55 protein-coding genes are annotated in these 54,282 nt (G+C 47.3%); 52 read left to right on the plus strand and 3 right to left on the minus strand.

Annotated elements, in window-relative coordinates; translation table 11 throughout:
* The 45 genes from NT140_05980 to NT140_06200 all read left to right on the plus strand — a co-directional run.
* Nucleotides 1–199: integrase core domain-containing protein (locus tag NT140_05980; GenBank protein ID MCX5831420.1), on the plus strand; the 199-nt coding region annotated here is incomplete at its 5' end.
* Nucleotides 200–267: 68 nt separating this feature from the next.
* Nucleotides 268–1,500 carry a hypothetical protein gene (locus NT140_05985; protein ID MCX5831421.1) on the plus strand — a complete coding sequence of 411 codons (1,233 nt, stop codon included), beginning with the start codon at nucleotides 268–270 and terminating at the stop codon, nucleotides 1,498–1,500.
* A gap of 22 nt (nucleotides 1,501–1,522) precedes the next feature.
* Nucleotides 1,523–2,911 (plus strand): radical SAM protein, encoded by a 1,389-nt coding sequence (locus tag NT140_05990; GenBank protein MCX5831422.1) that lies wholly within the window; start codon nucleotides 1,523–1,525, stop codon nucleotides 2,909–2,911.
* A gap of 32 nt (nucleotides 2,912–2,943) precedes the next feature.
* On the plus strand, nucleotides 2,944–3,438 hold the full coding sequence (locus NT140_05995) for an HAD hydrolase family protein (GenBank protein ID MCX5831423.1): 495 nt from the start codon (nucleotides 2,944–2,946) through the stop codon (nucleotides 3,436–3,438).
* Nucleotides 3,435–4,202, plus strand: coding sequence for a hypothetical protein (locus NT140_06000; GenBank protein MCX5831424.1), 768 nt, complete (start codon nucleotides 3,435–3,437; stop codon nucleotides 4,200–4,202). The genes NT140_05995 and NT140_06000 overlap by 4 nt, the downstream gene beginning before the upstream one ends.
* A complete protein-coding gene (locus NT140_06005) occupies nucleotides 4,202–5,425 on the plus strand; it encodes a DegT/DnrJ/EryC1/StrS family aminotransferase (protein MCX5831425.1) in 1,224 nt (407 codons plus the stop codon). The genes NT140_06000 and NT140_06005 overlap by 1 nt, the downstream gene beginning before the upstream one ends.
* 24 nt (nucleotides 5,426–5,449) lie before the next feature.
* Complete coding sequence (locus NT140_06010; GenBank protein MCX5831426.1) at nucleotides 5,450–6,508, plus strand: radical SAM protein; 1,059 nt, start codon at nucleotides 5,450–5,452, stop codon at nucleotides 6,506–6,508.
* Between the two features lie 51 nt (nucleotides 6,509–6,559).
* Nucleotides 6,560–7,438, plus strand: a complete 879-nt coding sequence (locus tag NT140_06015; GenBank protein MCX5831427.1) for an N-acetylneuraminate synthase family protein — start codon at nucleotides 6,560–6,562, stop codon at nucleotides 7,436–7,438.
* 167 nt (nucleotides 7,439–7,605) lie between these two features.
* On the plus strand, nucleotides 7,606–8,604 hold the full coding sequence (locus tag NT140_06020) for an NAD-dependent 4,6-dehydratase LegB (protein MCX5831428.1): 999 nt from the start codon (nucleotides 7,606–7,608) through the stop codon (nucleotides 8,602–8,604).
* A complete protein-coding gene (locus NT140_06025) occupies nucleotides 8,597–9,739 on the plus strand; it encodes a LegC family aminotransferase (GenBank protein ID MCX5831429.1) in 1,143 nt (380 codons plus the stop codon). The genes NT140_06020 and NT140_06025 overlap by 8 nt, the downstream gene beginning before the upstream one ends.
* On the plus strand, nucleotides 9,736–10,329 hold the full coding sequence (locus NT140_06030) for an acetyltransferase (protein ID MCX5831430.1): 594 nt from the start codon (nucleotides 9,736–9,738) through the stop codon (nucleotides 10,327–10,329). The genes NT140_06025 and NT140_06030 overlap by 4 nt, the downstream gene beginning before the upstream one ends.
* Nucleotides 10,322–11,320, plus strand: a complete 999-nt coding sequence (gene neuB, locus NT140_06035; protein ID MCX5831431.1) for an N-acetylneuraminate synthase — start codon at nucleotides 10,322–10,324, stop codon at nucleotides 11,318–11,320. The genes NT140_06030 and neuB overlap by 8 nt, the downstream gene beginning before the upstream one ends.
* 57 nt (nucleotides 11,321–11,377) lie before the next feature.
* Entirely contained in the window at nucleotides 11,378–11,722 is a 345-nt protein-coding gene (locus tag NT140_06040) for a hypothetical protein (protein ID MCX5831432.1), read from the plus strand.
* A gap of 150 nt (nucleotides 11,723–11,872) precedes the next feature.
* Entirely contained in the window at nucleotides 11,873–13,036 is a 1,164-nt protein-coding gene (gene neuC / locus NT140_06045) for a UDP-N-acetylglucosamine 2-epimerase (GenBank protein ID MCX5831433.1), read from the plus strand.
* A gap of 58 nt (nucleotides 13,037–13,094) precedes the next feature.
* Nucleotides 13,095–14,120: a nucleotidyltransferase family protein gene (locus NT140_06050; GenBank protein MCX5831434.1), complete on the plus strand. Its 1,026-nt coding sequence runs from the start codon at nucleotides 13,095–13,097 to the stop codon at nucleotides 14,118–14,120.
* Between the two features lie 77 nt (nucleotides 14,121–14,197).
* Nucleotides 14,198–15,226, plus strand: a complete 1,029-nt coding sequence (locus NT140_06055; GenBank protein MCX5831435.1) for a Gfo/Idh/MocA family oxidoreductase — start codon at nucleotides 14,198–14,200, stop codon at nucleotides 15,224–15,226.
* 33 nt (nucleotides 15,227–15,259) lie between these two features.
* Nucleotides 15,260–15,991, plus strand: a complete 732-nt coding sequence (locus NT140_06060) for an acylneuraminate cytidylyltransferase family protein (GenBank protein ID MCX5831436.1) — start codon at nucleotides 15,260–15,262, stop codon at nucleotides 15,989–15,991.
* Nucleotides 15,992–16,007: 16 nt separating this feature from the next.
* Complete coding sequence (locus NT140_06065; protein ID MCX5831437.1) at nucleotides 16,008–17,321, plus strand: aminotransferase class III-fold pyridoxal phosphate-dependent enzyme; 1,314 nt, start codon at nucleotides 16,008–16,010, stop codon at nucleotides 17,319–17,321.
* Between the two features lie 30 nt (nucleotides 17,322–17,351).
* On the plus strand, nucleotides 17,352–18,368 hold the full coding sequence (locus tag NT140_06070) for a Gfo/Idh/MocA family oxidoreductase (GenBank protein MCX5831438.1): 1,017 nt from the start codon (nucleotides 17,352–17,354) through the stop codon (nucleotides 18,366–18,368).
* A complete protein-coding gene (locus NT140_06075; GenBank protein MCX5831439.1) occupies nucleotides 18,353–19,336 on the plus strand; it encodes a gfo/Idh/MocA family oxidoreductase in 984 nt (327 codons plus the stop codon). The genes NT140_06070 and NT140_06075 overlap by 16 nt, the downstream gene beginning before the upstream one ends.
* Before the next feature lie 30 nt (nucleotides 19,337–19,366).
* Nucleotides 19,367–20,971: a hypothetical protein gene (locus NT140_06080; GenBank protein MCX5831440.1), complete on the plus strand. Its 1,605-nt coding sequence runs from the start codon at nucleotides 19,367–19,369 to the stop codon at nucleotides 20,969–20,971.
* 95 nt (nucleotides 20,972–21,066) lie between these two features.
* The gene (locus NT140_06085; GenBank protein ID MCX5831441.1) at nucleotides 21,067–21,939 is read left to right on the plus strand and encodes a hypothetical protein; all 873 of its coding nucleotides are present in this window, start codon (nucleotides 21,067–21,069) and stop codon (nucleotides 21,937–21,939) included.
* A gap of 80 nt (nucleotides 21,940–22,019) precedes the next feature.
* Nucleotides 22,020–22,178, plus strand: a complete 159-nt coding sequence (locus NT140_06090; GenBank protein ID MCX5831442.1) for a hypothetical protein — start codon at nucleotides 22,020–22,022, stop codon at nucleotides 22,176–22,178.
* Nucleotides 22,179–22,192: 14 nt separating this feature from the next.
* Nucleotides 22,193–23,152 (plus strand): NAD(P)-dependent oxidoreductase, encoded by a 960-nt coding sequence (locus tag NT140_06095; GenBank protein ID MCX5831443.1) that lies wholly within the window; start codon nucleotides 22,193–22,195, stop codon nucleotides 23,150–23,152.
* Complete coding sequence (locus tag NT140_06100; GenBank protein MCX5831444.1) at nucleotides 23,149–24,348, plus strand: nucleotide sugar dehydrogenase; 1,200 nt, start codon at nucleotides 23,149–23,151, stop codon at nucleotides 24,346–24,348. The genes NT140_06095 and NT140_06100 overlap by 4 nt, the downstream gene beginning before the upstream one ends.
* 72 nt (nucleotides 24,349–24,420) lie before the next feature.
* Nucleotides 24,421–25,704 (plus strand): glycosyltransferase, encoded by a 1,284-nt coding sequence (locus tag NT140_06105; protein ID MCX5831445.1) that lies wholly within the window; start codon nucleotides 24,421–24,423, stop codon nucleotides 25,702–25,704.
* Entirely contained in the window at nucleotides 25,679–26,974 is a 1,296-nt protein-coding gene (locus tag NT140_06110; protein MCX5831446.1) for an O-antigen ligase family protein, read from the plus strand. Before NT140_06105 ends, NT140_06110 begins: the two co-directional genes overlap by 26 nt.
* A gap of 29 nt (nucleotides 26,975–27,003) precedes the next feature.
* A complete protein-coding gene (wecB, locus tag NT140_06115; protein ID MCX5831447.1) occupies nucleotides 27,004–28,176 on the plus strand; it encodes a UDP-N-acetylglucosamine 2-epimerase (non-hydrolyzing) in 1,173 nt (390 codons plus the stop codon).
* 100 nt (nucleotides 28,177–28,276) lie between these two features.
* Complete coding sequence (locus tag NT140_06120) at nucleotides 28,277–29,410, plus strand: glycosyltransferase family 1 protein (protein ID MCX5831448.1); 1,134 nt, start codon at nucleotides 28,277–28,279, stop codon at nucleotides 29,408–29,410.
* 45 nt (nucleotides 29,411–29,455) lie between these two features.
* Complete coding sequence (locus NT140_06125; protein MCX5831449.1) at nucleotides 29,456–30,685, plus strand: glycosyltransferase family 4 protein; 1,230 nt, start codon at nucleotides 29,456–29,458, stop codon at nucleotides 30,683–30,685.
* Nucleotides 30,686–30,687: 2 nt separating this feature from the next.
* Entirely contained in the window at nucleotides 30,688–31,554 is an 867-nt protein-coding gene (locus NT140_06130; GenBank protein MCX5831450.1) for an SDR family oxidoreductase, read from the plus strand.
* Complete coding sequence (locus tag NT140_06135) at nucleotides 31,551–32,618, plus strand: polysaccharide biosynthesis protein (protein ID MCX5831451.1); 1,068 nt, start codon at nucleotides 31,551–31,553, stop codon at nucleotides 32,616–32,618. The genes NT140_06130 and NT140_06135 overlap by 4 nt, the downstream gene beginning before the upstream one ends.
* Before the next feature lie 36 nt (nucleotides 32,619–32,654).
* A complete protein-coding gene (gene wecB, locus NT140_06140; protein MCX5831452.1) occupies nucleotides 32,655–33,788 on the plus strand; it encodes a UDP-N-acetylglucosamine 2-epimerase (non-hydrolyzing) in 1,134 nt (377 codons plus the stop codon).
* Between the two features lie 328 nt (nucleotides 33,789–34,116).
* Complete coding sequence (locus tag NT140_06145) at nucleotides 34,117–35,409, plus strand: ATP-binding protein (protein ID MCX5831453.1); 1,293 nt, start codon at nucleotides 34,117–34,119, stop codon at nucleotides 35,407–35,409.
* Nucleotides 35,410–35,445: 36 nt separating this feature from the next.
* Nucleotides 35,446–35,856, plus strand: a complete 411-nt coding sequence (locus tag NT140_06150; GenBank protein ID MCX5831454.1) for an NAD(P)H-binding protein — start codon at nucleotides 35,446–35,448, stop codon at nucleotides 35,854–35,856.
* A gap of 133 nt (nucleotides 35,857–35,989) precedes the next feature.
* Nucleotides 35,990–37,120, plus strand: a complete 1,131-nt coding sequence (locus tag NT140_06155) for an ATP-binding protein (protein ID MCX5831455.1) — start codon at nucleotides 35,990–35,992, stop codon at nucleotides 37,118–37,120.
* Between the two features lie 33 nt (nucleotides 37,121–37,153).
* Nucleotides 37,154–37,375, plus strand: a complete 222-nt coding sequence (locus tag NT140_06160; GenBank protein MCX5831456.1) for a ribbon-helix-helix protein, CopG family — start codon at nucleotides 37,154–37,156, stop codon at nucleotides 37,373–37,375.
* A gap of 84 nt (nucleotides 37,376–37,459) precedes the next feature.
* Nucleotides 37,460–37,735 (plus strand): helix-turn-helix transcriptional regulator, encoded by a 276-nt coding sequence (locus NT140_06165; protein ID MCX5831457.1) that lies wholly within the window; start codon nucleotides 37,460–37,462, stop codon nucleotides 37,733–37,735.
* A 22-nt stretch (nucleotides 37,736–37,757) separates the two neighbouring features.
* A complete protein-coding gene (locus NT140_06170; GenBank protein ID MCX5831458.1) occupies nucleotides 37,758–38,870 on the plus strand; it encodes an NAD-dependent epimerase/dehydratase family protein in 1,113 nt (370 codons plus the stop codon).
* Between the two features lie 126 nt (nucleotides 38,871–38,996).
* Complete coding sequence (locus NT140_06175; protein ID MCX5831459.1) at nucleotides 38,997–39,557, plus strand: sugar transferase; 561 nt, start codon at nucleotides 38,997–38,999, stop codon at nucleotides 39,555–39,557.
* A 103-nt stretch (nucleotides 39,558–39,660) separates the two neighbouring features.
* Entirely contained in the window at nucleotides 39,661–39,891 is a 231-nt protein-coding gene (gene vapB, locus NT140_06180) for a type II toxin-antitoxin system VapB family antitoxin (GenBank protein ID MCX5831460.1), read from the plus strand.
* Entirely contained in the window at nucleotides 39,891–40,289 is a 399-nt protein-coding gene (locus tag NT140_06185) for a type II toxin-antitoxin system VapC family toxin (protein ID MCX5831461.1), read from the plus strand. The genes vapB and NT140_06185 overlap by 1 nt, the downstream gene beginning before the upstream one ends.
* Before the next feature lie 145 nt (nucleotides 40,290–40,434).
* Entirely contained in the window at nucleotides 40,435–41,181 is a 747-nt protein-coding gene (locus NT140_06190) for a YdcF family protein (protein ID MCX5831462.1), read from the plus strand.
* A 193-nt stretch (nucleotides 41,182–41,374) separates the two neighbouring features.
* Nucleotides 41,375–42,541, plus strand: a complete 1,167-nt coding sequence (locus NT140_06195; protein MCX5831463.1) for a phytoene/squalene synthase family protein — start codon at nucleotides 41,375–41,377, stop codon at nucleotides 42,539–42,541.
* Between the two features lie 111 nt (nucleotides 42,542–42,652).
* Entirely contained in the window at nucleotides 42,653–43,516 is an 864-nt protein-coding gene (locus NT140_06200; GenBank protein MCX5831464.1) for a terpene cyclase/mutase family protein, read from the plus strand.
* A 42-nt stretch (nucleotides 43,517–43,558) separates the two neighbouring features.
* On the opposite strand, the gene NT140_06205 is transcribed toward NT140_06200, so the two are convergent.
* From NT140_06205 to NT140_06215, 3 genes are all read right to left on the minus strand, one after another.
* Nucleotides 43,559–44,113, minus strand: coding sequence for a hypothetical protein (locus tag NT140_06205; GenBank protein MCX5831465.1), 555 nt, complete (start codon nucleotides 44,111–44,113; stop codon nucleotides 43,559–43,561).
* A gap of 21 nt (nucleotides 44,114–44,134) precedes the next feature.
* Complete coding sequence (locus NT140_06210; protein ID MCX5831466.1) at nucleotides 44,135–45,139, minus strand: TAXI family TRAP transporter solute-binding subunit; 1,005 nt, start codon at nucleotides 45,137–45,139, stop codon at nucleotides 44,135–44,137.
* A gap of 123 nt (nucleotides 45,140–45,262) precedes the next feature.
* Nucleotides 45,263–47,158 carry a TRAP transporter fused permease subunit gene (locus NT140_06215; protein MCX5831467.1) on the minus strand — a complete coding sequence of 632 codons (1,896 nt, stop codon included), beginning with the start codon at nucleotides 47,156–47,158 and terminating at the stop codon, nucleotides 45,263–45,265.
* 348 nt (nucleotides 47,159–47,506) lie between these two features.
* Between NT140_06215 and NT140_06220 the strand changes: the two genes are divergently transcribed.
* From NT140_06220 to NT140_06250, 7 genes are all read left to right on the plus strand, one after another.
* Nucleotides 47,507–48,238 carry an RNA methyltransferase gene (locus NT140_06220; GenBank protein ID MCX5831468.1) on the plus strand — a complete coding sequence of 244 codons (732 nt, stop codon included), beginning with the start codon at nucleotides 47,507–47,509 and terminating at the stop codon, nucleotides 48,236–48,238.
* A gap of 51 nt (nucleotides 48,239–48,289) precedes the next feature.
* A complete protein-coding gene (locus NT140_06225; protein ID MCX5831469.1) occupies nucleotides 48,290–49,447 on the plus strand; it encodes an iron-containing alcohol dehydrogenase in 1,158 nt (385 codons plus the stop codon).
* A gap of 21 nt (nucleotides 49,448–49,468) precedes the next feature.
* Nucleotides 49,469–50,668 (plus strand): DegT/DnrJ/EryC1/StrS family aminotransferase, encoded by a 1,200-nt coding sequence (locus NT140_06230; protein ID MCX5831470.1) that lies wholly within the window; start codon nucleotides 49,469–49,471, stop codon nucleotides 50,666–50,668.
* A 78-nt stretch (nucleotides 50,669–50,746) separates the two neighbouring features.
* Entirely contained in the window at nucleotides 50,747–51,718 is a 972-nt protein-coding gene (gene rfaD / locus NT140_06235) for an ADP-glyceromanno-heptose 6-epimerase (protein ID MCX5831471.1), read from the plus strand.
* Nucleotides 51,719–51,745: 27 nt separating this feature from the next.
* Entirely contained in the window at nucleotides 51,746–52,501 is a 756-nt protein-coding gene (gene kdsB, locus NT140_06240) for a 3-deoxy-manno-octulosonate cytidylyltransferase (protein MCX5831472.1), read from the plus strand.
* Nucleotides 52,498–53,691, plus strand: a complete 1,194-nt coding sequence (locus tag NT140_06245; GenBank protein MCX5831473.1) for a homocysteine biosynthesis protein — start codon at nucleotides 52,498–52,500, stop codon at nucleotides 53,689–53,691. The genes kdsB and NT140_06245 overlap by 4 nt, the downstream gene beginning before the upstream one ends.
* Entirely contained in the window at nucleotides 53,688–54,110 is a 423-nt protein-coding gene (locus tag NT140_06250; protein ID MCX5831474.1) for a 4Fe-4S binding protein, read from the plus strand. The genes NT140_06245 and NT140_06250 overlap by 4 nt, the downstream gene beginning before the upstream one ends.
* Nucleotides 54,111–54,282 lie beyond the last annotated feature (172 nt).

Raw genomic sequence — 54,282 nt, forward strand, 5'->3', positions numbered from 1 at the left:
ACCGAGACTTAACGGCAAGGTGGAGCGTTCTCATAGAACAGATCAAGATGAATTTTATCAGCTTTTGACATATACAGACGATGTAGATCTGAACGAAAAACTGGCCACGTGGGAAAACTATTATAATCTACATCGCCCTCATGGTGGCATCAAAGGACAGTCACCCTATGAAAAACTTCAAGTCTGCATAGGGGCCTGAATATTTGTCGCCTGAGGTCTTGACCATCACACATTAAAGATAGATCTATTTTAAAGGATATTTGAAACTTGTTAAACAAGCTTGATAAGCTATACCATAAAGTCCGTAAGCATGGTATTGGAAGATTATTTAACATATTAGGTTATATGTGCTGGCAGCGCTTTAGAATGATTAGATTTCCTTTGGCAGTAAACCCAAGATTTTATTATTATTTGGCAAAATTAATTCTGGTTCCTAATTTTGCAAAGAAACGTATTTTAGGGATCTGGGATTACAAGTCACTTCCTTGGGATGTTGGGGATCCTTTGGTTTTTATAGAAACGCTAAGCATTCTTAAGATTAAATATGACGCTGAAGAGATTGACATTTGTGTTGTTTATGATCGAGATAAACCGCTTGGCAAACGTACAAAATTTCTTGGCGATCCAATTACACCTGAAAACCATCAAGAGTATTCACTGGAATATCTGCCTTTGTATAGCACATGTCCATATCTTGGAACAGTTTACCAATTTAACTCACGCAGGGAGTTTTATCGATTCCTGAAAATGAATTATGATTGCTATGATATATTTCCTCCATTGAGCCAACATTTAGGAGAAACGTATGACTATTATGATTCTGCTGCCTCTGAAATGAAAATGATAGAGGAGTTTTTTGATAGTTATGGGCATATCCCTTTTCTTCGAATAGGAGAACGGGATCAATCCTGGGCGCGCTGGTTTTACTTAAATTACTTGCCTGAAGGAAGTATATCAATAGCACTATCCTTAAAAATGACATCGCATGATCCTATTCGCAATGCTGATCCTGCAGTGTGGTTATCTTTTATGGATAGGTGTAAGATAGCTTTTCCGGAATTAGTGTTCATTATTATCGGGCTTAGAGAAGAGGTGTTCGACGGCCTAAGAGAGAGGGAAAATGTAGTAATTGCAAAAGATCATGGGACTTCTTTAGTTGAAGACTTTGCGCTGATACGCACATCACTTCTCTATATGGGAATTGCATCTGGAATCAATACAATTGCTTTGTTTAGTGACATTCCCTATTTAATATTCCAGTTACCAAATATACATCGATATGGGTTAGAGGAAGGAAGAAATTGGTCTTTTGCAAATGATAGGCAAAGAATATTTAGCACAAAAATCCCGGTTACCCCTGAATTATTGTTTAAGGAATTTAAAGAGCTATACTCACAGCTCGATCAAAGCACATGGCGCGACAGAGTTCTGAAAAAGGCATATAATAAAAGCAGTCACCCTTCAGCCGTGGTTTTACAATCAGTAAATAGCAAAACATAGCTTTAACGAGGAGTAATTGATAATGAGAATTCTGTTAGTTGTTTATGATAATGATTCTTATACGCATTATTTCCCCCTTGGCCTTGCGTATATTGCAGCTGTTTTGAAAAAAGAGGGACATGAAATTTCTATATACAGCCAGGACAAGGAACATTATCCCGAAGAACATTTAACATGGTATTTGGATAATAACCATTTTGATATGATTGGCATTGGCGTCATCGGTGGATATTATCAATACCGTAAATTGTTGAAACTGTCTGAAGCAATCAATATGTCGAAAGATCGCCCATTCTTCGTCATTGGTGGACATGGACCTTCACCGGAGCCTGAATATTTTCTCAATAAAACAGGTGCTGATGCGATTGTTATTGGTGAAGGTGAGATGACGATGCGTGAGTTAGTTAAAACTATTGAAGAGGGTAGACCCTTAAACAGAATATTGGGTATTGCATTTAGGGAAAACGAAAAGATAATAGTGAATGAACGCCGGCCGCTCATCAAAGACATTGATACAATCCCTTGGCCTGCATATGAATTATTCCCTATTGATTATTATAGGCTCTTGCGTGCGCCTCATACGAGCCCGACGGATTTTTTGATGCCCCTTCTTTCCGGGCGTGGTTGTATATTTAAATGCAATTTCTGCTATCGCATGGATGAGGGTTTTAGGCCGCGTTCGGCTGAAGCTATTGTTGATGAAATTAAATTTCTTCAGCAAAGTTACGGGATAACATATATTGAATTTGCAGATGAGCTTTTGATGTCTTCGGCAAAGCGAACTACAGAGCTTTGTGAAGCATTTCTAACGGCCAAGCTGAAATTTAAATGGTTCTGTAGTGGGCGCCTGAATTTTGCTAAACTTGCAGTTTTGAAGCTCATGAAACGTGCGGGTTGTGTTTTTATTAATTATGGAATTGAGGCAATGGACGATCAGATCCTGAAGAATATGAATAAGTATTTGACTACGGAAATGGTCATCAAGGGAATAGAAGCTACATTGGATGCAGGAGTAAGTCCAGGTTTCAATATAATTTTTGGGAACATTGGCGAGAACAGGGATACTCTCAATAAGGGTGTAAATTTTCTCCTTCAATACGATGACGGTGCACAGCGGCGTACCATTAGACCGGTTACACCTTATCCAGGTTCAGCTCTCTACTATTACGCGATCGAAAGGGGGCTACTAAGGGATTGTGAGGATTTTTATGAAAATAAACATTTAAACTCTGATCTGTTAAGTGTGAATTTCACAGAGCTAACGGATGATGAATTCCATATGGCATTACTCGAAGCAAACACGACTCTTTTGAGAAATTATTATCAAAAACAATTGGATTCAGTAGTACAGCAGGTTCAAGATTTGTATGTTAAAAAGGATTATAACTTTAGAGGCTTTCGGCAGATCTAATATCTTAATGTAGAAACATTTATGGAGATAAGATGAAGCGATTCGTGGATCTGACGCCCGCAGCGATTGACCTGATCGTCTATGACTTTGACGGCGTCATGACCGACAACCGGGTGCTGGTTCTTCAAAACGGCACTGAGGCGGTTTTCGCCAACCGCTCCGACGGCTTAGCCATAAGCAGAATGAAGGAAATGGGCATCAAACAGGTGATAATTTCAATGGAGACCAATCCTGTTGTCAAAGCCAGGGCTGAAAAAATAGGGATCCCGTGCCTTCAAGGTATAGGTGATAAATTGGACGTCTTGAAGAAATATCTGGCTGAAAATAATATCGATAAGGATAACGTAGCCTTTATAGGCAATGAGATCAATGATATTGCCGCGATGAGCTATGTCGGGTTTCCCGTAGTGCCGGCGGACGCTTATCCGGAGGTGAAAAATGTCGCCAAGATGGTGCTAAAAACAAAAGGCGGGTATGGCGTTGTCAGAGAGTTCTTTGACCTTATTAAAAAAGTTAGAAAAATATGAATAAGGCGATCTTCATAACCGTCAGGACAGGCTCTACACGTCTTCCTGAAAAAGCGCTGCTAAAGATCAACGAAAGATCAACGATCGAGCTTGTGATTGATAGGGCGAAAAGATCTAAAAAGGCGCAGATTGTAGTGCTGTGCACTACAGAATCTAAGAAAGATGATATTCTGTGTGAGATAGCGAAAAGAAATGGGATATTGTTCTTCCGGGGAAGTGCCGAAGACAAGCTGATGAGATGGAAGGGTGCTGCGGAAAAATACGATGTTGAGTGCTTTGTGACCGCTGATGGCGATGATCTGTTGTGTGATCCAGAACTTGTAGATCTAGCTTTTGAACAGTTTGAAAGAAGGGGTGCCGACTTCATAGAAGGCAAGAATGTGCCATGTGGGGGGTTTACTTACGGGATCAAGGTCGCTGCCTTGAATAAGGTTTGCGATATAAAGGACTCAGCAGAAACTGAGATGATGTGGGTTTATTTTCTGGATACTGGTCTATTCAAGACTGAAGTGCTTGAGAATATCCCTAAAGTGCTTCAGCGGCCGGAAATCAGGATGACCCTGGATTATAATGATGATTTAAAGTTCTTTAAGGTCATATTTGATCATTTTGCTGATAATCCGGCATTTACATTAAGGGATGTTGTAAAGTTCCTTGATGAAAATCCTGATGTTATTAAGATAAATCAGTATCTGCAGGAAAGATTCTTGGATAATCAGAGATCTAAGACCAAATTAGTCTTAAAGGAAGGGGTGAAACAATAGTGGACGAAGGAATGAAGAATCCTACCAAATATCTTGGCAATGAATTGAAATATCTTGAAAAAGTTCTAAACTCAGAGAGTTGGTCAGCGACCGGCGGCAACTGGAACAATACTCTCGAACAAGAGTTTGCCATGAAGTTTGGAGTGAAATATGCTGTTGCTATGAATTCAGGAACTTCGGCAATACATGCTGCATTGGAAGCTGCCGGAGTTGGTCCGGGTGATGAGGTGATATCACCTGCCATAACTGTGATAATGAATTCAACCGCGACTATACACGCTAATGCGATACCTGTTTACGCTGATGTTGACCCAAAAACTTTCAATATTGATCCAGAGGATGTGGCGAGGAAGATAACGAAAAAAACAAAGGCCATAATACCTGTAGCGCTATACGGCTTGCCGCCGGACCTTGATCCCATAATGGAGCTTGCAAAAAAACATAACATTGTTGTTATAGAAGATAATGCGGAATGTGTGATGAGCAAGTACAAGGGGCGGCTTGCGGGTACGATTGGCCAAATGGCGAGCTATAGTTTCGAAAATACGAAACATATATCATGCGGTGAAGGCGGCGTGATAATAACAAACAGCGAGAAATATGCGGAATTGGCACGCAAGGTTGGCGGCCACGGATTTAAGAACCTTAAAGCAGATGAAGGAAGAGTGCGGCTTAATCAGGATGTGTTCCAAAACCCTAATTACAAGAGGCATGATGTTCTTGGCTGGAATTACAGGCTTCCGGAATTCAATGCCGCAATAGCGCTTGCCCAACTCGAAAGGATAGAAGATCTGATAGACTTGAGGATTAAATCAGCGAATTTTTTCGTTGACGTTATGAAATCTTGCGATTACCTTATACCGCAGTTCGTTCCCGAATGTTATACGAATACCTATTATACTTTAGGTGTCGTGTATGAGGGTGATAAAAGCATAGGCGTTTCATGGGAAGAGTTCAGAAAATCATATATAAATAATGGCGGGGACGGGATATACGGCGCTTGGAGCGTACCGTATCTCGAGCCGATGATCGTAGAAAGGCAGTTTGCGAAAAGATGCCCTTGGGTTTATGAGAACGTCAAATATGAAAAAGGATTGTGTCCGGTCGCGGAAGCAGTACAGCCCAAGATCATGCAGTTTAAGACTAATTACAGGGACACGAAGCTTGCCGAAATAAAAGCAGCGGTTCTTTTGAAGACGATAAACGGATTCAGGAAAAAGTAAATCCAGAATTGCGGAGCAGAAAGTATGTTTGATATTGATTTTTATATGAAATCTTATGATTTCATGAAAGACGCTCAAGCTGGAAGAATAAAGGACAAACCCGCCGCTCTCCACTTTCTTGAGAGCTTGAGAAGCAAAGAACCCGTAGTTTACAACATCGAAACAACCAATGCCTGCAACATGAGATGCGAGATGTGCCCCAGGACTACGATGATGACGAGATCCATAAAAACGATGCACATCGATCTATTCAGCAAGATTGTTGATCAATTGAAACCACACAAGAAGGAAAAATGGGAAGAATGGGAGAGATTCGTTCAGGAAAAATACGGCATAAAAACGACTGATATGAGCGAAAATCATTTTTTCCTGTATGTCATACCAAAGGTCATCCAGCTTCATGGATATGGGGATCCACTGCTCGACATGAACATGGGAGCATACGTGAAAATGCTTGCGGATAAGGACTTCTATTCTTATTTCAGTTGCAACCCGGCGAACATTGACATAGAAAAAACGATGGAAATGTTCGAGAATGGATTGGACTATATAAAATACTCGATTGAAAGCGTGGATGATGATCGCCATAAAGCAATTAGGGGGAATGCATCCAATTTTACCGAAAGTTATGTAAAAATATTAAAGATCCTGGACATTAAGAAAGAGAAAGGGTTCAAAACAGTAATTGTAATAACGATGCTCGATCTTAACAAGGAATGGCAAAAGGAGGATTTCTCGAAACTGAAGAAACTATTTGAAGGCAAGGATGTTTACATATACATGAAAAGCGAGGATCAGCAGTGGTACCGTGAAGATTATCACGGCACTAATTCGGTTCACTGGTCGGAATTTTGCAAACACCCGTGGATGTCGATGACTATCAAATCGAATGGTGAAGCGGCAATGTGTATGGAAGATTTTAACAACGAGATAGTGCTTGGCGATGCTGCAATAGAATCGTTGTATAATATTTGGAATGGCGCACTTTACGAGAAATTCCGAAAGGATCATGTAGCGGTGAGCAAGGGCATTAAGTGTGTTGAGCATTGCGACATGAAACTGATAGGCGAGCACCTTGAGTGAATCTGATACCTTCTGTTGTTCGTTATCAGATTATGAAATGGAAGCGGAAAAATGACTAAGAAAAAACTCGATTTTTGCGGACACAGTGTTGGCGATGATGAGCCGGTCTTCATGATCGCAGAGATTGGCTTGAATCACAACGGGGAATTAGGCATAGCAAAGAAGCTGATCGATGCGGCTTTCGCGTGCAACTGGCATTGTGTCAAGTTTCAAAAGAGAACCCCGGAAATCTGCGTTCCTGACCACCAGAAAACTGTGATCAGGGATACTCCATGGGGGAAAATGACTTATCTTGAATACAGACACAGAGTCGAGTTTGGCGAGAAGGAATACTCATATATCAACCAGTATTGCCGAGAGAAGCCGATTTTTTGGACAACTTCGGTATGGGACCTGCCGAGTCTGCAATTCATTCTCCGTTACAACGTGCCTTTCATCAAGATACCGTCCGCGAAGCTTGTTGAAACAGATCTTTTACGTGCTGCCGCAAAAACTGGCAAGCCTGTGGTTTTGTCAACAGGAATGAGCACGGTCGAGGAAATTGATGAGGCTGTTGCGGTGTTGAACGAATTTGCACGCGGTAATTTCGTATTGATGCATACAAATTCTACATATCCAACCCCACCTGAAGAATTGAACTTGTTGACGATAAAATTTCTTAAAGAAAGATATGATTGTGTGGTTGGTTATAGCGGACATGAATATGACTTGGAGCCCTCTGTGATAGCGGTTACGCTTGGCGCCAGGATAATCGAGAGGCATATCACGCTGGATCACAACATGTGGGGGTCGGATCAGTTTGCAAGCTTGGAAGTTCATGCCATGGACCTCCTCCACAGGAGATTGAAACAGGTTAGCGTCTGCTTGGGAGATGGTGTGAAGCGGTTGACAGAAAACGAAATTCAGATTCGAAAGAAACTGAGAGGGTAAGAGGTGGCAGTGTGATAGATCTTGCAAAAGCGCTGTCTGTCGTGATCGTCCATTCCACCCTTGAAAACCTCCGTAAAAATTCTTGCCTTTATCAAGGACTGTCACGATGTAAAATTAGCCGTAAATAGTTTGCCCCCGAGAAGTATCAAAACCTTACAAAGACAACCATGGATTTAACAAACCAAAAAATATTAGTCACCGGCGCCGATGGATTTATTGGCAGCCATCTGGTGGAGGGTTTACTGGACAAAGGGTGTCAGGTACGGGCTTTTGTGTTCTATAACTCTTTTAATAATTGGGGTTGGCTGGATACGTTTCCCAAAGATAAACTGGATAAGATCGATGTGTTTGCAGGGGATATCCGCGATCCCAATGGGGTGAGAAAGGCCATGCAAGGGATGGACATGGTCTTTCATCTGGCCGCACTTATTGCCATTCCGTTCAGTTACCACTCCCCGGACAGCTACGTGGATACCAACATCAAAGGCACATTGAATGTGCTGCAGGCGGCGCGCGATACCGGTTGCAAGCGGGTGCTGATCACATCAACGTCAGAAGTTTATGGAACGGCGCAATATGTTCCCATTGATGAGCGGCATCCCTTGCAGGGGCAATCACCCTATTCCGCCACCAAAATCGCGGCAGACCGGATAGCGGAAAGCTTTTATCGCAGTTTCAATACCCCGGTGACCATTGTCAGGCCTTTTAATACGTATGGGCCACGTCAATCGGCCCGTGCCGTCATCCCCACCGTCATTACCCAGTTGCTGGCTGGCGCAACAGAAATCAAACTGGGCAGCATTCATCCAACCCGCGACTTTAATTATGTCAAGGATACCGTGGCCGGTTTTATTGCGATTGCAGAGACACAAGCCACGATTGGAGAAGAGATAAACATTGCCTCGCAACAGGAGATTTCCATCGGGCAGCTTGCCCGCGAGATCATCGCCCAGATCAACCCAACGGCCACGATTGTCTCTGATGATATTCGTATGCGTCCTGAAGAAAGTGAAGTGGAACGGCTCCTGGGCAGTAACGAAAAGATTTGCAGGTTAACAAGGTGGCAGCCGGCATATACGCTGAAGCAGGGAATCCGGGAAACCATCGCATGGTTCAGGGACGCAGAAAATCTGCGGCGCTATAAATGGGATGTCTATAATGTTTGAAAAGATCGTAAGCTTCATTAAATCCCTTTATCCGACGGAGAATCCAGTCCCCCTCCATGCACCGCGATTTTTAGGGAATGAAAAAAAATATCTCATTGATTGTATTGATACAACCTATGTGTCCTATGTGGGACAATATGTCATTCGTTTTGAAGATGAAGTTCGGCAGCTCACCGGAGCAAAGTATGTAATCGCTGTCTCCACTGGAACCGCAGCGCTGCATGTAGCCCTCCTTTTGGCCGAAGTAGCGCCCGGAGATGAGGTGATAACCCAGCCTTTGACTTTTATCGCCACAGCCAATGCCATTTCCTACTGTAGCGCGCAGCCGGTATTTGTGGATGTGGAAAGAGTAACCCTGGGACTTGATCCGGAAAAACTGAATGATTTTCTAACAAATAACGGCATTCTGAATTCAGATGGACGGTGTTACAATAAAACAACCGGCAGAAAGATCGCCGCATGCTTGCCGATGCACACCTTTGGTCATCCAGTGCGGATCAACGAGATTATTGAAATCTGTCAGAAATACCATATTCCGGTCATTGAGGATGCCGCCGAGGCGCTGGGAAGTTTTTACAAGGGGCAGCATACCGGCACATTTGGGGATATCGGTATTTTAAGCTTTAACGGCAACAAACCCGTGACCACAGGCGGCGGCGGCATGATCATCACAGACGATGAAACCCTTGCGACAAAGGCCAAGCACCTGACCACAACGGCCAAAAAGCCACACCCGTGGGAATTTATTCATGATGCTGTTGGCTATAATTATCGTATGCCGAATATCAATGCCGCCGTGGGCTGTGCCCAGATGGAATGCTTTGCCGGGGCTTTAGAAAACAAGCGTGCTACAGCGCAGATGTATAACCAGTTTTTTCAGGAGATCGGCATATCATTTATCGTAGAACCTGCTCACGCCCGGTCTAACTATTGGCTTAATACCATTGTGCTAAAAGATAGACAGGAACGGGATGAGTTTCTTGCCTATGCCACGGGGAAAGGCACCCAAGCACGGCCCGTTTGGACACTTATGTCCAACCTTCCCATGTATCGCCATTGTCAGTGCACATCACTTGATAACGCCCAATGGCTGGAAGACCGGCTGGTCAATATCCCCAGCAGTGTGCGGATATGAAAGAAGAAATCATCCTGATCGGTGGCGGCGGCCATTGCAAGTCATGTATTGACGTGATCGAACAGGAAGGCCGCTTTACCATTGCCGGGATTGTGGATGTGCCTGAAAAAAAACAGCACAACGTTCTGGATTATCCCGTGATCGGCTCAGATGCCGATTTAGCGGAATTGATCAAGTCTTACCCCAATGTACTGATCACGCTGGGGCAGATCAAATCCCCAACCCGCCGCATAGAACTTCTTAATGACTTGATACAGATGGGCGCACGTTTTCCCGTGATTCAATCCCCATTGGCTTATGTCTCCCCCCATGCCCAAGTTGGCGAAGGAACCATCGTGATGCACCATGCCCTAATCAATGCAGAGGCGAAGGTTGGCAGAAATTGCATTATCAATACCAAGGCCCTTGTAGAACATGATGCCGTCATTGAAGATCACTGCCATATTTCAACGGGTGCGGTCGTTAATGGAGGGGTAACCATCGGTAGTGGCTCTTTTTTCGGCAGTGGCGCAGTATCAAAGGAATACACATCAATACCTGCTAACAGTTTTATCAAGGCCAACAGTTTAATACCCAAGAACGATGAATAAAACCTTCATCATTGCCGAAGCCGGCGTGAACCATAACGGCAGCCTGGAAATGGCGTTTCAACTCATTGATGTGGCCGTTGCCGCTGGGGCGGATGCTGTCAAATTTCAGACGTTCAAGGCCGAGAAAGTCATTGCCGTGAATGCACCCAAAGCCAGCTACCAGAAGGAAACCACCGACTCAGATGAATCCCAATTAGAGATGGTCAAAAAGCTGGAGCTGGATGAAACGGCGCACACCAAGCTACAACATTATTGCAAACACAAGGGCATCCAATTTCTCTCAACGCCCTTTGATCTGGAAAGCATTGATCTGCTGAACCGTCTGGGGTTGGAAATCTTCAAGATTCCTTCAGGGGAGATCACCAACCTGCCCTATCTTAGAAAACTTGGGGCTTTGAAAAAACGGCTGATCCTGTCCACCGGTATGGCCGATCTGGGTGAAATCGAAGATGCCTTGGATGTACTTACCGAATCCGGAACGCCAATGGAAAACATTACCGTTCTTCACTGCAACACCGAATACCCAACCCCGTTTGAGGATGTCAATCTCTTGGCTATGCTCACAATCAAAAACGCCTTCGGAGTCGAGGTTGGCTATTCTGATCACACACCCGGCATCGAAGTTCCGATTGCCGCCGTTGCTCTTGGTGCAACCATAATAGAAAAACATTTTACCCTGGATCGAAACCTTCCGGGGCCCGACCATAAAGCCAGCCTAGAGCCCGATGAGCTGAAGGCGATGGTGCAGGCAATTCGAAACATTGAAAAAGCTCTCGGCGATGGTATCAAATACCCCAGCCCGAGTGAAGTAAAAAACAAGCCCATTGCGCGAAAGTCGCTGGTGGCGACCCAACCAATCAAGACGGGCGAACTGTTCAGTGCTGATAACAACACAGCCAAACGCCCCGGCGCCGGCATCTCTCCCATGCGTTGGAATGAAGTTTTGGGGCAGGTAGCACAAAAAGATTATGAAAAGGATGATCTGATATGACAAGGGCCTTAACTAAAAAAGGTTTGATAAATTAAGGTAATAAGGAGGAAGATTGCTATGACTATCACTTGCTTGATTAAGAAAGAAGGTAGTCAATATGCTTCATTGTGCGTGGAATTGGATGTGGCTTCCTGCGGCAAAAGTAAGATGGAAGCCCTTGACGGTTTGAAGCGTGCGATTGAGACATATATTGAATACATGGTTTCCGAAGGCCGTCAGAAAGAGATCAGTAGGCCTGTTCCCATGGATGAATTGAAAGGATTCCTTTTCCCGGAGGATGAATCATCGGAAAAGACGTTTCGCGCCATTCCTCTGAATTATCAGTATGCTTATAAATCTCACGAGTCAGGATGTGGCGTGGATACTGAATCAAGTTGGTATCGTGCTCAAAAGGCGAAGTAAGGAGGATGTTTTTGAAGGTGCTTATGCAGGGCGGATAAGGGTCGTGATTGTTCCCCGGAATAAGCGAAGCATCCCGCAGGGAACTTTAAGCTCAATTTGGAGACAGTCAGGGATCAACAAAGAAATTGCTGAAAATCTGTGGGCAAAAAAATGAGAAAAATATGCATCTACACCTCCAGCCGGGCGGAGTATGGCTTGCTACGCGGGGTGATTCAAGAAATTCAGGCTACTGAAGTCCTTGAGTTGCAGATTCTTGCCAGTGGCATGCACCTGTCCCCTGAGTTTGGAATGACGATCCAGGAAATCCGGGCGGACGGTTTTGAACCTGATGAAACCGTAGAAATACTCCTGTCCAGTGACACCCCAACCGCCATCTGCAAATCCATGGGACTCGCCATGATCGGCTACGGCGAGGCGCTCCAAAGACTGAAGCCCAATATGATAGTGGTACTTGGCGACCGATTTGAAACATTTTGCATGGCTGCCGCGGCCCTGGTTTGCCGGGTCCCTCTTGCCCATATTCATGGAGGCGAGACCACGGAAGGCGCTATTGACGAGGCTTTTCGTCATTCCATCACGAAAATGTCGCACCTGCATTTTGCCAGTTGCGAAGCATACCGTCAGCGTATCATCCAGATGGGGGAGGCTCCGGACCGTGTGTTCAACGTCGGTGCCCTTGGTGTTGAAAACATCCGGTGTATGTCACTCATGGAACGTAGCGAACTGTCCGAATCTATCGGATTCATCCTTGAAAAGCCCTATTTCCTCGTGACCTTTCACCCGGTGACCTTGGAAAAGAACACCTCTGAAGGACAATTTCAGTCACTACTGGATACCCTGGATTCATTCCCCGAATACAATGTGATCTTTACAAAGGCCAATGCAGACACGGACGGACGTATAATCAACCGCCTGATTGACAAATATGCAGAAAGGCAGCCCGAACGCTGTCTTGCGGCGGCCTCACTGGGTGCACACCGGTATCTGTCAGCCATGAAGTATGCAACCGCTGTTATTGGCAACAGTTCCAGCGGTATCGTGGAGGCGCCATCTTATAAAATTCCTACAGTCAATATCGGCGACAGACAGAAAGGACGCATACAAGCAGCCAGCACATTGAATTGCTCACCAGACGCCAATGCAATCCGGCAAACAATAGACCGTGCGTTATCTCCTGCCTTTCAGGAGAGCCTTTCCGGCATATCAAATCCCTACGACCGAACGGGCACCTGTGTAACAATTGTCGGATTGCTTGAAAAGATAGATATCTTGGGTATTACTAAAAAAACCTTCCATGATGTTAGGTTGTCCTGACCACGAAAATAGCTTCAAATGGGGAAATGATGTTTAAGAGCGTAATCGAGATAAGACCATGAAAAATTATTATATCAGTCCAGACGCCAGCCTTATCGAATGTATGCGAAACATGGACATCACCGGTGCCGGTATTGCGCTTGCGGTTGACACTGAATTCAGGCTGATAGGGACAATATCTGACGGCGATGTCCGGAAGGCTTTGGTGAAAGGTTGCTCCCTGGATAGTTCTGTATCCCCGCACATAAATCGAAGCTGCTTTTATGTGCTGCCAAGTGTACCCAGAGCCGAAGTATTGGATGTCATGCAGGCCAGAAGATTTGGGCAGGTTCCAATCGTTGATGAACAGGGCAAAGTGATTGGGCTTCATCTTCTGCACGATATCCTGGGGCGTGTCGCACTGCCAAATTGGGCGATTGTGATGGCAGGCGGACAAGGGGTAAGACTGCGGCCATTGACTGAAAATATACCCAAACCAATGATTAGGGTTGCAGGCAGGCCTATACTGGAACGGATCGTCCTGCACCTTGTCAGTTATGGAATCCGTCGAATCTTTCTTTCAGTCAACCATTTGGCACATGTGATTGAGGACTATTTTAAAGATGGTTCAAAATATGGTGCAAAGATTGAATACCTTCACGAGGATGAACCTCTTGGCTCCGGCGGCGCCATTTCCCTTTTACCGAAGATCCCTGAGCAAGCTTTGCTGGTCATGAACGGAGACTTGATTGTTGATACCAATTTTACCGAAATGATCCAATTTCACAGTCAAAACGATTTTTACGCTACAATGGGGATACATCCCTATTTGCACCAAGTGCCCTATGGATGTATCGAAATACAAAATAATAGATTGGCAGGCTTGGAGGAAAAACCTATTCTTGAAAAAATGGTGAATGCGGGAATCTACGTGCTGTCACCACAGGCTATATCCGCCATTCCAAAGAATACCTATTTTCCCATTACGACGCTGTTCGAAGATGCCATCAAGAATAATCTGGTCTGTGGAACCTTTCCCGTAGAAAAGGAGTGGCTTGATATTGGGTCCCCCCAGCAACTACGGCAGGCGCGGGGTGAATTGTGATGAAGTGTCTCCAAATGAATTTCTGTCAAGGCGATTGTTCCGAGAATTCTCAACAATAAACTCTAAAAGGAACATTAATGATGAATTTCTTAATTATCGGTTTAGGATCTATGGGAAAACGCAGGGTACGCTGTTTCAAGGCCCTTGGTATTACGACAGTTGCAGGCTTTGACCAGCGTGAGGACAGGCGTTTAGAAAGCAAAGAAAAATATGGGATTCAAACATTTGCCGATATTGAACAGGCAATCCGAGAATTCAAGCCTACCGCTTTTATCATTTCCGTCCCGCCGGATGCTCATCATGTTTACATGAAAATGGCCGCAGAAAAAGGATTACACTTTTTTGTTGAAGCCAGTGTCGTGGATACTGACATGAATTTGATAAAAGAGCTGGTGAAGGCAAAGAATATCGTTGCAGCGCCTTCAGCTACCTTGACTTTCCACCCGGCAATCAAACAGATCATGGCCATCATGAGGTCCGGCGATTTGGGAACGATATCCAACATCATTTTCCACTCCGGTCAGTATCTTCCCGATTGGCACACCTACGAGAAGGTCAGCGATTATTACGTCTCCAATCCGGCAACTGGCGGAGCGCGGGAAATTGTGCCCTTTGAGTTGTCTTGGCTGACGCACGTCCTGGGCTTTCCCCAGCGCGTGTGCGGCAACGTGCGGAAAACAATCAACATCGAAGGTGCGGAAAAAATAGATGACACCTATAATTTCCTCCTCGATTATGAAAAATGTCTGGCAACGATCACGATTGACGTCGTATCCCGCAACGCCACGCGGAGGCTCTTGGTCAACGGCGATCAAAAACAATTACTCTGGGATTGGAACCAAAATAATATTCAGATTTACGATCCGAAAAGCGGACAATGGCAGACCATCGAGTATCAGATGATGAGTGCTGAGGCGGGATATAATCCGAACATCGGCGAAAATATGTACATTGATGAGTTGAAGGCGTTCATCAATGCCGCGGAAGGCAAGGCTCCATTCATTAATACGATGGAAAACGATCACAATGTGTTGAAGTTGCTGTATAAGGTTGAGGAATCGGATAAAATTGGACGTTATCTTGAATTTGAAAAATGGCAATCATAACAATTGCATGGGTGTAAATCGTGAAGGAATCTAATGATTAATAATAAAAGAGTCCTCGTCATAGTGCCTGCAAGGGGCGGTTCCAAAGGTCTTCCCGGAAAGAACATACTAACCCTATGTGGCAAGCCTTTAGTGGCGTGGCCGATAGCAACGGCAAAAGCATCAAAATATATAGATAAGATCGTGGTCTCAACAGATGATCTCGAAATAGCAAAAATAGCTGAAAAGTATGGAGCTTCAGTTCCATTTATCAGGCCTGCAGCGTTAGCTACCGATACTGCCACAACATTTTCGGTAATCGAACATACATTAGTTTTTTTAAAAAATGCTGGAGAGTCATTCGATTATATTGTTCTCAGAGAACCTACGTCGCCTCTCACAGAATCAGACGACATCGATGCTGCATTAGAAATCTTGGAGTCGAAAAGAGCAATAGCCGATTCAATTGTGGGTGTCAGCAAAGTTGAAGCAGCACACCCCGCTTTTGATGTTGTAATCAAAGAAACTGGCACTATTAAACCGTTCATGTACCCTGATTTTTCTCAGGCAGTTAGACGCCAGGACATCGCGGATATTTATTTTTTTGAAGGCTCTCTTTACATATCGGATACTGAAACATTACTTGAAAAAAGCAGCTTTTATCATGACAGAACGCTTCCTTACATTGTGCCCCGTTATAAGTCTTTGGAAATCGATGAACAGATTGATTTCCTATTTGCAGAAACAATTTTGAATAATATTGAGAAAATTAATAATAATGCATGATTCTGGTGGAGAGAACATGACGACAACTGGTCAGATACTTTGGGAAAAAGCCAAAACCATTATCCCCGGCGGCAACCAGCTTTTGTCGAAACGAAGCGAGAAATTCCTGCCCGGTCTTTGGCCGTCTTACTATTCAAAGGCCAAGGGGTGCGAAGTATGGGATCTCGACGGGAATCATTACTATGATTTTGCCCAAATGGGAGTCGGTTCCTGTGTTCTGGGCTACGCAGATGACGATGTGAACAGAGCCGTAATAGGTGCCATACAAGACGGTTCCATGTGTACACTGAATTGCCCGGAGGAAGTAGAACTTGCGGAAAAACTGATCAGCTTGCATCCATGGGCGGAAATGGCCAGGTTTGCGAGAACCGGCGGCGAGGCGTGTGCCGTCGCAGTGAGGATAGCCCGTGCCGCCACCGGTAAAAGCAAAGTTGCCTTCTGTGGCTATCACGGATGGCATGATTGGTATCTTTCCGCCAATCTTGGCGATTCATCCAATCTTGATGGCCAACTCCTCCCCGGCCTTGATCCGCTGGGCGTTCCGAGAGAACTTCACGAGACGGCTATTCCATTTAATTACAATAAATTGAGTGCATTGGAAGCCATTGTTGATAAATATCCCAATCAAGTCGGTGTAATCATCATGGAACCGGAAAGAGGCACATCCCCTATGCCGGGTTTCCTGGAAGGCGTCAGGAATGTCGCCGATAAGATTGGCGCGGTGTTGATTTTTGATGAAGTAACGTCAGGCTTCAGGATGAATCTCGGTGGGATACATCTTGTTCGCAACGTATACCCCGACATCGCCGTGTTTGGTAAAGCCCTTGGAAACGGCTACCCCATATCCGCAATCATCGGCCGCAGATCTGTTATGGAGTCTGCGCAGGATACCTTCATAAGCTCTACTTTCTGGACAGAAAAGATTGGTTTTATAGCAGCCTTAACCACGATAAACAAAATGGAGAAAAACGATGTGACGACTGCATTGGTAAGGTATGGAGAGCACATCAATAAGGGCTGGAACAGGCTGGCTCAAAAACATGATCTAAAAATTCATATTTCCGGAATACCACCGCTGACCCACATTGCATTTGAATATGAGAATTCTCTTGCAATTCAAACATGTTACGCACAGGAAATGCTGGAACAAGGATTCCTTCTCGGGACGTCTGTCTATACAACGGATGCCTACACAGACAAAATAGTTGAGCACTTTCTTGACAATACCGATACGGTGTTTGGAATAATCAAAAAGGCTTCTGATGAAAAGAAGGTCGAAACATCCCTAAAGGGGGCGATAATGCATGCGGGGTTCAAGCGGCTAACGTAGGTGTGTATATCGGAGAGACGGGTATGATTGATGATGGATGTAACTTGTAAAGGGAGCAGCATAATGCATAATACTAGGAAGGTAGCCCTTATCGGTTCCGGAGAACTCGGTAGTCGCCATCTTCAGGCGCTTGCCAAAATTGATTTACCAGTAGAAATCCAGGTAGTTGATCCAAGCCACGAAGCTTTGAAGATAGCAAAAGAGAGATTCGACCAGATTTCGCCAAATCTTAATGTAAGAAGAATATCCTTTTTCAATTCGCTTGACGATCTTCATTCAGAGATAGATTACTGTATTGTAGCAACGAACTCAGATGTTAGGGCCAGAGTAACAAAAGAATTACTATTGAAAAAGGCCGTACAATGCCTCATTCTGGAAAAAATACTATTTCAGACTGAAGACGATTATGAAGCTATTGGGAAGCTAATTGAAAAGTATAAAGTAAAAACATGGGTTAATTGCCCCCGGAGGATATGGCCTGTTTACAAGGGAATACACGATTATTTAAAAGGCGTTCATTTGTTTGAAATAAATATTTCTGGCTCCGACTGGGGATTGGCGAGCAACAGTATCCATATGATTGATTTAATAGGTTATCTTGCTGGCGCTACTGATTATAATATTAATGGTGATTTGCTAGATTCGGGATTCATTGAGAGTAAGAGGAAAGGCTTTATTGAATTCACTGGAACACTTGCAGGATCCTTCAATGCCACGCCATATTTTAGCATCAGTTCATACAAAGATGGGAAGGTGCCGTTAATGATTCAGTTAATTAGCGAAAAGTATGTCTATATGATTAGCGAATCCCTTGGCCGGGGATGGATTTTCAGAGAAGACAAGGGATGGTCATGTGAGGAGTTTTCATTTGAAACCCCTTATCAGAGCCAGCTAACACATCGTCTCATCAGACAGATTATCGATACTGGTGCAAGCGATCTCCCTTCATTTGAGGAATCTGCAAAGCTCCATATCCCCATTTTGAATTGTTTTATTTCTTTCCTAATTAGAGAAGGCAAAGGGGGTGATAGGTGTCCGATAACATAATAAATCATATGTGGGTCATTGGATCAGGTCCAATGACAATCGATTATATCAAAGTTCTTGACGCCTTAAAAGTTAGCTATCAGGTTATAGGTCGAGGCATCGATTCCGCTAAAGATTGCGAATCGAAAACAGGTGTTAAAGTTGTTACAGGGGGCTTGGAAAGTCACATCAGTGATTGTAAAGATTTTCCCTCATCGGCTATTGTTGCTGTAGGGGTAGAACAGTTAGCGAACGTCGCAAAAGTGCTTCTCCAAAATGGCGTTAAAAAGATATTGATAGAAAAACCGGGTGGTCTAAATGAGGATGAAATTAGGTCTGTGCATGAGAAGACCAAGAAGAGAAATGCGGAAGTATATGTAGCCTACAACAGGCGCTTCTATACTTCGACATTGAAGGCGCAGGAGATTATACGTGAAGATGGTGGCGTTCGATCTTTCAACTTCGAATTCACCGAATGGTCCCACGAAATTGTTAACATAAAAAAAGCGCCCGGTGTGAAGGAAAATTGGCTATTGGCAAATTCTTCTCATGTTATAGATCTCGCATTCTTTCTGGGCGGAAAGCCTAAGGAAATTAGCTGCTATGTTGGAGGCGCATTAGACTGGCATCCATCAGGTTCAATATTTACAGGCGCCGGTATCAGCGAAAAAGACGCGCTATTTTCATATCAGGCAGATTGGGGAGCACCTGGTCGATGGAGTGTTGAGGTCTTGACAAAAAAGCATAGATTGATCTTTAAACCATTAGAAAAACTACAGATTCAAAATATTGGAGAGGTTGCGATTAACGAAGTTGCAATTGATGATGATTTAGATAGAACATTTAAACCCGGTTTATTTCGCCAGGTCAAAGCATTTATGGATGGAGACTTGTTAAATCTTCTTAAAATTGAAGAACATTTGGTAATGTTAAAATACTACTTGATACTTAAAAAAATCAGTTCCGCCTCCCTAAGAAAAAACATTTGACAAGAATCGACTTTTTAATTTAGAGGCTCAGTGTTAAAATCACCCATACTAAACACCGATAAAAAATCGGCGGGCAGTAACCTTAAAGCAGATAGAGTTAAAGTGCTGATCGTGGTGAACTCCCATGCGTCATTTCGGGAGATGAAACAGGTCGCGCAGTTATTAATTAACTCTCGTCGATATCATCCGGTTATTTTAATGGATGATCCAAAGTATAATTATGAAAAAGAAATCTCCATATGTCGAGCGGAGAGCATAGATTATCTTTGCCCACGAGTCATGTTGACGCTACAACAGGCTGGTCTATCGACCAACCCTGCAAATCGGGTGTCTTTTTTGAGAAGGGTGAAAGAGGCGGTTAAGCATTCTACAAAGACAGGTTCCTTTGTGCGATACACTCTGGCTTTTGTTTGGGAAAATCTCGTTTCATTTCGTTACTCTCTTCCGGGCGCCTTGATTGAGTTCATGTTGCTTTATTGTGAAATACTCCACCAACGAAGCCTAACAAAGAAAATAAAGCCGGGGATTTTGGTTTTACCTTCCGCAGATTGCGGGCATTTGGCTATTGTAACAAAAGTTGCCGCTGAGCAAGGGATACCTTCTGTTGTTATTCCGTATGCGATCATTAATTCTACGGTTTCTTTGAAGCAGGCTATGGCGGTGCCGCGCATGAGTCTAAATCGGTGGGACTGCCGTCTTGTGTCATGGATCTATCCTCAATGGTCAGGAGAATATCAGGGCCGCAAGATGCTGGCCAGCGATGTCTCAAAGATCTTGTCGGTTGAATGGCTTGGGCTGTCTTTACCCAAGCCATGGGGTGATTTTTTGGGTCGGGCCGATGTCTTGGCTGTAGAAAGTCGTTGTATGTGGCAACTTTATGAGCGAGCAGGCCTTGACAGAGAAAAGTATGTCTTGACGGGTGCTTTGAGTGATGATGTCATTTTTTCGAATCGCCGAGATTCATTCGGTCCAAGGGAAGTTCTTTATAAAGAACTTGATCTGCCATTGGGCAGACCTCTTATTCTCGTTAGTATCACCCCTGATCAGTCGTTAGCGGATCATCCGGGTACTGAGTTTAACACTTATGAGCAGATAGTAGGTTTTATAATGCATGTGGTTTCGGGTGCCAAAGGGTACAATGTCATCGTTTCCCCACATCCTCGTGCAGATAGTAATGTTATAAAGAGATTTTTGTCAAATAATGCCCGCGTTGTTGATGTAAGTATAGAGTCGTTAATGCCTTTAGCAGACATTTTTATTGCTGAACCCTCATCAACTTTTCGCCTGGCTATTGCGTGCAGCACGCCTGCGATTTGTTACGATATGTGGGGGTATGAGTTTCCTGAATTTGAAAGTGAGGAGGGTATTATTACTGTAGAAACCATGGCTGAGTTTGAATCGATATTGTCGCGTTTAGTATCAGACAGTTCGTATTATAAAAATGTAAAAGACCACCAGGCGGCACGTTCTGAGGAATGGGCAATTTTGGATGGGCGTTCGGGCGAGCGAATACTTAGTCTCTTCGACAGGATGGTCGGGATCGCAGTGCAGGTGAATTTATTGGTCCCCCCAACCCCCAATGGCCTAGTATTGCCAGACAAATCAATGGTGCGCACACAATCTGGGGAGCCCTAGAACCATTGCGTAATGAATAAGGAAAAACCTTTCTAAGTAACTCAACTTTCGTACACGTTTAGGAGAGTCTATCTATTCTTTAAAGGATTAACTGGATGAAAGATATCATAATAGAAACGGGAACAACATTAATATCTTTATTGAGAGTATTAATAAATCATAGAATCAACTATTCATTCCCCGTTTTTCAAAAGGATAATTTTGAGATAAATATTCTTTGTACAGGCCCGTCTTTGAATGAAAGTTTGAGTAGTTCGGGCAACATTTTTCAGTCAAAAGACTCTATGTGTGTAAATAAATTTGCTGAATCAGATTTTTTTGAAATTATCAAGCCTAGTTACTATTTATTGCTCGATCCGGTTTTTTGGGAAGAGAATAGCCGGCCAGTGTTTATAGCGGAAAGGGATAGACTCTATAAACTAATAAATACCAAAACGAACTGGCATCTTAATTTATTATTGCCACTAAGCGCAAAACATGCCTTTAATTGGAACTATATATTTCAAAATAACAGCAATATTAGGATATCATTTTTTAATAATGTTCCCTTGACTGGGTTCAAATCAATCATTCATAGTTTATATAAGCATAATCAGGGGATGCCGCCTGCACAAAATGTATTAGTTGCTGCGATATTTGTTGCGATCAATATGGGGTATAAAAAACTGTATTTACTTGGGGCGGATCATTCTTGGCATGAGCGATTAGTGCTAAATGATGAAAATGTTGTATGCTATAGAGAAAGTAATTTTTTCGACAAAACGGAACAGCAGTTAATCCCATGGTTTAAAGCTCAAGAGAATGCTGGTACAAATAAAATGCATGAAATATTTATGGAAATTGCACGGATGTTTTTAGGATATCAATATTTAGAAGAATATTCAAAGTACAGAAATGTAAAAATATATAACGCGAGTCCGAAGACGTATATAGACGCTTTTGAAAGGTATAATTTCAAAAGGAACTAAGACAAGAGTTTGTCTTAAAAACATGAGCATATTTCATGATTATTGTTTTATAGGAAACAACTGTAAGCTCTCGTGTTTATATGAAACGGACACTGGCAGATATAAAAGAAAGCATTATAGATGGACTGCTTGACTTGTTGGAAGATCTTGACAAAGGAGAATCAACAGCAAAAGCAAACAATCCATATGGAGATGGTCATTGTGTGGCAGAACGTATTATGAATATTATTGAAAAATAAATGGGAGATATTGAATGGCTAAGGTTCTTGTTACAGGTGGATTAGGTGCGGTTGGTAGTGTTCTCGTGAAAGAACTCCGTGCACACGGACACGATACATGGATTGTTGATCTACCACACCACAATGACCGGCAATACCTCCGCTGTGATGTCGGAGAATTTAGGCAAGTAGAACAGTTGTTTATGTCCGATGGATGGGCTCGTGGATACTTTAGTAAGCGTCACGAATTCGATTTTGTTTATCATCTTGCTGCAGAGTTTGGGCGTTGGAATGGAGAAGATTTTTATGACACTCTATGGCGATCTAATGCAGTAGGTACAAAGAATATTCTTTCTATGCAAGAGCGATACGAGTTCAGAGGAATATATTTTTCTTCATCAGAGGTTTATGGCGACTATGATGGTCTGATGAGCGAAGATGTTCTTGACAATATTCCCATAAAGCAGATGAATGACTATGCGATCAGTAAATGGGTAAACGAAATGCAGGTTTTAAACTCTGCAGCCATGCATGGAACGGAGTCTGTCAGAGTAAGGCTTTTTAACACATATGGCCCCGGTGAGCCATATTCGCCTTACCGATCAGTTATATGCTTATTTTGTTACTCTGCTTTAAATGGTATGCCCTTCAAGGTATATCGAGGACACCACCGGACATCAACGTACATTACAGATACAGTCCGCACATTGGCGAATATATGTGAAAGTTTCATGCCGGGAGAGGTATACAATATTGGCGGGCTTGACTATCACGATATCGAAACGGTAGCCCAACTGGTTATTAAATACAGTGGCTGTAATCCAAGCTTGGCTGAATATTGCGACCCGGAACCATTTACAACTATTAGTAAAAAAGTGGACTGTGTCAAGGCAGTACAGCATTTGGGGCATAAAAGCACGGTTGGTTTAGAAGAAGGCATAAAAAAAACAATAGACTGGATGCGCCACTACTATCGTGTCGGAGAGAAAATATGAAAAAAAAGATAATTGTTGTTGGTACTGGATATGTTGGCTTGCCGGCAGCATTGCTATTAGCTCGTGCGGGATACGACGTAGTTGGTGTTGATATAAATGAAAATATTGTTCAAGCCATAAACGACGGTATTTTGCACATAAAAGAAACTGATCTGCAGAAGATTATGGATGCGCCGCAAGTTCGCCAAAATCTGCATGCTCAATCAGTCCCATGCGCGGCGGATGTCTTTTTAATTGCGGTACCTACACCTATTCATCCCCATAAGAAAGTGGCCGAATTAAAATATGTTCATGAAGCGGTTGAATCTATTATTCCTTATTTGCAGCCTGGTAATTTGGTTATTCTGGAATCAACGGTGCCCCCGCTTACCTGTCGAACTGTGATAACACCTATTTTGGAGAAAAGTGGTCTGACTGTTGGAAAGGACTTGTTCCTGGCGCATTGCCCTGAACGTATTCTGCCCGGGGATGTGTTTTATGAAATTGTCCATAATAACAGGATTATCGGCGCCGCGGATCAGACATCAAGAGAAATGGCACAGGACATTTACGCATCTTTTGTTAAGGGGGAACTATCTCAAACTGATGATATAACTGCAGAAATATGTAAGCTTATGGAGAATACCTACCGGGATGTTAACATTGCACTGGCAAACGAGTTAGCCGAAGTTATGGAAGGTTTGGGGATTAACCCGGTAAAAGCAATTGAATTGGCAAATAAGCATCCTCGCGTGAACATCCTAAAACCAGGTATCGGTGTGGGAGGCCATTGCATTCCAATAGATCCGTGGTTCATTAAGGAAGTTGACCCTGCAAATTCACGCCTAATCTTTACGTCAAGGCTTATTAATGAAGAAATGCCCCATCGTATTGCCGCTAAAATACGGCGCTCCATGCGGGACGTAAGCAATCCACAAATTGTGGCAGTTGGCGCATCATATAAAGCAAATACAGTTGACATACGAGAAAGTCCAGCGTTAAAAATAGTAGAGTTATTGGCCCAAGACGGGTATCATGTAGATCACTTTGATCCTCTCATATCGGGCATGGAGTACTCGTCCTTATCTAAGGTTTGTCAAGGAATGGATTGTTTGGCAATATTAGTTGAACATAATGTTGTGCGCGATGAGCTTAAAAGTTGCATAGAAGAGCTACGTTTATGTATGCGCACTCCCATAATATTGCGTTTCTGCTAAGGTAATGAATAATTCCCCCCAAAGGATAACGACTGTGGGTTGTCCTAATATAGCCAGGAATAGACAGATCCAATGAATATCGGAAGACAAACTGCGACTTCGTCAACTCGCTCACCAAAAGCAAGGAGTCGTCTCGTTGAAGGTTGCCATGATGAATCAATGGCAATTGCCTTTTTGGGGCCTGTACTGCCTGAAGATATGTGCAATCGCACCCCGGCCTGCAACGTATCTGGAAACAAGCTTCAAATCAACTTCCTTAATGCGTTGCGCAAAGCAAGCGGCGTTTCCCCTACCATTGTCAGCTTTCTACCGATAGGTATGTTTACAAAATCACGGAAGCTCTTTGTCCGTTCCGGACCGCTCAGTTTTAACAATGGGCTCCGGGGGCGGTTAATTCCTTTTATAAATGTACTGTTTCTAAAGCAACTTACGATTGGGTTAGTGAGTCTACTCATCTTAATGAACTGGCACTGGCAAAACCGCCGCACGCGTCGCTTAGTTTTGGTTTATAATGTTTATCTGCCCATGTCGCTCCCCGTACTTCTGGCAACAAAATTATCAGGCGGGAAGGCAGTGGCTTTCGTTGCCGATTTCCCACATAATTTGTCCTTCAATTTTCAAGGATGGAAGGGCATGCTTCAGCGAATCAACCTGTGGTTAGAATCACTCAGCCTTGCCCATTTTACCGGTATTATTCCTCTTACGCAGTCTGTAGGCGAAGACTTTGCACCAGGGAGACCTATGATGGTTATGGAAGGTGGTGTAGATCCGGACGATGTGGGCGCTAAGTCTCATCCTGTAGAGGTTCCATCGGCAGAACGAATCTGCCTTTTCAGCGGCACTCTGAACGAGATTAATGGAATTGATCTGTTACTCAGGGCATTTCGTCTGATTCCAGATCCAAACTTTAGACTCTGGATTTTTGGAAAAGGGCCATTAGAAGCTGAAGTTCGAGCAGCAACGCAGCAGGATGATCGGATTGTCTACAGGGACTTTTTGCCCAACGCAGAGGTATTACGGTATCAGCGGCAAGCGACGGTACTGCTTAACGCACGTCCAACCAATCAGTTGATAACCCGCTATACATTTCCTTCAAAACTAATTGAATACATGTTAAGCGGGAGGCCTGTTATTACAACAGCGCTATCGGGTATCCCAAAGGATTACTTTGATTTTATTTATGTCCTTTTTGACGAAACGCCCGAAGGGCTATCACGACTACTCATTGATGTTTGTGCAAAACCTGCCTTCGAACTATATGAATTAGGAGGTCGAGCGCAAGAATTTATTTTGCAGACAAAAAACTGGTCAATACAGGGGCGGCGTGTATATGAATTCATCTGTAACGGCATATAATAAAACAAAGCTCCTCGGAACCATAAATTTTACCATTAAACGCCATACTTTTATGTATTTTATAGTTATTGATCTTCTTTTCTTTCCGTATGTTCCTTTTTTCGTGATGCCGATGAGTTTGCCGTTCGTCGTCGCAGCTTTGTTTTTGGGCACCGAAAGCCCCTGTCATAACGCAATATCGTTATTATATTTGTTTTCCGTGTGTGTTGTAATTAGTGTTATAGCAGGCCTAATATTTTACGGCGATGAATCTATGTTGGAAGATTTCAAACGCGCAGGGCAACTGCTATCATCTTTTGCCTACTATCTTTATTTCAAATCCTCCTTAAAGAAAAGAGCGTTTGATCCGACAAACATTCTTATTTTTTTCATTTTTTCCCAGTTGTTCTTGATTTTCTTCTTCTACAATAATCCAGATGGATTTAGTGTTCTTCGAATAAAGATGGCTCCGGCTACAGCAGGTACTGTGGAACATATATACAAACACTTTAGATACACCTATTTTTTTTCTGATCCGAATACCGTTGCATATTTTTCTTTGGTCTGTGCTTTTTTTGTATTGCACACACACTCATCTATTATATTGAAATGGTGCATGTTGCTGATCTCATGCTTAATTATTGTCGCGACAAACAGCCGTGGTGCCGTTTTATGTATGGCCGCGCTAATATCTCTCTCATTATACCGCGTATTTCGAGGTCGTATCAGCGTGTCTTTAACCCTATTAAAAAAAAATATCTGCGGCATATTTGTTCTTGTAATGGTATTCACCATATTTGCAGCGACTGATACAGGGAAAATGTCCTTTGAAACGATGGAGGCAGTATACACCTTATTCGAGCAGCGTTCGGGTGCCGCAGAATATTACGAAAGCGGTGGTGAGACAAGACTTGATATTTGGCACAACATTGTGTCGACTTATGTGCCTTCTTTTTTTGGCTGGGGCTACTCTTTTTTGGGTACGCCACATACTGATCATCTGCGTATGATTTATAGTTATGGCATCGTGGCATATGGGATTCTTCTTTATTTGGTTTTTCGTTTCATTCTAGTGCCAGGATTTGAATTTCTGATCCCTGCTTTTATGGCATTTTCTATTAATTCACTCATCGATGAGCAGAAATTCTTCGCACTGGTATTATCCCTTGTTGCGGTGGCCCAAGTTACGGTCGGCGATTCAAACAGAATGAAGCACATCATCAATAATTCACTCTTTGTGCCCCCCATTTTTAAAAATGAGGGGGCAAATACAAACCAAATCGTAAAATGACGAAATTCAAAGGTCCAGGCCATAGAATCATGATTAAAAGAAAAGTATTAACGATCATCGGCACGCGCCCGGAAGCCATCAAACTTGCACCTGTAGTGCTGGAACTAAAACGCCGACATGATCTGGTTGATTTTTCAGTATGTGTTACAGCCCAACACCGTGAGATGCTTGATCAGCCGCTGGCTCTTTTTGGCATTAAACCGGATTATGACTTGGATATTATGTCACCTGGGCAAACACTGGCGAAAGTGACGGCACTTGCAATGGAAGGTATAGATAATGTTGTGTCCCAGGAAAAGCCCGATGTAATTTTGGTGCAGGGTGATACAACCACTGCATTTTGCGGTGCATTGACTGGGTATTATCATCAGATAAAGGTTGCCCATGTAGAAGCCGGATTGCGAACGGGAAACAAGTATGCGCCCTTCCCCGAAGAGATTAATCGTTGTTTGATAGGGCGTATTGCCGATTTACACTTTGCACCGACCGAACAGGCCCGGCAGACATTACTGAATGAGGGAGTAACGGGCCCAAACGTGTTCGTGACAGGGAACACGGTGATTGATGCACTCCTATGGGTGCGGGAACGTGTGCGCTGCGCTCCACCTAAATTACCAGCAGGGTTGTTAGAAGCAACAACAGGAAAGCAGATCATCCTTGTTACGGGCCACCGGCGAGAGAGTTTTGGCAACGGGTTTGACAATATCTGCCATGCGATCCGGGAGATTGCAGATAGTTTCGTAGATGTTGCATTTATCTATCCGGTTCATCTCAATCCAAATGTTCGTGAGCCGGTCAATCGCATTTTGGGGAGGCATCCGCGCATTCATCTGATTGAGCCATTGTCCTACGCGCCATTTGTCTGGTTGATGGACCGCGCTACCATTGTGCTGACAGACTCAGGCGGTGTGCAGGAAGAAGCTCCATCTCTTGGCAAGCCTGTTTTAGTGATGCGCGAAATGACCGAGCGTACGGAAGGTATTACCACCGGCAACGCGCTTTTGGTTGGCGTTCAGAGGGAACGAATTGTGGATGGGCTCAGACAATTGTTATGCGATCCCCAAAGACGCGCAATGATGGTGACCGTGAATAATCCTTATGGTGATGGGCGGGCGGCTCAGAGAATTGTTGAGATATTACTGCCGGGGCGGCACAATTATGACGGAAAAAACAAACTTCGATCAGCAACAGGACCTTCGTGAAGGGAACTTGGTCATAGATCTTCGGCAAACTTTATTTAGGCATTCTTCTGGCGAGTTTTAATGCATTGGTTCCTCAGAGCGAAAATAAAATAGGCAAATAATGCACTTGGGTATTGATGCATCCAACATCCGTGCTGGCGGCGGTGTCACCCATCTTGTTGAATTACTCAGGGCCGCAAAGCCGCAGGTGGATGGTTTTGACAAGGTTATTATCTGGGGTGGTTCATCCACATTGAATTGTTTGGAAGACCGCCCATGGTTGAAAAAGGTCCATGATCCTGTACTTGACCAAATCCTGCCCATACGGCTTTACTGGCAAGTATTCAAGCTGGATCGCCTGGTGCAGAAGGAGAGGTGTGATGCCCTCTTTGTTCCCGGAGGAACATATACTGGCGCATTCAGGCCGTTTGTTACATTTTCACAGAATTTGTTACCTTTCGAATGGACGGAAGCTCGAAGATATGGCGTATCATGGATGTTATTGAAAATGCTTTTGCTTTATAAGTCACAGAGTCGGGCTTTTGTTAGAGCAAATGGTGTGATTTACTTAACCCAGTACGCCCGCAATACTGTGATTAAAAAGTTGAAACAGCTTCGCGGGAAAAGTGTGGTCATCCCTCATGGTGTCGACAAAAGGTTCTTCCTTTCACCGCGTGAGCAAAGGGCGATTGGCAGCTATTCGCCGCAGCATCCCTTTCGTATTTTATATGTTTCTCCCGTGGACGTATACAAACATCAGTGGCATGTAGCTGACGCTGTCGCAAGGCTTAATGATTCAGGTTTCCCCATCAAGCTCGATCTGATTGGCTCCGCTTATGCGCCGGCGCTGAAACATCTGCACCAAGTAATGAGCCGTCTTGACCCTGAGGGGAAATTTATTTGCCGCCATGGATTTTCTCCACATTCCGAGATATTCTGCCAATATCACAAGGCCGATGTTTTTGTTTTTGCATCAACTTGCGAGACATTCGGTATGGTTATCACCGAGGCAATGGCGGCTGGTTTACCGATTGCGTGTTCGAATCGTGGCCCAATGCCCGAGGTGTTAGGTGATGCCGGGGTATACTTCGATCCTGAAAAGCCGGCGGAGATTGTAGAAGCTATCAGAAAGCTGATCGAAGACCCTATTCTACGCGCAGAGAAAGCCGAGGCAGCCTTTGAACGCGCTAAGGAGTTTACATGGGAGCGTTGCGCCGATGAAACCTTTCGTTTTCTTGCTGAGTGCTCTCTATGACTTTCAATATGCATCCATCTTATACGCAATAGCGGATTTTTAACTTTGCACATATTACTCGTCACGCAGTACTTCTGGCCGGAAGAATTCCGAATTAATGAACTGGCAGTGATGATGGCCGGAAGCGGGCATCAGATCACCGCTTTAACGGGTATCCCTAATTATCCCGGAGGTAAATTTTTTCAAGGATATGGCTTCACGCGGCAGAAAGTACAGAATTATAAAGGGCTTAAGGTTGTTCGTGTGCCCTTGATTCCCAGAGGCAAAGGGGGAAGTATCCGATTGGTATTGAATTATTTCTCTTTCGCATTCATGGCGAGCTTGCTGGGTCCGATAAAATGTCGCGATGCTTATGATGTAATCTTTGTTTATCAACTATCCCCGATTACAGTGGCTTTACCTGGCATTGTAATGAAGAAAATAAAATCGGCACCCATCATAATGTGGGTTCAAGACCTCTGGCCTGAAAGCCTTTCTGCAACAGGCGCGATCCATTCCAAATCCATTATGAAAGCGGTGGAAATGCTGGTGCGGTTTATTTATTCTCAGTGTGATCGCATCCTGGTGCAATCCAGGTCCTTTATTGATGCTATTGTGCAGACAGGTGTCGCTCGTTCAAAAATAGAATATTTCCCAAATAGTGCAGAGGCAATCTTCGATACTGCCGCAGAATGTTCAGGATCGATGGGAAATGTTGAATTTCCTGAAGGCTTTTGTGTGATGTTTGCTGGTAATATCGGTGCTGCACAGGATTTTAAAACGATCATGAGTGCGGCAGAACTTCTGAAAGGGCACCAAGACATTCATTGGATGATCGTCGGAGATGGTCGCATGCTTCCATGGGTGCGGGAGCAGGTTCAAATCAGGGAGTTGGAGAAAACAGTCCATTTGTTAGGGCGACATCCGCTTGCGGCCATGCCTGCTTTTTTTGCCAGGGCAGATGTTATGCTGGTTACTCTTAAAAAAGAACCTATCTTTGCACTGACTATCCCTGGGAAAGTGCAGTCCTATCTGGCATGTTCGCGACCTATTATTGCAGCCCTTGACGGCGAAGGCGCCCGTGTGGTCGAAGAGGCTGGCGCCGGTTTGACTTGCCCGGCGGAAGATCCAGAGTCACTTGCCAAAACCGTCCTGAAGATATCCAGCATGACGGCTGATGATCGTGTAAAAATGGCACTGCGAGGGAGGGTTTATTTTGAAAGGAATTTTGAATCCTGTATGCTCCTGGATCGTCTGGATGGCTGGCTTTCAGAATTAGTCGGGGGGAAACAGTAAGTATGCGCCTCGTTATCTTAGGTGGGACAGGTATGCTTGGTCATACATTGTGGGAGTGTCTTTCTCGGCGTTTTCCCGATACATATACCACCATTCGCAAAGGTATCAGGGATTATGGAGATGACCGTCTGTTTGGGAGCGACCGGGTTATCGAGCACATTGATGTCATGGATTTTCGGCTGCTTGAGGGTGCATTAAGGGTTATCAAGCCGGATGTTATCCTGAATTGCATTGGAATCACGAAAAGGCGAGAAGACCCGAAAAATCCCATCACAAGTATCGTCTTGAATGCCATGCTCCCGCATAAACTGGCCAAACTGGCGGTAGATTTGAAGGCGAAACTCATTCACTTCAGCACGGATTGTGTGTTTGATGGAAGGACAGGTCATTATTCGGATGATGCCCCGACAAACGCTACGGATCTTTACGGGCGCACCAAGGCTTTAGGCGAGTTCACAGGAAATAACGTTCTTACGTTGAGATCTTCCTTTATTGGGAAGGAACTGCGCGAAGGTACTGAACTTCTGGAGTGGTTTCTGTCTCAGAAAAAGGCTATACGCGGTTTCAAAAACGCAATCTACACGGGGCTGACGACTCTGGAAATATGTCGTGTGATCGAGAAATTGCTATTGCATTATCCCGACGCTTCTGGGCTTTACAATGTATCCAGTGAACCGATAAATAAATTCGATCTATTAAAGCTGATTGGCGAGAAAATGCATCGGAGCGTCGAGATTATACCGGACGAATCATTTCATTGCGATCGGAGCGTCGATTCCGCAAGGTTCCGTAGAGATTTTGGTTACACACCTCCGACATGGACGAAAATGGTGGAGGAATTAAGTCAGGAATATAGGGGTGAATCATGATCATTGAAGGAAAAACGATACTTGTTACCGGTGGAACGGGTTCAATGGGTAAGACGCTTGTACGCCGTATGCTGACCGGCGAACAAGGAACGCCGAAGAAGATCATCGTCCTGTCAAGAGATGAAGCAAAACAACATGATATGCGGATGGCGTATCTGCATAAATTGGTCGCCACCGAGGAAGTGATCTACCGGAATTTCATGAATGTCCTGGAATTTCGGATTGGCGATGTACGGAACTATGCGGATGTTTGTTCCACGGTAAAAAATGCGGATATTGTAATCAATGCCGCTGCGCTGAAACAGGTGCCGGCATGCGAATACTTCCCAGTTCAGGCGGTCATGACAAATTGCATGGGGCCAGCCAATATAGTACGCGCCATTGAGGAAAACGGATATCCAGTCAAGACTGTGGTGGCCATCAGCACCGATAAGGCATGCAAACCGATCAATGTCATGGGGATGACAAAATCCATTCAGGAAAGAATCATTACTACTGCGAATATACTGAACCCACAAACCCGGTTTATTTGTGTCCGTTATGGAAACGTATTGGCATCAAGAGGTTCTGTCATTCCTCTTTTTCATGGTCAGATCAGGAACGGTGGCCCGGTTACGATCACCGTGCCGGAGATGACCCGTTTCCTCCTCAGCCTTGATCAGGCAGTAGATACCGTATTTGCTGCCCTCCGCGAAGCCAGAAGGGGTGAGACATATGTCCCCAATGCACCTGCGACCAGCATCATCAATATTGCGCAAGCTTTGATCGGTAATCGGCCCGTTGAAATAAAGGTGACGGGTATCCGACCGGGAGAAAAGATTGATGAAATAATGGTTTCGGAAGAAGAAGCCTATCATTGCGTAAAACGAGGAGATTATTATGCTATTCTCCCCATGCTGCCGGAACTACACGTAGAGGAAGAACCGGTAATAAAAGCACTGGGAAAGGAGTTCAGCTCTGCGGATAAAGTCCTCGATTTAGATCAAACTATTGAATTGTTGAAAAGAAATAAGTTGATGATTGATGATGGTGATCTGGCGCAAGGTGAAGAACTGTTGCGTTAGAAGTCATCTTGTTATCAAGCAAATTGGAGAAAAGAGATTATGTCAACAAAGGTTATGACTATTGTGGGTACTCGCCCCGAAATCATAAAGCTCTGCCGGGTTATGAGCGAGCTGGATATCCATACGGAACATATCCTGGTGCATACAGGCCAGAATTACGATTATGAACTGAACGAAATTTTTTTCCGGGATCTTGGCATCCGGAAACCGGATCATTTTTTGAATGCTGCAGGCCAGACGGTGGCCCAGACCATCGGGAACGTAATTGCTCGATCCGATGGAATGATGGACCAGGTTAAACCTGATGCCGTTTTGTTGTATGGAGACACAAACAGTTGTCTGTCCGTGATTTCGGCGAAGCGGCGTAAAATACCCGTCTTTCACATGGAGGCAGGCAATCGAAGCTTCGACCAGCGCGTCCCGGAGGAAATAAACCGCAAGATTGTTGACCACCTGAGTGACATCAACATGCCGTTAACGGAACATGCCCGACGTTACTTGCTGGCAGAGGGGCTGCGGCCGGAAACCGTCATCAAGACGGGGTCACCCATGAAAGAAGTTCTTTCCTACTACATGCCTCAAATCGAAGGTTCTGATGTACTTGAGAGGCTCCAGGTCCAACCGGGAAAATATTTCGTTGTCAGTACGCACCGTGAAGAAAATGTTGACAATGAGGACAACTTCCGAAACCTGTTGGCATCGTTGCAACACATCACAAAGCATTACGGAATGCCGCTGATCGTCTCCACGCATCCCCGGACACGAAAGAAGCTCGAAGAAATGCATATTAACGATTCGGATCCCCTGATCCGTTTTTTAAAACCCCTGGGGTTTTTTGATTATGTGAAACTCCAGATGCATGCCTTCTGCGTTGTCTCTGATAGCGGCACCATTACAGAGGAATCATCCATCCTTAACTTTCCAGCAGTGACGATCCGCCAGGCGCATGAGCGGCCAGAGGGGATGGACGAAGGTACCCTTATTATGTGCGGACTTGAGGCGGAGAAGGTCATGGAATCCATCAATGTTGTGACCGCTCAATATTCGAAAGATAAGAGGCAATTCAGGCTGGTTCAGGATTACGATGTGGAAAATGTATCGAAGAAAGTGCTGCGCATCATCTTGAGTTATACCGATTATATCAATCGGGTAGTTTGGAAGAAGTATTAAGGATTATAATCCTTTGTTTCTGTATTGAATATGTCATTTCAAAATTAAAACGATCGGATCAGTTTGTCGGACAAAAATAAATTTGCTCTCGTTACCGGCGCCACAGGTGCGGTTGGCCCGCGTGTTGTTCATGCTTTGGATCAGGCAGCCGGATCCGTTCCTTCTCGTTTGATGCACCTACATCGGGCATGTTCCCGCAAAGCGTAGAAGTTTTGATTGGCGGTAAGATCGCATTGTAGGGGACATGATAGAGGAAGTGTAAGGTAATCTCTAAAATAAAGATAATAATCGGTTGTACTATCTCTAAAAAAGAGATATAATTGCCATTATGAAAAATGTAATTTCGCAACTTATTGATGATTTCCATGAACGGAACTTGCCTGAGCTGGTAACCCGGAATAAGGAATTTTCTGAGGTTAGGGGTAAGGCGGATGTCGTTATCGGTATGAGGCGAGCGGGTAAGACCTGGTTTTGTTATCAGAAAATAAAAGAACTGATTGCCTCGGGAATAAAAAAAGAGGGGATCCTCTATCTTAACTTTGAAGATGATCGGTTGCTGGAGTTTACCGTTAATCATTTTCAGGAAATTCTTGATGTCTATTTCGGGAAATATCCAGAACATCGCAATGGCCGGTGCTATTTTTTCTTTGATGAGATACAGAGAATTGATCAATGGGAAATGTTCATAAGGCGCTTGCTTGATACGGAAAATATTCAAATTTTTATTACCGGCTCATCTTCAAAGTTACTTGGCTCGGAAATAGCCACCAGTTTACGGGGGCGATCTCTCGCGATAGAAATATTTCCCTTCAGCTTTGAGGAATTTTTGAAATTTCACGGGCTTTTTTCCGGCAGTCCAAAAACATTTGGCCTGAACACGGCCTCCTTATTGCGCAAGGCGGCAAAAGATTATTTTGAAGTCGGAGGCTTCCCGGAAGTACAGAAGCTGGATCGCAATCTTCGCATTGAGGTATTGCAAGGTTATATTGACTCTGTATTGCTGAAAGACATCATCGAGCGCCATAAAGTCAGCAATATTCTGGTGCTTAAACATCTTGTCCGCCATATTATGAATTCTTCCGGCGGGCAATTCAGTGTTAACAAATTCTTCAATACCATGAAAAGCATGGCAATCAAATGTACCAAGAACAGCCTGTATGAATATCTTGATCATTTGACAGATGCTTTTTTATTTTACAAAGTTCCCATTCATAGCCGTTCTGAAAAATCAAGGCTGATCAATCCGGCTAAAATCTACACCATTGATACCGGCCTTTTGAACGCCATGACCTTTCGTAATTCTCATAATTACGGTCAGTTACTGGAAACCATGGTCTTTATGCACCTGCGTCGCGGGGGGTATGACGCGGAATATGTCAATACAAAAGACGGGCATGAAGCCGATTTCTTTGCGCGGCACAGAATTTCAGGCGAGACGCAACTGATCCAGGTATGCTGGGAGATGTCGGATAAAAAGACCTTTGAAAGAGAACTCTTGGGATTGAAAAGCGCAATGGATGAACTTTCACTCTCCACAGGTACAATAGTAACATGGGATGACGAAACCGACATAGAGAATAGAATAAAAGTAATTCCCGTCTGGAAATGGCTTTTAATTTAGCAGCGTTTGCTTCGTGAAAAGTAAAATGAGCAAGGTATGAGAGCTTTGAGTCAAGTGGATACCCCAGAAAATAAAATTGTTCTCGTCACCGGCGCTACCGGGGCTGTTGGTCCGCGTGTCGTTCATGCTTTGGATCAAGCAGGGTTCCGGATCCGTTCCTTCTCGTTCGATGCTCCTGCATCGGGCATGTTCCCGCAAAGCGTAGAAGTTTTGATTGGCGATGTCGCTGATCAAGTGGCGGTCCAATCTGCGATGCAAGGCGTGGATGCAGTCGTTCATATGGCGGCGCTGCTGCACATTGTCAATCCGCCGCCTGAATTACGTGAAAAATACGAGCGCGTAAATATTGGTGGAACAGCGACGGTAGTTGACGCTACAATCAAGGCGGGTGTGAAGCGCGTTGTCTTGTTCAGCCGAACAGATTGTCTTGAATGCGAGGAGCGCTGACGGGGAAAAACAAGTGCTGAGTGCTGAGTGCTGAGGACTGAGTGAAGACAATCGCAAGTTCTCGGCCATGCCATTTCGGTAGCCATTCCGAAAAAGTCTTGACTTTTCCGGAATGCAGGATAAAATGGCCGCCATGAAGAGATACCTAGAAGAATACATTCAGAAGGATCTTAAAAGAAAAATAGTCCTGCTTACCGGCCCGAGACAGGCCGGCAAGACGACCCTGGCAAAGATGCTCAGTCATAATTTCGATTATTTCAATTATGATTATGCCGAACACCGCCTGAGCCTGCTGGATAAGTCATGGGATCGCTCCAAAGATCTGGTGATTTTTGACGAGCTCCACAAACTCAAGAACTGGAAATCATGGCTGAAGGGCATCTACGATACCGAAAGTATCCCGCCTTCCCTGGTGGTGACCGGAAGCGCAAAACTGGATATCTTTAAAAAAGCAGGCGATTCCCTGGCGGGAAGGTTTTTTGAGTTCCGGCTCCACCCCCTTGATCTGAAGGAAATTAAAAGTGTGACGGGGCCTGATAAACTGGAGGAAAAACTTGACAGGCTTTTAAGGATCGGCGGATTTCCTGAGCCCTTTCTGGAAAGCGATGAGTCCTATTACAATCGCTGGAAAAGAAGTCATCTGGACATCATTCTGAAGCAGGACTTGATCGATCTGGAAAATGTGCAGCAGATAACTTCGATTGAAACACTCATCCAGCTTCTGAGGAGAAAGATTGGCAGTCCGATATCATACAGCTCCTTAGCCGAGGATCTTCAGTGTTCGGACAAGACCGTCAAGAGATGGCTGACTATTCTGGAAACACTCTATGTCGTTTTCAAGGTGCCCCCTTTCCATCGCAACATTTCCCGGTCCATTCTCAAGGCGCCCAAATACTATTTTTACGATACCGGTCAGGCGCCCGATGAGGCGGGAATGAAGCTGGAAAATCTTGTCGCCTGTGCTTTGCTGAAAGAAATGCATTTCCGCGAGGATTGCCGCGGTGAACGGTGGGCCGTTTATTACCTCAAAAACAAGGACGGCAGGGAGATTGATTTCTTTCTCACAAAGGAAGAGAAGCCTGCACTAATGATCGGGGTTAAATGGAGCGATGCGGAACGGAGTTCGAATTTTTCTTTATTCGAGAAATATCTGGCAGGCGCAAAAAAAATCCAGATTGTGAAGGAACTCAAAAGGGGAAAAACCTATCCGGACGGCGTCGAAATCCGCACCGCTGAAAACTGGTTGTCCGAAATGCCATTATGAAGAATACGGCCGCTAAAAGCAGATTGTCCGCCGATGAAATTGCTGAAAAGGCAATGGCCGGGGGTAGACGTGTCCCGGTATTTTTCAAACAAAGGCGAGATGAAGCCGGCAATCCAGCGGGTCAATGTTGATTTCAGCGTTGATATGCTCAATGAGCTGGATGCCCTTGCAAGGGAATTAAATGTGAGCCGCCAGGCGATTATAAAAACATATCTGCGACATTCCCTTGACCAGCATTCTCTTGCGAAACAATAATTAGTTTTACAGGACAATAAGCGGTGCGTCCCCAGTTGAGGAATTTTTGGGTACACTGGGTATTGAGCAGGAGGTGAACTAATTATGGATGATCTGGAAAAATATATCGCCAAGCGGAAAAAACGAAGTGCGGTCTTTGCACAGGATTTTGATGCCGGCTATGAAGAGTTCAAGATTGGTATCGTACTTCGGCAGGCGCGGGAGCAGGCCGGTATGACTCAGGAAGAACTGGCGCAGAAACTTCAGACCAGAAAGTTGGCTATATCCAGGATAGAAAATCATGCCGATGATATACGACTTTCCACGCTTCGCTGCATGGCAAAAGCCTTGGGCAAGCAACTTGTTGTCCATCTTGCCTGAGGGTCAGGAAGATAGAGTAAATTTGTCAGATAAAAATAAAGTTGTTCTCGTTACTGGGGCGTCGGGTGCGGTAGGCCCGCGTGTAGTCCACGCTTTGGATCAAGCAGGTTTCCGGATCCGTTCCTTCTCGTTCGATGCTCCTGCATCGGGCATGTTCCCGCAAAGTGTAGAAGTTTTAATCGGCGATGTGACTGATCAAGTGGCGGTTCAATCTGCTATGCAAGGCGTGGATGCAGTCGTTCATATGGCGGCGCTCTTGCACATTGTCAATCCGCCGCCTCAATTGCGTGAAGAATACGAGCGCGTCAATATTGGCGGAACCGCGACGGTAGTTGAGGCTGCAATTAAGGCGGGTGTAAAGCGCGTTGTCTTGTTTAGTACGATTGCGGTGTATGGGCCTTCAGATGGTCGCGTACTCAATGAGATGTCGCCAACCCATCCTGATACTTTTTATGCTCAGACCAAATGCGCTGCCGAACAGATTGTCTTGAATGCGAAAGGCGCCAACGGTCAACCGTTAGGCGCCGTTTTGCGTTTGGGGGCGGTTTATGGGTCGCGGATTAAGGGGAATTATGAACGGTTGACGCGGGCGTTGGCGGGTAATAGGGGGGCACAACACCTATTGCACGGTAATCTGGGGACACGAAATGGGGGAGACGGAGGCAAGACCGAAAATGAGGGTACACGATCCCAATTTCTTACGAAATTGGGTCAAGCCCCCTCCCCCACATTTCCTTCGGGTCATGTTCCCCATTTTCCGTTTGTCCCTGTTGGAAATGGGCTTAATCGGCGGACGCTGGTTTATGATAAGGACGTTGGTCGTGCGGCGGTGCTGGCTGTTTCTCATCCCGCTGCGGCGGGTCGGGTATTCAACGTCACGGATGGCGGGTTTCATACCTTGAATGAAATTATTGGGTCCATCTGCTCTGCCCTTGGCCGTAAACCGCCCCGGTTGTCATTGCCTGTGGGGCCGATACGGGTGGTGGCGGGATTAATTGAAACGGGGTATCGCGTCATGGGAATTATGGCCGGTAATCTGGGGACACGATCCCAATTTCTGGCGAAATTGGGATCGTGTCCCCAGATTACCGGGTCATGTCCCCTTATTACCCCCGGTTACACGGGCGATCATTGACAAATACACAGAAGATATTGCCGTTGACGGTAGCCTCATTCAAAGGGAGCTTGGTTTTGTGCCTCAGTATGATTTAAAGACTGGGTGGGCAGAAACGATCAGGGAAAGACAAGTGCTGAGGACTGAGTGAAAAGGATATTTGATATAACCCTATCTTTTTGTTTGGGTGTGGTTTTGTTGGTTGCCATCCTCGTGATCGCGGTTTTGATCCGGCTGACTTCCAGGGGGCCTGCGTTGTACTGGTCCGATCGGGTGGGTATTGGCAACAAGATTTTCAAGATGCCGAAATTCAGGACGATGCGGAGCGATACACCTGCGGTTGCGACGCACCTGTTATCTAATCCCGATGAATATCTGACACCGATAGGCCCCTGTCTACGGAAATGGAGCGTGGATGAACTGCCGCAATTGTGGAGTGTTTTGAAGGGGGATATGAGTTTTGTGGGGCCTCGGCCGGCGTTGTTCAATCAAGATGATCTTATTGCCTTGCGGACGGAACGCGGGGTTCATCGCTTGATTCCGGGGATTACGGGATGGGCGCAGATTAATGGCCGGGACGATATTCCGATTCCGAAAAAGGTGGAATTTGACGCATATTACCTGCTGCATCGTTCTTTTCTCCTGGATATTAAAATTATTCTTCTGACGATATTCAAGGTCGTGAGGCGGGAAGGGGTGCTTCACTAAGGAAAAGGGGCCTGTTCCCGAATACACCCCCCAATAATAAAGGTTGATTTAAGGATCATCTGTGTATATACTAAAAGTATAGATGATGTTTGGAGGTGATAAGATGGAAACGGCAAAGTTATTTCAGAATGGGAGTTCTCAAGCGGTAAGGCTGCCCAAGGAATTCAGAATCCCTGGAAATGAGGTGAAGATATTCAAAAAAGGCAACCATGTTATACTGGAGCCCATAGAAACGACATGGGACCCGTTGTTTGAATCGCTCAGTGAATTTCCGGAAGATTTTATGAAAGATGGTCGTAATCAACCGGGCATGCAAAAAAGAGATTCTTTCTAATGCGCTATCTGCTTGATACCAATATTTGCATCTACCTCATCAAGAAACACTCACCCGAGATTCTTGAGCGATTCCGGGAACATCCACCACAGGATGTTGCAATTTCCACAATCACCCTCTTTGAGCTTCAATACCGGGTTGAAAAAAGTCAATACAGACAACGTTCAGAGGATGCCCTTGACAAATTCCTTCGGCCATTGAACATTATTGACCTGGATCGTTCCGCTGCTATTGAAGCCGCAGCTATTCGTGCCCAACTTGAAAAGAAAGGGATATCAATAGGCCCTTATGATCTTCTAATAGCAGGTCTTGCCCGATCACGAAACATGACATTGGTGACCAACAACACCAAAGAATTTGAAGGAGTCGTTGACCTGCATCTGGAAAACTGGTCTTAATTAGAGTGATGGGGGTCAGGTCTTGCATTTTAGCGTTCCAACAGTTTCTAGTTTTCAGTTCTAAGTTTTGAGTTAAAAGAGATTTCAAGACCTGACCCCCAATTTCCTTCCCCCAGCAAAACGCTGAAATTCAAGGCCCCCGATAATGATGTTCATTCTTAAGAAGCTGGTCAGCCGGTTTTTCTTTCCCCTGGCATTGGTTATAGAACTTCTCCTCCTGGGGGCTTTTCTTAAAAAAAGAAGAAGGTCGGTTATTTTAGCAGGAGTTGCAATTCTTTACCTCTGCTCTTTTGGTCCTGTTGGTTACTTGATTTTGCGCCCGCTGGAAAGCCAATATCAACCCATTTCATCGTTGAATTTGAATAAAGAGGTGCGATGGATTGTGGTGCTTGGTGGCGGCTCCAGGGCAGATAAGACTCTCACTCCGGAAGATCGGTTGGGTGATGCCACTTTAAAACGTTTACTGGAAGGGGTGCGGCTCAGTCGCCTCCTTCCTCAGTCGCGGTTGGTTCTTTCTGGTGGGGATTATCAGGGAATCTCTCCGGACGCCCTGATCATGCAGCAGGTTGCCCTTGATCAGGGTGTGCCCCGGGATAAAATAATGTTAGAGACGGCTTCCTGGGACACCACGGATCAGGCCAAATTTTTGCGGGCTCGTTTGGGGCAAGCCCCCTTCTATCTGGTTACTTCCGCCAGCCATATGACACGTGCGATGAGGATGTTCAGGCGCTCAGGCACGCAACCTATTGCGGCCCCGACAGATTTTCGGGCTGTATGGGCGCCTTTTCAAGTTACTGACTTTTTCCCTCAGGCCGGGACTTTGGTCAATACGGAAAGGGCCTTTTATGAGTATCTCGGACTTTGTTGGGGGTTGATAAGAGGACAAATATAAAGTTTTTTGTTCTGAGTTCTGAGTTGCTCTTTGCTGGTTCGGGCTTGCAGCCTGAACCATTTGTTAACGTTTTGGTTCAACCTGCAAGACCTGAATTTTGTCATTTCGAGGAACCTATGCGACGAGAAATCCCGGCGATTACGCACCGTTAAAGATTTCTCCCTGCGATCGAAATGACAGAAAACGAAATTTAATGTTCACAGTTGGCAATTATTCAAGGCTCTCCATGTGTGCAGCTGCAATATCCCTGGATAAGCAAGAATCACTCAGCAAATTATCTGATGATGAATTTCAGGCACTATTACTTGAAGGCGTCTCCAGAACATTTGCGATGACCATTCCGGAGTTACCGAAAAAGTTATACGGCGCGGTAGCCGGCGCCTATTTGTTATGCCGCATTGTTGACACCATAGAAGATGAAGTTTCTCTATCCCTTGAACAAAAGCAACATTTTTGCTCAGAGTTTATTCATATAGTAAAAACCGGGGCAAATTCCGAACCGTTTGCCTTGGAACTGGCGCCGCTGCTTTCCGGGCAAACCATTCCCGCTGAGCACACCTTGATTCAAGTATTGCCGCGGGTTGTTAAAATCATTCATAAATTAGATCCCGATCAAATTGAGGCACTGGCTTCCTGCATAGAAACCATGGCGGAAGGTATGTCAATATTTCAGGCGATGGATCTGCATGGCGGCCTGGCAACACTCGCCGATATGGACAGATACTGTTATCATGTTGCGGGCTGCGTGGGAGAAATGCTGACCAAGCTCTTTTGCCACTACTCACCGGAAATCGCCCAGCACAAAGATGAACTGCTGAGCCTGTCGGCTTCTTTTGGTCAGGGACTGCAAATGACGAATATATTAAAAGATATCGGTGATGATGCCGCGCGTGGCGTTTGCTGGTTGCCGCAGGGTATTTTTACGGAAACAGGTTTCGATCTTAAAAACCTGACCGCGGAAACCAATGATGAAAACTTCCGCAAAGGCTTGGAACACCTGATCAGCATTGCTCATAATCATTTGCATAACGCGCTGAAGTACACGCAGTTGCTGCCAACCCATGAAACCGGTATCCGTAACTTCTGCCTCTGGTCTTTAGGGATGGCCGTTTTAACCTTAAAAAAAATCAAGGCCGCCATTCATGGTTCGACAAGCTTACCACGAACGGCCACGCGAAGTCTTGATTTCACCAGTTCCGATCAAGTCAAAATCACCCGCAACAGCGTTAAAGCGATTATTCTTGCCACCCGCTTAACCGGACGCAGCAACACCTTGCTTACCTTACTTTTCAATTTGACTAGTCGTAAACTCAAAACGCCTGACTGGGCGTATTCAATGCAGTCAGCAAAAGCCAGGTAATTAGATGGACATCTATACCTGCCACCGGAGAAAAGGTCTTTTTTTAACTTTTGCAATTACCTCATGTGTGTTATAGTACCACGAAAGTAAAAAAACAGGAGGGCGGTTAGTATGAAAAAAATATCTCTTTTTGTAATACTCTCACTGATCTTAATCCCGTTCCTTGCTATCTCTGCTCCCAGGGATACACTCAAAACTGTGACCGATCACATCATTTCAAGCTGGGCCATAAAAGTTCTTGCTATGAACGGGATAGCACCGGACAAAGTTGAAAAAGGTGTCTCCTTCCTTTTAAGGGATCAAAAACCTGATGGAAGCTGGAATAACAACACAGCTAACGCAGCCTTCGTAATCCTGGGGCTCAAGCAGACGGGAAAAGGCGAAGAGGCAATCAAGAAGGCTGTTGAATACTTAAGAGAAGTTCAAGATGATGCCGGAGGATTCAAAAGGATAGGCAAGGAAGGCGCTCCGTTAACGATATATACCGCAGTCGCATTGTGTGCGTTAAAAGAGGCAGGATACGGGACAAAAGACCCGATGGTCAAGAAAGCAGTTGACTGGTTAATGGGCTGTCAGAATGCTGACGGCGGCTATGGCATGCCCAAAGGCACACCATCGCTTGCACCAAGCACTGCCTGGGTGGTCAGGGCGCTCTTGGCTCAGGGCATGGCTCCCTCAACACCATTCATCCAGGATGCCGTCAGTTGGTTATTAAAAACCCAAAAACCGACGGGAGGCTTTTCTGCGGTTCCACCTGCACCTGAAGACCCGGAAATTACGGCCTATGCGATTATGGCCTTAAGTAGGCTAAAAGACCAAACAGTTCCAATAAATAAGGCGGCGGAATACCTTGCCAAGGTTCAGCAAGCTGATGGCGCCTATATAAGCGCGGCGCCGATGCAGTTCAACAAAGTGCCAAAAAAGAACACGCAGTCCACGTGTTTTGTGGGGTGGGCGCTGTCGGAATTGAAGTAGAAATCCGCAACCCATAATGGGCTTTATCGCCGGTAAAATTGCTCAGTAGCGAAGTTTATCCAAAGCAAGATCAAACGTTTCTGCTGATTTACAGAACAGGATCTCGTACAGTTTGGGCCTGGCCGTGGTGAGGATTACGCGGCCGCCGAAACCCGCCGCCTTCTTCAGGGCGGCGGTTCTGTTTTTTACACTTATCCGCGGGTCGCCGATCTCCCCGATGCGGTACACGATCCGGGAAAAAGGCCGGGAGAGCCCCCGGGCGTCAAACGCCCCTCCCGTGTGGTACAGATCGGCGACGTCATGGGCGGAGACGCGCGGTGGGGGCGAACCGTCCGGGGTGGAGAAGGTGACCCGGTCCTGGATCAGAAGGCCGTTCCGGGCAAAAAAACCTTCCGTCACGTGGAGACCGAACTGGGAATTCCGCCAGGTGAGGGTCACCGGTTCGCCGTCCGGCGCCACCACGGAGAGAATCTTCTTCCCCCTGCCCTCCTCTGTCAGCTCGATCCGTGTGTAACCCGCAGGTGTGACCTGCGACAGAAGCCCCAAGCCAAGAAGCGAGAGAGAAAGCAGGGTGACGATCGTTATCTTGCGGCGCATTTCACCTCGCGAGCGGACGGTCTATTTCAGCACGCCCTTTTCCTTGAAGAACTTCTGGGCGCCTGGGTGCAAATACTTGAGCGCATCCGGGGTGACCTGCCCGACTGCCATGGCCGGCGTCAGCACCGTGGCACCCTTCCAGACCGCCGCGAGTTCAGCCTTATTGTCGAAGATCGCCTTCAGAATCTGGTAGAGCCGCTCCGCCGGGAAGGTGTCCATCGTCTGGAGAACGGCCGTGATGCCGAGCGCCTCGATGTCGCGCTCCACGCCGTTGTAGCAGCCCTTGGCAAACACGGTCTTGTGGAAAACACCAGGGTTCCCCTTCATGATCTTGTCCGCCGCCTCTCCTGCCACAGGCACCAGTACCATTTTGACACCGGGAGTGGAGGCCATGTCAATGATGGAGCCAGTCGGGACGGCGCCGCTCCAGAAGAAGGCGTCAATCTTGCCGTCCTTCAGCGCCGCCACGGACTCACCGGCCCCGAGTTTCTCCTTCTTGATGTCCTTGTTCCAGTCAAAGCCAAGCGCCTTGAGGACGTAGTCGGCCTGCTCCTCCGTGCCGCTGTTCGGGGCGCCGACGGAGACGCGCTTGCCCTTGAGCTGCATCACGTTCGTGATGCCGGTAGCGCTCGTGGTTACGATATGGAGCGGCTGCTCGTAGAATCCCATCACCAGCCGGATATTGTGCTTGGTCGGGATGCCGGGAACCTTGCCGTTGTTCGCCCAACCGAGGTGATAGTCATAGGCGAAGGCCATGCCAGCCTTGCCGGCGCCCAGGAGTTTCATGTTGTCTATCGCGGCCGTGGTGGCCTCCGAGGTCGCCTCGGTGTTCGGGACGTACTTGCCAATTACGCCGCCGATTGCTCCACCCAGCGGATACCAGACGCCGCCGGTGCCGCCGGTGACGATGCTGAAGGAAAGCTTCTCCTGTTTGGACTGCTCGGCGTACACGCCTGCCGTGATGAACAGCGACACGGCAATAAAGAGCACCACACATGCAAATGATTTCACTTTTCGAACATTCATGATCCACCTCCTGAAATTATGAAATAAAGATACCGTGATCCTAAGGACCTTACATATCCAACCCTGCGCACTGCGAAAACCTTGAAACCGTCGGGGGCTTAGTTCTCACCCTTACATTTACGCTCAGACCGAGGCCTCGCTTTTCCGCACGGGGCCGCGCGTCGCCCGCAGATGATGCATGATCATCAGGATGCCAGCCAAAAGCGGCGCCAGCCCCGGGATGGACCAGCCAACGGGGGCAATTACCATGGCTAAGGCCACGATGATCAGCAGCACCCGCTCGACCATGGGGAATTTCCGGCGCAGGTAGCCGATGATGCCCAGAGAGACGAAGAACAGGGAACAAACGCTTGTCACCATGGCCAGCAGAAAATCGGGCCAGTTTCCCCCCAGGATGAGGAGGCTGTAACCGACGGTGGTCGTCGAAAAGTAGAAGGGCACAAGAAAGGCCGGCAGGGAATACTTCCAGGCCTGCATCATCGAGCCGAAAGGGTTCCCTCCCGTGATGGCCGCCGCCGCGCAGGGGGAGAGGCCGACCGGCGGGGAGACCTCGGAAAGGACGGCAAAGTAGAAGGCGAGCAGGTGCGCCACATGCATCGGGATACCGAGCTTGACCAAGGCCGGCGCGACCATGACGACAGTCATGATGTAGGTCGCAGTGATCGGCAGGGAGAGGCCGATCAGCATGGAGGCGATCATGGCCAGGACCAGGGCGGCGAGCACCGAGCCGCCGCTCACGGACATGATGATGGAGGAAATCTTGAGCCCGAGCCCCGTCAGTGTGAAGGTGCCGACGATCAGGCCCGCGGCAGCCAGGAGCACTGCGACCGGAAGCACGTTCTTCGCCCCTTCGATAATCGCCACGATTATCTTGCGGGGGGTCAGCCATTCATCCCGGTCCCGGCTCAGAAAACTCGTCAGAATCGTCGCCGCGATTGCGCCGAGCGCCGCGTATTCGGGCGACTTGTTCCAGAAAACCAGCAGCGCCACCAGAACTACAATTGACAGCAGGTGATATCCCTTCGAGCGCATCACCTGCCGGACGGTCTTCGCTTCGGCCTCCGGGGGGGCGAAGCTGTATTTGCGGGCCTCCAGCTCCACCATGAACAGCGTGCCGATATAGTAGAGAATCGTGGGAACGGTCACCATGACGACGACATCCCAGAAAGTGACGCCCATAAACTGCATGATGATGAAGGCGGCCGCGCCCATTAGCGGCGGCGAGAGGACCGCCCCGATCCCTCCCGTGGCGATCAGACCGGCGGCCATGTCCGGAGAATAGCCGGCCTTCTTCAGGATCGGCCACATGATCGGCGTGACGGACATGGTGGTCGCCACACCGCTTCCCTGTGGCCCGCCCAGGAGCGCCGACGTGATCACCGCGCCCCGCCCCGCGCTGGCCGATTGCCGTCCCATCGTTGCGAGCGACAGATCCAGCCAGAAGCCGCCGGCGCCCGCCACGTCCATGAAGGTGCCATAGACGACGAAGAGCATCACGAACGACGCGCTGACCGAAAGCGGCACGCCGAAGATCCCCTCCAGCGTCATGTACATGTGGCCGACAATACGGTCGAGGTCATAACTTTTATGGGAAATGATGGCCGGAAAGTAATCCCCGAAATACATGTAGATCAGGAATCCCAATACGACCAGGGTGAAGGTGTTGTCAACAATGCGGCGGGAGATTTCCAGCAACAGGATGATCGCGACGATGCCGAAGAAGATATCCAGCGGTTCCGGAAGCGTAGAGCGGCGGATAAACTGGTCCATGTCAATGAATATGTAAGCGATGGTGGCCACGCCCAAGATGGCCAGGATCAGGTCCAGCCACCTTGTCCAATGGCCTGCGCCCGGCCGGACCGGATAAACCAGAAAGGCCAGGGCGAAAATGAAGGCCATGTGGACCATCCGGAAGGTATAGGTTTCCACAAGGAATATGGCGCCGTATAGCGACCAGCCGACAAAACCGACATAGAGAGCGCCGAGCGCCATAGCCGCTTTCCCCTGCATTTTGCTCATCTTCCGAAGCCTCCGTATTCGATTCTATAATTGAGACGACTGTTCCTGCCGATCAGTCGTTTCATCCGCCGTATGCCAGATATCGTATTTTCTTGGAACGTTCAACCATAATTCAGGAGTAGTGTCAAATGCTCTTTACACCTTCAGGCTTTTGCATTATCTGCTGCCTCATGCTATATGTATGTTTCCCGGCGAAAAATTAACGACCTCGTTAAAAGTTGCATAAATGCCCCGCAGGTCATTCCGGCGGAAGCCGGAATCCAGAAATTTCAATGCGTTACAAGTGCGCTGGACACCGGTTTCCACCGGTGTGACGAGTTTTGCAATTGGCTCTAAGGTAATATGAAAATGCAGGCGGCGAAAGAAAACATCACCATCATCCTGAACAAGCCCAAGTTCGCGGGCAACGTGGGAGCAGTGGCCAGATGTGCGAAAAATATGGGGCTGGAGAAGATTTATGTGGTCGCCGGCGATCATCTTGACCGGGAAGAGATGTGGCCGCAGGCGACTCATGTGGCGGCCGGACTGGTGGCCAATATCCGGTATTGCGGCTGTCTGGATGAGGCCCTGGGCGGCTTTCAATATATCGTGGGCACGACGGCGCGTATCGGCTTTGCCCGCGGACCTGTTGTTACCCCGCGCCAGATGGCGGAAAAGATTGTTGATGTTTCGCAAAATAACAGCGTGGCCCTGCTGTTCGGTGCGGAAGACCGGGGGCTCACCAACGATGAGCTACGCTGGTGTCATCTGCTGGTCAACATTCCCACAGGCGGTTTTACCTCCCTCAATCTTTCCCACGCCGTTATGATCCTCTGTTACGAGATCCTCGTGACCGAAACCGGAGTGGCAGCCTTTACACCTAAATTGGCCACGGCGGCAGAACTGGAGGGCATGTACGACCAGATGGGGGATTTATTGCAGAAAATCGGTTTCCTCAACAAGGAGAACCCGGATTACTGGATGATGCATATCCGCCGGTTCCTTTCCCGGACGCATCTGCAGGCCCGGGAGGTCAAAATTATGCGCGGCATTTGCCGGCAGCTCGTCTGGTATGGGGGTAACAAAAGTAAAAGTGCTTGACTTTCCTCAGGCGTCTCCATATTAAAGCAGCAGAAAGGAGGGAATAACGAAATGATGAAAAATATTTTTTCTTTTACCGGGGCACGGAAAATCGTTTTTGGCAATGGTTCTTTTACCGGTCTGGCACAACATCTGGTTGATCTGCAGGCCAAGCGTCCGCTTGTTGTACTGGATAAAAATTTGGCGGCGGCTGGTTTCAGCGCCAAGGTGGCGCAGGTACTGGAGAGTCCCGGAATGGAGTATTGCCTCTTCGACCAAGTGGAGCCGGAACCGAGGTTGGAGCTGGCCGATGAGGGCGCCAAACTGGCCTTGAAGAAGAAATGCGATGCCGTCATCGGGATCGGCGGGGGTAGCGCGATGGACGTCGCCAAGGCCGTCGCAGTGCTCGCGACCAACAAGGGCAAGGCCGCTGATTATCTGGGATTGAACAAGGTCCCCGGACCGGGCTTGCCTACGATCATGATTCCCACCACGGCCGGCACGGGCAGCGAGGTGACCTTCACCGCCGTCTTCATTCGCAAGAATCTCAAGAAAAAAGAGGGTATGAACAGCCCCTATCTCTATCCCGATCTGGCCCTGCTGGATCCGGAACTTACACTGAGCCTCCCACCGGGGCCGACGGCAACGACGGGCCTCGACGCCCTCTGTCATGCCATCGAGTCCTATACATCAATTAATGCCTCTCCCATGAGCGAGATGATGTCCCTGGAGGCGATCCGCCTGATTTCCGACAACCTGCGCACCTGCGTCCATGAAGGCGGCAACCTGGAGGCCCGCGAGCAGATGCTGCTGGGCAGCCTTTACGCTGGGCTGGGCCTCGCCAACGCCGGTGTGACTGCCGTGCACTCTCTTTCTTATCCCCTGGGTGGGAAGTACGGAATTCCGCACGGTCTGGCCAATACGATCCTGCTTCTCCCCGTCATGGCCTTTAATCTGCCGGCAGCCCTGGAGAAATTTGCAATCATCGCCGAGGTAATGGGCGAGGTGACCGATGATCTGCCCCTGCGTGAAGCGGCCTATCTGGCTCTGGATGCGGTGGAAGCCCTGATCGAAGACTGCGGCATTGAGACTAAACTTGGTGATTTTGACATTGCCGAGGAGGACTTCCCGGAGCTGGCCAAGGTGGCCATGACGATCGCGAGACCGCTCGCAAACAATCCCCGCCAGGTGACCATCGAAAATGCGATCGAAATATACGGAGAAGCGTAAACACATAGAGGAGGGCAAATCATGGCCGGTGCGGAAATGATCGGTAAGGAAGAAATACAAGAGGTAATGGAGGTGCTGGAGACAGGCATCCTCATCAGATATAATTTTGATCAGGAAAGGAAGGGCGTTTTCAAGTGCAAGGAATTCGAGGCGGCCTTTGCCAAATACTGCGGGGCCAAATACGCCCTGGGGGTGACTTCCGGTTCGTCCGCCCTCAAGGTGGCGCTGACGGCCATGGATATCGGTCCCGGCGACGAAGTACTCGTGCCGGCATTTACCTTTCTTGCCACCTATGAGGCGGTCCTGGAGGTGGGGGCTATCCCCGTCATGACCGATATTGATTCCTCGCTGTGTCTGGACCCCGATGACATGCCGAGGAAGATTACCCCTTACACGAAGGCGGTTATTCCCGTCCACATGTGCGGGGCGCCGGCGCGGATTGACCGGATCGTTGAGGTGGCCCGCAAGCACAATCTCCTGGTACTGGAGGATAATGCCCAGGGGTGCGGCGCCAGTTTCCGGGGGAAAAAGCTCGGCACCTTTGGCGATATGGGCATCTTCAGCTTTGATTACGTAAAAACCGTGACTACGGGCGAAGGCGGGATGATTTTGACTGACAACAAGGAACTCGCCGATCGTGCCGATTGGTACCACGATCATGGACACGATCATCAGGCCGCCAACCGGGCGCTCGACGGCCGGACCATCCTCGGCTTCAATTACCGGATGAACGAGATCCAGGGGGCGCTGGGTCTGGCCCAATTGCGGAAACTCGATTATATTGTCGCCGAGCAGCGAAAAAACAAAGAGACGATCAAGGCGGCGCTGCGGTCGGTTAAGGGAGTCAAGTTCCGGGAGATCCCCGACCCCGCTGGCGATACGGCCACCTTTCTGGCCTTCAATCTCCCCTCAGAGGCCGCGACCAAGAATTATCAGCAGGCCCTCCGCGCCCAGGGTTTGGATACGGTCCGCTATAAGGATAATCTCTGGCATTATGTGCCGAATTGGGAACATTTCCTGGCGCGCTCCACGGCCAACTCCAAAAAGTATCCCTTTACCGATCCCACCTATAAGGGGAAGATCGTGTATCGGCGGGAAAATATCCCCCAGGCGGAAGATATCCTGGGCCGGACGCTCGTGATGGCCATCCAGGTAAAGATGTCGGAGGAGCGCATCGCGACGATTAAACAGGCGATCACCAAAGCGGCACAGTCACTGTAGGGTGTGTTAGCGAAGCCCATTCTGCGGGCTCAGGACAGGCGTAACGCACCGAACCACAGCGGGAGAGATACCTCACACATGATAGTCGTAACCGGCGGCGCCGGCTTTATCGGGAGCGCCTTCATCTGGAAGCTGAACAAGGAAGGGATTGACGATATCATTATCGTTGATGAGCTCGGTGAGTCTTATAAATGGCGGAACCTCGTCAAGCGACAGTACGCCGACTACCTCCACAAGGATGATTTCCTGAAGATGATCCTCGCGGAAAAGCTGCCCTTCAATGTGCGGGCGCTGATCCACATGGGGGCCTGCTCGGCCACGACGGAACGGGATGCCGACTACCTGATGGAAAACAACTACCACTATACCTGTCGGCTGGCGGCCTGGGCTATGAAACAGAATGTCCGTTTCATCTATGCCAGTTCGGCGGCGACTTACGGCAACGGCGCCCTGGGTTTTTCCGATGCCGACGACCAGACCAGGACGCTGCAACCCATCAATATGTATGGTTACTCCAAGCAGCTCTTCGACCTCTGGGTGCTGCGCCGGAAGGCGGAACACAAGATCGTGGGGGTGAAATTCTTCAATGTCTTCGGTCCCCAGGAGTACCATAAGGAAGATATGACGAGCGTCGTTTACAAGGCCTTCCACCAGATCCGGGAGCAGGGCAAGGTGCGCCTTTTCAGGTCCCATCGTCCCGATTTCGGTGACGGCGAACAGGTCAGGGATTTCGTTTATGTTAAGGACTGCGTAAATGTCCTGTGGTGGCTCCTGAAGAACCGGGAGGTAAACGGCATCTTCAATCTCGGCACGGGCCGGGCGCGGACCTGGAATGACCTGGTAGCGGCTGTCTTTGCGGCACTTGATATTAAACCGGAGATTGAATATATCGAGATGCCGCCCGCCATCCGCGATCAGTACCAGTACTTTACGGAAGCTAAAATGGACAAGCTGAAACAGGTCGGCTGCCCGCTGCCTTTCGGCACGCTGGAAGCAACTGTCCGGGACTATGTAACCGGCTACCTGCAAAAAGCCGATCCCTATTTGTGATTTCCCAGCATCGAGGTGTATATTCCAGTGAGCGTCGTCTGTATCATCCCCTCACGATACCGTTCCAGCCGGTTTAACGGCAAACCCTTGGCCGATCTCTGCGGCCGGCCCATGATCCAGCACGTCTATGAGCGCGTCATGCAGGCCAAGACGCTATCCTATGCCGCCGTGGCAACTGATGATGAACGGATCTTCGCTGCGGTGGAAAAGTTCGGCGGCCGGGCGGTCATGACCTCGCCTCGGCACCGTTCCGGCACCGACCGGATTGCCGAGGCGGTAGCCGGTCTGAATCTGGCGGCAAACGACATCGTGGTAAATATCCAGGGCGATCAGCCCCTCTTTGAACCCGCCCAGATTGATGAAGTGGCGGCGCCGCTCTTAGCCGATCCCTCCCTCCCGATGGCGACGCTGATCTATAAAATCGTGCGTGAGGAAGAAATCTTCCACCCCCATGCCGTCAAGGTCGTCTTTGACAGCGACTATTTTGCCCTCTATTTTTCCCGCGCCACGATCCCCTATGTGCGAGACAGAGGCATGAAGACCGACTACTACAAGCATCACGGCATTTACGCCTACCGGAAAGCTTTTCTCGATACCTTCACTAATCTACCCGAGGGCAAGCTCGAAAAGCTGGAGGCCCTGGAACAGCTCCGGGCGCTTGAATATGGCTATCGCATCAAGATTGTGATAACGGAGCATGACTCCGTGGAAGTCGACACCCCTGAGGAATTGGCGCGCGTGCGCGACATAATTATGGGAAAAGATCAGGAAAGGAACCTATGAAAACATACGAACAGATAAACGACCGCATTGCATCAGGCAAGGCCGTGGTGATGACGGCCGATGAGATCATGGATTATGTGGACCGGAAAGGGCTTCATGCGGCGGCCGAGGAAGTGGATGTCGTCACGACCGCCACCTTCGGTCCGATGTGTTCCTCCGGCTGCTTCCTGAATTTTGGGCATTCCACGCCGCGGATCCGCATGACTGAGGCCTGGATCGAGGATGTCCTGGTTTACACTGGCTTGGCTGCCGTGGACGTCTATCTGGGGTGCACGCAGCTCCGCCACGCGGACCCGGCCAATATGTATCCTCCCGGTGAATTCAGGTATGGGGGTGGCCACGTCATCGAGGATCTCATTGCGGGAAAGACCCTCCAGCTCTTTGCCCTCTCCTATGGCACCGACTGTTATCCACTGAGGGAGATCCGAACGTATTTCACTATGGACGACTTGAACCAGGCGATCATGGTCAATCCACGCAACTGCTATCAGAATTACAACGTAGCGGTCAACCGGACGGACCGGACGATCTACACCTACATGGGCAAGCTCGAACCCCACCAGAAAAACGGCAATTATTGCTCAGCGGGCCAGTTGTCCCCGTTGCTCAACGACCCCTATTACGAGACCATCGGCGTCGGCACCCGCGTCTGGCTGGCGGGGGCGCACGGGCATGTCCATGCAGAGGGAACGCAGCACGCTGGCGGCGGCGCCAGGACCCCGGAAGGCGTACCGATAGGCGGGGCCGGGACGCTTGGGCTTACCGGTGACATGAAGCAGATGCGCAAGGAATTCGTCCGGGGTGTCAGTTTCATCGGCTACGGTGTCTCACTGGCCCTGGGAATCGGGATTCCGCTTCCCATCCTCAATGAGGAGGTCCTGAAGCGGGCCTGCGTGCGAGACAGGGATATCCTGGCCCCCGTGGTTGACTACGGGGCCGAGTATCCTCAGAACACCACCGGACAGGTCATCGGCCATGTGAACTACGAGCAACTGCGCACCGGTCGCATCGAGCTCGGCGGAAAGACCGTGGATATCGGTTCGCTGTCCTCTTACTACAAGGCATTGGAGGTGGCCAATCTGCTGGCGGACGAGATCAGGCGCGGTGATTTCCTGCTTGCGGCACCCATTGCTTCCCTCCGCAGAGACACAAAAATGAAACCGCTTTTAAGAAGGGAGCCTCCCCGATGAGCAGCGATATAATCACAAAAAAGCTGATGTTCCACTTTCTCCGGTGCGAGTGCGAAAAACCGATCGTCTATCATCTGGTCAAGGACTACAACTTGATCGTCAATATCTTCCGCGCCAAGGTGACCCCGGAAGAGGAGGGCTACCTGGTGCTGGACGTCACCGGCACGGAAGAGGCGATCCAGGACGGCATCGCTTTTGTCAAGACTTTCAACGTGACGGTCAATTACTCCGGCAAGGGGGTCACATGCGACGAAGAGCTCTGTTCCCACTGTGGCTACTGCGTTCCTTACTGTCCCACTGGGGCGCTGACCATCGGTGACGTCGTCACCCGCAAGGTCTCCTACCGGGAATCAGAATGCATCGAGTGCCTGGCATGCGTCCGTATATGTCCCTTTGGGGCTTGCGCCTCGGCATTTTAGGTCTTCATGAACCGCAAGCGGGTTTACAGAACGTTCATCCACAAGGAGGCGGTCTTCCGCATCTGCTGAGAAGCCTTCACTGCCGTCACGCGGGAGATCGTCCGGCAACGGGCTATCCTGGAAGACTATGTCCGGCGGGATCTCATTTTCAGGCATACACTGGAACCGCTCG

The organism is Deltaproteobacteria bacterium (genome assembly GCA_026388415.1).
Lineage (GTDB): Bacteria > Desulfobacterota > Syntrophia > Syntrophales > JACQWR01 > JAPLJV01.

Bases quoted from the DNA above. Each gene is read 5' to 3' on its own strand.
- NT140_05990 (MCX5831422.1), top strand. From the start codon at position 1,523: ATGAGAATTCTGTTAGTTGTTTATGATAATGATTCTTATACGCATTAT.
- NT140_05995 (MCX5831423.1), top strand. From the start codon at position 2,944: ATGAAGCGATTCGTGGATCTGACGCCCGCAGCGATTGACCTGATCGTC.
- NT140_06000 (MCX5831424.1), top strand. From the start codon at position 3,435: ATGAATAAGGCGATCTTCATAACCGTCAGGACAGGCTCTACACGTCTT.
- NT140_06010 (MCX5831426.1), top strand. From the start codon at position 5,450: ATGTTTGATATTGATTTTTATATGAAATCTTATGATTTCATGAAAGAC.
- NT140_06015 (MCX5831427.1), top strand. From the start codon at position 6,560: ATGACTAAGAAAAAACTCGATTTTTGCGGACACAGTGTTGGCGATGAT.
- NT140_06020 (MCX5831428.1), top strand. From the start codon at position 7,606: ATGGATTTAACAAACCAAAAAATATTAGTCACCGGCGCCGATGGATTT.
- NT140_06025 (MCX5831429.1), top strand. From the start codon at position 8,597: ATGTTTGAAAAGATCGTAAGCTTCATTAAATCCCTTTATCCGACGGAG.
- NT140_06030 (MCX5831430.1), top strand. From the start codon at position 9,736: ATGAAAGAAGAAATCATCCTGATCGGTGGCGGCGGCCATTGCAAGTCA.
- neuB (MCX5831431.1), top strand. From the start codon at position 10,322: ATGAATAAAACCTTCATCATTGCCGAAGCCGGCGTGAACCATAACGGC.
- NT140_06040 (MCX5831432.1), top strand. From the start codon at position 11,378: ATGACTATCACTTGCTTGATTAAGAAAGAAGGTAGTCAATATGCTTCA.
- neuC (MCX5831433.1), top strand. From the start codon at position 11,873: ATGAGAAAAATATGCATCTACACCTCCAGCCGGGCGGAGTATGGCTTG.
- NT140_06050 (MCX5831434.1), top strand. From the start codon at position 13,095: ATGAAAAATTATTATATCAGTCCAGACGCCAGCCTTATCGAATGTATG.
- NT140_06055 (MCX5831435.1), top strand. From the start codon at position 14,198: ATGATGAATTTCTTAATTATCGGTTTAGGATCTATGGGAAAACGCAGG.
- NT140_06060 (MCX5831436.1), top strand. From the start codon at position 15,260: ATGATTAATAATAAAAGAGTCCTCGTCATAGTGCCTGCAAGGGGCGGT.
- NT140_06065 (MCX5831437.1), top strand. From the start codon at position 16,008: ATGACGACAACTGGTCAGATACTTTGGGAAAAAGCCAAAACCATTATC.
- NT140_06070 (MCX5831438.1), top strand. From the start codon at position 17,352: ATGATGGATGTAACTTGTAAAGGGAGCAGCATAATGCATAATACTAGG.
- NT140_06085 (MCX5831441.1), top strand. From the start codon at position 21,067: ATGAAAGATATCATAATAGAAACGGGAACAACATTAATATCTTTATTG.
- NT140_06090 (MCX5831442.1), top strand. From the start codon at position 22,020: ATGAAACGGACACTGGCAGATATAAAAGAAAGCATTATAGATGGACTG.
- NT140_06095 (MCX5831443.1), top strand. From the start codon at position 22,193: ATGGCTAAGGTTCTTGTTACAGGTGGATTAGGTGCGGTTGGTAGTGTT.
- NT140_06100 (MCX5831444.1), top strand. From the start codon at position 23,149: ATGAAAAAAAAGATAATTGTTGTTGGTACTGGATATGTTGGCTTGCCG.
- NT140_06105 (MCX5831445.1), top strand. From the start codon at position 24,421: ATGAATATCGGAAGACAAACTGCGACTTCGTCAACTCGCTCACCAAAA.
- NT140_06110 (MCX5831446.1), top strand. From the start codon at position 25,679: ATGAATTCATCTGTAACGGCATATAATAAAACAAAGCTCCTCGGAACC.
- wecB (MCX5831447.1), top strand. From the start codon at position 27,004: ATGATTAAAAGAAAAGTATTAACGATCATCGGCACGCGCCCGGAAGCC.
- NT140_06120 (MCX5831448.1), top strand. From the start codon at position 28,277: ATGCACTTGGGTATTGATGCATCCAACATCCGTGCTGGCGGCGGTGTC.
- NT140_06130 (MCX5831450.1), top strand. From the start codon at position 30,688: ATGCGCCTCGTTATCTTAGGTGGGACAGGTATGCTTGGTCATACATTG.
- NT140_06135 (MCX5831451.1), top strand. From the start codon at position 31,551: ATGATCATTGAAGGAAAAACGATACTTGTTACCGGTGGAACGGGTTCA.
- NT140_06145 (MCX5831453.1), top strand. From the start codon at position 34,117: ATGAAAAATGTAATTTCGCAACTTATTGATGATTTCCATGAACGGAAC.
- NT140_06150 (MCX5831454.1), top strand. From the start codon at position 35,446: ATGAGAGCTTTGAGTCAAGTGGATACCCCAGAAAATAAAATTGTTCTC.
- NT140_06155 (MCX5831455.1), top strand. From the start codon at position 35,990: ATGAAGAGATACCTAGAAGAATACATTCAGAAGGATCTTAAAAGAAAA.
- NT140_06160 (MCX5831456.1), top strand. From the start codon at position 37,154: ATGAAATTGCTGAAAAGGCAATGGCCGGGGGTAGACGTGTCCCGGTAT.
- NT140_06165 (MCX5831457.1), top strand. From the start codon at position 37,460: ATGGATGATCTGGAAAAATATATCGCCAAGCGGAAAAAACGAAGTGCG.
- vapB (MCX5831460.1), top strand. From the start codon at position 39,661: ATGGAAACGGCAAAGTTATTTCAGAATGGGAGTTCTCAAGCGGTAAGG.
- NT140_06185 (MCX5831461.1), top strand. From the start codon at position 39,891: ATGCGCTATCTGCTTGATACCAATATTTGCATCTACCTCATCAAGAAA.
- NT140_06190 (MCX5831462.1), top strand. From the start codon at position 40,435: ATGATGTTCATTCTTAAGAAGCTGGTCAGCCGGTTTTTCTTTCCCCTG.
- NT140_06195 (MCX5831463.1), top strand. From the start codon at position 41,375: ATGTTCACAGTTGGCAATTATTCAAGGCTCTCCATGTGTGCAGCTGCA.
- NT140_06200 (MCX5831464.1), top strand. From the start codon at position 42,653: ATGAAAAAAATATCTCTTTTTGTAATACTCTCACTGATCTTAATCCCG.
- NT140_06205 (MCX5831465.1), bottom strand. From the start codon at position 44,113: ATGCGCCGCAAGATAACGATCGTCACCCTGCTTTCTCTCTCGCTTCTT.
- NT140_06210 (MCX5831466.1), bottom strand. From the start codon at position 45,139: ATGAATGTTCGAAAAGTGAAATCATTTGCATGTGTGGTGCTCTTTATT.
- NT140_06215 (MCX5831467.1), bottom strand. From the start codon at position 47,158: ATGAGCAAAATGCAGGGGAAAGCGGCTATGGCGCTCGGCGCTCTCTAT.
- NT140_06220 (MCX5831468.1), top strand. From the start codon at position 47,507: ATGCAGGCGGCGAAAGAAAACATCACCATCATCCTGAACAAGCCCAAG.
- NT140_06225 (MCX5831469.1), top strand. From the start codon at position 48,290: ATGATGAAAAATATTTTTTCTTTTACCGGGGCACGGAAAATCGTTTTT.
- NT140_06230 (MCX5831470.1), top strand. From the start codon at position 49,469: ATGGCCGGTGCGGAAATGATCGGTAAGGAAGAAATACAAGAGGTAATG.
- rfaD (MCX5831471.1), top strand. From the start codon at position 50,747: ATGATAGTCGTAACCGGCGGCGCCGGCTTTATCGGGAGCGCCTTCATC.
- NT140_06245 (MCX5831473.1), top strand. From the start codon at position 52,498: ATGAAAACATACGAACAGATAAACGACCGCATTGCATCAGGCAAGGCC.
- NT140_06250 (MCX5831474.1), top strand. From the start codon at position 53,688: ATGAGCAGCGATATAATCACAAAAAAGCTGATGTTCCACTTTCTCCGG.